Below are 55,812 nucleotides of genomic sequence, written 5' to 3'. Positions count from 1 at the left end.
GCTCGACCGGCGTCGGCCGCATCCTGCTCCGCCAGGCCGCCGACCGGGTCGTGAACACGTCGATGGAGCTCGGCGGGAACGCGCCGTTCGTGGTGACGTCCTCCGCGGACGTCGAGGCCGCGGTCGAGGGCGCGATGGTCGCCAAGTTCCGCAACGGGGGACAGGCCTGCACCGCCGCCAACCGGCTCTACGTCCACGCCGACGTCGCTTCGGAGTTCACCGAGCGTCTCGGTGCCGCCGTCGAGGCGCTGAAGGTCGGCCCCGCCGACCAGGGCAGCGACATCGGCCCGCTCATCTCCGCGAAGGCGTACGCCACCGTCACCGGCCTCGTCGACGCCGCCGTGGCCGCAGGGGCCGTGATCGCCCACCGCGCCGAGGTGCCCGCCTCGGAGGGCTACTTCTACGCGCCGACGGTCCTCACCGGCGTACCGGCCGACTCGCCGCTGCTGCGCGAGGAGATCTTCGGCCCGGTCGCCCCGATCGTGGTCTGGAACGACACCGAGGAGCTGCTGGCCGCGGTCAACGACACCGAGTTCGGCCTGGCGGCGTACGTCTTCGGCGAGCTGGGCGAGGCGCTGCACGTGGCCGAGCGGATCGACGCCGGGATGGTGGGGGTCAACCGCGGCCTCGTCTCCGACCCGTCGGCGCCGTTCGGTGGCGTGAAGCAGAGCGGCATCGGGCGCGAGGGCGCGCGGGCCGGGCTGGAGGAGTACCTCGAGACGCAGTACCTCAGCGTCGCCTGGTGAGGGCGCCCGTGGTGATTGGCATCACGTAGGCCCCATCCATGATGATGTGACCCAGGCCACCCGCACACCCTGCGGGTGGTTCCTCGGGACAGCCTCACCCCGGCGGTCCCGGCAAACACTCCAGACGGACCACCAGTGCCGCCCGGCAGATTGAGGAGTCACCCCTATGACCGCAGTGTTCGAGCCCGGGACATCCTTCGAGGCTTACGACCTGGCCGACCGCTACCGCGTCGGAGCCGGCCCCGTGCTCCTGACCGGGATCCAGGCGATCGCGCGGATGCTCGTCGAGCAGCGTGCCCTGGACCAGCGCCGCGGCCTGCGGACCGGCACCTTCATCTCCGGCTACCCCGGCAGCCCGCTCGGTGGTCTCGACCAGCTCCTGCTGGGCCTGCCGAAGGAGATGGCCGACGCCGACATCACCGTCGTGCCCGGCCTCAACGAGGAGCTCGCCGCCACCGCCGTGTGGGGCTCGCAGTCCGCGGTCACCCTCGACACCGAGCGCTACGACGGCGTCACAGGCGTCTGGTACGGCAAGGGCCCTGGCGTCGACCGGGCGCTGGACGCGATGCGTCACGCCAACATGTACGGCGCCCACCCCAGCGGCGGCATGCTGATGCTCGTCGGCGACGACCCGGCCGCGAAGTCCTCCACGGTTCCCGCGGTCTCCGAGCGCACCCTGGCCTCCCTCGGCATCCCGGTGCTGTTCCCGCGCAACGCCTCCGAGATCGTCGAGTACGGCATGGAGGGCATCGCCCTCTCCCGTGCCTCCGGCTGCGTGGTCGCGCTCAAGATCGTCGCCGACGTCGCCGACGGCGCCTGGGTGGTCAACCCGGAGATCGGCGTCCTCGACCCGGTGATGCCGAAGACCGAGTGGGAGGGCGTGCCCTACACCTACGAGCCGACCAAGATCGAGCTCTTCCCCGACCGGATCGTCGGCGCCGAGGCGAAGCTCTACGGCCCGCGGATGAACGTCGTGAAGGCGTACGCCGCCGAGAACCACCTCAACCGGATCGAGGTCAAGGCGCCGAACGCCAAGGTCGGCATCGTCGCCTCCGGCTCCTGCTACGACTCGATGCGCCAGGGCCTGAAGGACCTCGGCCTCGGCCACGACGAGCTGATGGCGGCCGGCATCCGGGTGCTGCGGCTGGGCATGATGTGGCCGGTCGAGCCGACCGTCGTGTCGAGCTTCGCCGAGGGCCTCGACGAGATCGTCGTCATCGAGGACAAGACCTCCTTCATCGAGCAGGGCATCCGCGAGATCCTCTACGGCGAGCCCTCCGCCCCGGTCATCGTCGGCAAGAAGGACCGCGCCGGCGTCCCGCTGGTGCCGCTCGACGGCGAGCTGACCGCCGGCCGGCTGCTCGCCCCGCTGCGCCGCGCGCTGAAGGGCTACGCCGACCTGAAGCCCGCCGGCCCGGCCCGGATCGACCTGCCGCTGCTGTCGACCTCGCGCACGCCCTACTTCTGCTCCGGCTGCCCCCACAACCGCTCGACCGCGCTCCCGGAGGGGAGCCTGGGCGGCGGCGGCATCGGCTGCCACACCCTGGTCACCGCCTCCCAGCGCGAGGACAGCGCCGTCGTCGGCATCACCCAGATGGGCGGCGAGGGCTCGCAGTGGATCGGGCAGGCGCCCTACAGCCACGCCGGCCACACCTTCCAGAACGTCGGTGACGGCACCTTCTTCCACTCCGCCCAGCTGGCCATCCAGGCGTGCGTCGCAGCGGGGGTCAACATCACCTACAAGCTGCTCCACAACGACGTCGTCGCGATGACCGGTGCCCAGAAGCGGCAGGGCGAGGTCGAGATGGCGCAGCTGACCCACAAGCTGATGAACGAGGGCGTCAAGGCGATCATCGTGGTCGCCGACGAGCCCAAGCGCTACCGTCGCGCCAGCTTCCCGGCCGGCGTACGTCTCTGGCACCGAGACCGCCTCGACGAGGCCCAGCGGGAGCTGCGCGAGATCTCCGGGGTGACCGTGCTGATCTACGACCAGCACTGCGCCGCCGACGCGCGCCGCCAGCGCAAGCGCGGCAAGCTCGAGCCCCGCAACACCCGGATCGTGATCAACGAGGCCGTCTGCGAGGGCTGCGGCGACTGCGGCGTGAAGTCCAACTGCCTCTCCGTCCAGCCGGTCGAGACCGAGCTGGGCCGCAAGACCCGCATCGACCAGACCTCCTGCAACACCGACTACACCTGCGTCGAGGGGGAGTGCCCCTCGTTCATGGCCGTCGAGACCGACCCGAAGGCGAAGAAGGAGAAGCGGTCCACGCCGACGCCGCCCGAGGTCGCGGACCCGGGCTACGCCGAGCTCGACCGCACCTACGGTGTCTTCATGGCCGGCATCGGCGGCACCGGCATCGTGACCGTCAACCAGGTGCTCGCGACCGCGGCGCTCCGCGCCGGCTACGGTGTCGAGTCGCTCGACCAGGTCGGGATGAGCCAGAAGGCCGGTCCGGTGACCGGTCACCTGCGCTTCGGCCCGGGCGCGATCGAGCCCTCCAACCGGGTCACCCCCGGCTCGGCCGACGCGCTGCTCGGCTTCGACCTGCTCACCCTCGCCGAGGGCAAGAACCTCGCCTACGGCGACCCGGCGCGCACACGCGCGGTCGTGTCGACGTCGAAGACGCCGACGGGCCCGATGGTCTACGACAAGGACATCGCCTACCCGGCCGACGACGAGCTGCTCACCCGGGTCAACGGGGCGACGTCCTCGCTGCGTGCCTTCGACGCGCTCTCGGCCGCGGACACCCTCTTCGGCAACACCGCCGCGGCCAACTTCCTGCTGGTCGGCGCCGCCTACCAGGCCGGTGCGCTCCCGATCCCGGCCGCGGCCATCGAGGAGGCCATCGGCATCAACGGCGTCGCGGTCAGCGCCAACGTCGCCGCGTTCCGCTGGGGCCGGGCCTCGGTCGCGGCGCCGGAGGAGTTCGCCAAGGTCACCGGCACGGCCACCGCGCCGGTCGAGGAGATCGTCGTCCCGGCGCTGGACGAGGCGACGTTCGACGGTGAGGTCCGCCGCCTCGCGGAGTTCCGCGCCCCGAAGCTCGTCGCCTTCCAGAACCAGCAGACCGCCCGCGACTACGTCGAGGTCGTCGACCGGATCTGGAACGCCGAGCGCGCGGTGACCGAGGACACCCGCTTCTCCGAGGCGGTCGCCCGCTACCTGTTCAAGCTCACCGCCTACAAGGACGAGTACGAGGTCGCCCGGCTGCTCACCGCTCCGGCTGCTCTCGACGGCGTCCGCGCCGAGGTCCAGGGCACGATCAGCTTCAAGCTCTCCCCGCCGGTGTTCGGGGCGTTCCTGAAGGGTCGCAAGATGACCTTCGGCCCGCGCTCCCACTTCATGCTCCGTCTGCTGGCGACCATGAAGTTCCTCCGCGGCACGGTCCTCGACCCGTTCGGTCGTGCCCACGTACGCCGCACCGAGCGCGCCCTCCTCGCGCACTACACCGAGCTCGTCACCGGCCTCGCCGCGGACCTCACCGAGGAGTCGTACGCCCGGGCCGTCCGTCTCGCGGAGCTCCCGGACATGGTGCGTGGCTACGAGAACGTGAAGATGCGCAACGTCGAGGCCTACCGCGAGGCCCTCGCCGCCGAGGGGATCGACCTGGCGGTCTAGAGCACGTCGAAACGTCACTGCCAGCCTCGACCGCGCTCCGGCGCTGTCGAGGCTGGCGTCTATCCGGCGGGTGTTGCGTCGGGACCCGTGGGACCGCTCGGACCGCTGACCGGACCGCGACCGTTGGCCTGCCCTCGGGAGATCACTATTCTCCAGGACGTTTGTGATGCAGGTCACAAGCGTCTCTATCCTGCGCGAAGGAGTCCCCATGAGCACCTCGATCACGCGTCGTTCCATCCTCGTCTCAGGTGCTGCAGCCGGCGCCTCGGCACTCCTGGGCACGTCTGCTGCCGTCGCCGCTGGAGGCGGCCCGAGTGCCAGGGGCGACGCACTGGTGACACCGGTCGCCGAGGTGCTCGACGGCGGCGAGCAGGTGACGTCGCTGCGGATCTCGTCGGCAGCCCTGGCCCGGGCCGAGCGGTCGTCGCTCACGGCGAACACGTTCGCGGTGCACGTCGCGGCCACCAACCCGCTGACCGGAGTGGTCGCCTACGAGCAGAACCGGGTGGTCAGCGCTGCGGGCTGGTCCCGCCGCGACGAGGTCACCCTGGAGCTCGAGCACGGCTGGGGCGTCGCCGGCGGAGGCACGCTGAGCTATATGGGGGCGTACGGGCGGAACGTTCTCCTGGACCTCGACTACACGGTCACCCAGGTCGAGCCTCTGCGGGGCGCCGGGGGGAGTGGTCGGATCGTGATCGACTCCTTCCGGCAGGGCCGGCTGTCCGATCGAGAGGTCGACGCGTTCGGCCATCACACGACCGCGTCCGGCCTGAACTACCGGTTGTTCTCGCCTGCCGGGGCCGGCGGCCCCGCGGGGGCGGCGCTCGTCGTCTGGCTGCACGGCGGCGGCGAGGGCGGCCTGCTCACCGACGGCTACGACTACTACGACAACGAGACACAGCTTCGTGCCAACCGGGGTGCGCTCGGGTTCGCCACACCGGAGGCGCAGGCGCGCTTCGGCGGAGCGTACGTGCTCGCGCCGCAGTCGACGTCCGCCTGGATGCTGGACGGTGACCGATTCGCACCGCTCGTCATGGAAGCGATCGAGGAGGTCGTCGCGACCCGCCGGATCGACCGGCGACGGATCCACGTGGTCGGCTGCTCCAACGGTGGCTACATGTCGCTGAAGATGGTCGCCGAGCATCCGGACACGTTCGCGACCTCGACGCCGATCTGCTGTGGCATCGGCGCGCGCGACGGGTCGAGCACCTACTTCATCTCCGACGCCGAGCTCGAGGCGATGACGACGCCGACCTGGTTGGTTGCCTCTGCCGACGACACCACGCTGGACCCGCAGGCGAACACCGTCTACGCCCACGAGCGGATCGACGGCTCGATCATGAGCCTCTACGACGGGGTCACCTGGGACGGCAACACCTTCCCCGGCCACTGGTCGTGGATCTACGTCGCGCGCAACGACCCGAGCCACGAGGGCCGGAGCATCTGGGAGTGGATGGCGACGACGAAGCGGTGACCGGCGGCGTCCGGGGCGAGCTCGTCTAGAGCACGCCGAACGCCTCCGCCAGCCTCGACTGCGCTCCAGCGCTGTCGAGGCTGGCCTCCACCCGGCGGATGTTGCCGGCCGAGGGGTACGCGAAGAGGGCCATCAGTGCCAGCGAGATGACCCCGCCGATGACGTACGTCATCACCTGGCCCTCGGTGAGGATGAACGCGAGGGCGAGGGAGACGAGAGCGACCAGCTCGCTGAGCACGAGCCGGAGGATCATCGACATCTGGTGCTTCTGCAGCGCCTCACCCTTCGCCTTCTCCGGGGCCGTGCCCGGGGTGACCGGAGCGACCCGGAACCCGATCGTCGACAGGATCAGGGCGACGACCACTCCCGCCACGACCTGACCGCCGATGACGTACGTCGAGGGCAGTGCCAGGTCGGCGTCGGGGAGGCTGAGGTAGACGACCAGGCCCAGCACCACGATCATGCTCATAAAGGCGAGCGCCAGCATCTGAACCGAACGCAGGGCGGGTGTGGGCATCTGAGACTCCTCATCGACAGGTGACGACACGCAACCTAGCGGACGCGGGATCGTCACGTCGTGACGTCGTGAGGCTCGGCCGGCCGGGTCGCTCGTGAGCGCGTGATGAGGAAGCCGAAGGCGGTCGCGAGGACGTACATCACGATGCTGTAGACCGCGGCCGGGATGGCCACGGTCGTGTTGTCGAGCACGCTGAGCGCGATGGTGAGGGCGATGGTGGTGTTGTGGATCCCGACCTCCATCGAGGTGGCGATCGCCTGCTCCTGGCTGAGCCGGAGCACCCGCGCACCGAGGTAGCCCAGGGTGAGGCTCGCGCAGCAGAACAGCGTCACGACCACGCCGATCTCGCGGAGGTAGTCGGCGATGTTCTCCCGCTCACCGAGGATCGCGCCGACCGAGACCATCACGAGCACCACGATCGAGAAGATCCGGACCGGGCGGTCCGCCCGGGCGGCGAACGTGGCGGACCGGTTCCGCACCACCATCCCGATCCCGACGGGGACCAGCACGATGGCGATGACCTGGATGACCTTGCCGAACTGCAGACCCAGGGTGTCCCCGGCGTCGAAGTAGCCGATCGCCGCGTTCGTGATCAGCGGGATCGAGACGGCCGCGAGCACCGAGTTGACGGCCGTGAGGGTGACGTTGAGCGCGACGTCGCCACGGAACAGATGGCTGAACAGGTTCGCCGTGGTCCCACCGGGAGACGCCGCCAGCAGCATGACGCCGACAGCGATCAGCGGATCCACGTCCGCGACCAGCACGAGCCCGAACGCGATCAGCGGCAGCACCAGGATCTGCAGCGTGAGCGCGACGATGACGGCTCGCGGCGTGCGTACGACGCGGCGGAAGTCTCCCGGCGTCAGGCTCAGGCCCAGACCGAACATGATGATCGCCAGGGCGATGGGGAGGCCGACCGAGAGCAGGGCCGAGTCGTTCACTGTGTTCCTCCGATGTGCGGGACGGCCGCCACGATCGGCCAAAGAGACGTGCGTCACAGTGCACCATGAGGAGAGGCCGGGCCACAGCCGAATCCGGCCAAAATGCCCGTGTCCCCCGCCGCAAGGAGCCTTGTCGGCTCGCGGCAGGGGACGTGGCGGTGAGCATCGCCGGGCTCAGGCGAGCTTGTCGGCGACCTTGTTGAGGGTGGCGCGCAGCTTGTCCCGGTAGACGTCGTGCTGCTCGGGCAGTCGGGCGTCGCAGAAAGCGGCGAGGTCGGGTCCGGTGACCTCGACGACGTTGCGGCCGGCGGCGGCTTCGGTCTCGAAGAGGTCGAGGATGTCGCGCAGGATGTCGACGATGTCCATGCCGTCGCTGGTGGTGAAGCGCCACATGTAGCTCTTCATCTCGGCATACACGGTGCGGTAGTCGGCGGGGAGTGCGGCGGCGCGGGCTTCCATGCGCTTCCAGTCCTTCTTGTCGCCGATGAGTCGGGTGAGGATGTTGTTCATGTTCTGCTTCTTTCTTCGGTGGTTTCGGCTCCCTGTTTTGGGGCCGTGGAAGAAGCGTGCAGGGCTGACGTAGCGTCAGGGTCAAGCACTGATTCGAAGAAAGTTCTCGAAGCCTCGAGCCTGCCTGGTCGTCAGGCTGCGAGGGTGTGATCGAGGAGTACGTCGCGCAGCGTGAACTCTGCCCGAGACAAAGGTGGTGGGTCTTGTGCCCAGGTGTCGGGTGGTGGGCTGGTGTAGGTGTGGCCGGTGGGTGTGATGGTGGTGATGCTGCCGTCGGGTCCGGGTCTGGCTCGCCAGCCGATGGCTTCCTTGGCCTGGTTGCAGCGTTCGCACAGCCCTTGGAGGTTCTCGGCGCTGGTGGTGCCGCCGTCGGTGTGGCGTTGGATGTGGTCGATGTTGCGGATGGGGGCGTCGCAGCCGTTGGTGCGGCAGGTCCCGCTGTCGCGGGTGGTGATGAACTCGGCCAGGCCCTCAGGCGCCTTCCGTGAGCGGGACTCCATCGCCACCAACTGGCCGGCGGGGTCTGCAAACAGGCGCCGGACGAAGACCTCGGCGTCGGCGAGCGCGTCCCGTGCCCAGGCGGCAGGGACGGGGCCGTAGCCCTCCACCAGGGCGGGCTGATCGGCGTCGTTGGTGAGCGAGTCGGCGGTCATCACGATCTTGACCTCGATCCGCGGCTTCGCGCCCGCTGTACGTCCGGTGATCCGGTCGACAAGGGTGTCGGCCATGACCTGACCCCGAGTCCGTTCGTCTCCGGCGGCACGGGCAGCGTTCGCGGCCTGGTCCAAGGCCGCGAACACAGCGATCCCGTCCTTGACCGGCAGCAGTGCACCGAGCCAGGTCATAGTGTCGGGTGCCGGCCGCAGGCTGACGCGGCGGTCCGTGGTCGCGTTGGCGGCGCGGGCGACTATGGATGCTTGGTCGAGGGTGATGGCGAGTTTCTTGGCGGCGTTCTCGAGTTGCCGTAGACCCATCGCCACCGCCTTCGCGGGCTGCCCGTTCGGCCCGGGTGCGCAGAGCTCGTGGTCGATGACCCGCCTGTCCTCCAGGGAGAGGCAGGCGGTCTCGCGGGCGAGGATGGTGGCCTGCCACTGCGAGAACGACCCTGCCTTCATCAACGCGAAGGTGTGCGGCATCTCGGTGATCAGGATCTTCGCCAGCCCGAGCAGCTTTGCACCCTTGGCCGGGGAAACCCGTCGCGCCAGCGCGATCTGGGAGGCCACTCCTTCGCCCAGTTTCCGGGCAGGAACTCCGGCCTCAGCTTGGCGAACGCGGGCCGCCTCCTCCAGGCGTACCGCTGCTTCTGCTTGGACGGCCTCGGCGGTGCACTTCACCTGTTCGAGCCGGACGATCCAGTCGACCAGCTCCCGCTCGGACGCACCGGGAGGTGGCCCGCCGAGGAGGCGGTCGACGGTCTCGTACATGTGCTTTATTATATGCGAGCGAACGCCATGGCGCTACTCATTTATGCTGGTCATCGGCCAGTTACGCAGTCAGCGAACAAGTCACGTGGCTGCTGCGCCACACTCTCGCCGCCGCCCCGATACAGGCGAAATCTTTTCTCGATCGGGTGCCGGGTCAAGGATGGCCGCAGGCCACCGGCGAAGCCGGCGGGCGAAGCCCGTCCTTGACGCGGCGCACGATCGAGAAACACTAGAGATCGGGTCGGCGGCGAACCCTGAAACGAAGAATCAGTCGCCAAGCGAGGTTTCCTCAAGGGTGGTCTCGACAAGCTCGACCACCGGCGCCTCCCGCGGCCCGCCCAGCCCCCGAGACACCCCCGAGACCGTTGATTCGATCTTTTATAGTAAATCGAGTTACATGACTATTTCACGGTCTTCGATCCCACGCAGGAGGTTCGCATGGAGCGCCTGATCATTTTCGCGCTCGTCGGTCTCGCGGCCCAGGCTGTCGACGGGTCACTGGGGATGGCGTACGGCGTCACCTCGAGCACGCTGCTGGTCGCCACCGGGGTCGCCCCGGCGGTGGCGTCGGCATCGGTGCACCTGGCCGAGGTCGGCACCACGTTCGTCTCGGGCGTCTCCCACTGGCGGCTCGGCAACGTCGACTGGAAGGTCGTGGCGAAGATCGCGGTCCCCGGCGGCATCGGTGCCTTCACCGGTGCGACGGTCCTCTCCAACATCTCCACCGAGAGCGCGACGCCCTGGGTGGCCGGCCTCCTGCTCCTCCTGGGCGTCTACATCATCGCCCGCTTCGTCTTCGGCAAGCCGCCGGTCTTCATCCCGGGCCGCCGCCCGGGTCTCGGTCTGCTCGCCCCGCTGGGTCTCTTCGGCGGCTTCATCGACGCCACCGGTGGCGGCGGCTGGGGTCCGGTGACCACGCCCACCCTGATCTCCAGCGGCACCCTGCACCCGCGCAAGGTGATTGGCTCGGTCTCCACCGCCGAGTTCGTCACCACCCTCTCCGCCAGCGTCGGCTTCCTGGTCGGGCTGGCCGGAGAGGCGCTCGACTGGAGGATCATCGGCGGCCTCCTCGTCGGTGGCGTGATCGCGGCCCCGTTCGCCGCCTACCTCGTCAAGCACCTCTCGCTGCCCATCCTCGGCGGCCTGGTCGGCAGCATCATCCTGATCACCAACGGACGTACGCTGCTGCGCAACTTCGACGCCGAGTCCGTGGCCGCCTACGGCGTGCTCTTCGCCCTCGCCGCCGTCATCGTGACCATCGCGGTGCGCAAGACCGGTGGTCGGCTCACCGAGGCTCAGGAGGCGGAGCCGGCGACGGCGCCCGCCGCCGAGCCCGCGTCCGAGTCCGCCAACCTCTGACCGGGGCCGCCGCCGGCGCCGCTACCGCGCGTCGGCGCCGTGCAGCCGCCAGGTCAGTGCACCGGCAGGCGCCTTCAGCCGCCACGGAGGCGGCTGGGTCGGGTAGACCCGCGCCGTCGCCACCCGGCCGGCGCTCGTGAACGCCTCGATGACCGAGCCGTCCAGGAACAGCCGGAGCGCGGGCGCCCCGGCAGAGGTGTCGTACGCATCGTCGACCACGATCCGCCAGGGCTCGGCACGATCGTCGCGACTGGCGTGGCGCCCGTCGAGGACGAGCGTCCCGGCACCGGTGTCGACCGTGATCTCGACCGACTCGGCCTCACCGAACTCGAGAAGCACCGTGCCGTCCACGTGCGGGACCGAGATCTCGGCCTGAGCGCCGATCTCCACGCCGCCACCGTCGACGGCGGCCGAGCCGGAGCCGGAGCGGAGGCCGTCGATGCTCGGCACCGGCGCGAACCGGAGCCCGCCGTCGGGCCCGAGCGCGACGGTGCGCGGCAGCGAGATCGTCCCCGCCCAGCCGTCCTCGTGCCACCAGTCCGGCGAGCGGCCCTCGGTGATCCAGCCGAACATCAGCGGACCGTAGGGGCTGGTCCGCATCGCCGAGGCGGCGTAGAAGCTCGGGCCGTCGTCGACCCGGACGGCGCGCTCGGGCTGGTCGGCGAAGAAGGCGAGCACGTTCGCGGGGCCGTCGGCGTGCGACCACGACGACACGACCGCGAGGGCGCGCCCCTCGAGGTGGTAGATCTGCGGGCACTCCCAGCCCTCGCCGGAGTCGTTGCCGTCGACGTCCTGCCGGGCCAGGGACGCCAGGTCACCGATGTAGCTCCAGCCGGCCTCGGTCCGGCGGTAGTGCCGGATCGACGCCGTCTGGTCCGGTCCGGCCGCCCCGACCACGAGGTGCAGGCCGTCGTCGGCCTGCCAGGCGAAGGGATCGCGGAACATCGTGATGCCCTCCTCCGGGTCGGGGTCGAGGCCGATCAGCTCCGGGGCGTCGAAGGTCGCGCCACCGTCGCGGGAGAGGGAGGTGATCACGGGCTGGAACTCCAGGTCGTTGCGCCGGCCGGAGTAGAAGACACGTACGTTCTCGTCCTCGAGGATCGTGTTGCCGGACCAGCAGCCGTCGGTGTCGGGGCCACCCGGCTCGGGTGCCATCGCCGGCCGGTGCATCCGCCAGGTGACGAGGTCGGGGCTGCTGGCGTGGCCCCATTCGACCGGCACCTCGGTGTCGGTGCTGGGGCGGTACTGGAAGTAGAGGTGGGTGGTGTCGCCGACCTGGATCGGTCCGTTCGGGTCGTTGAGGTAGCCGCGCGGCGGGCGGATGTGGAATCGCGGCAGCAGGTGGTCCGTGGGCAAGGCGCACTCATTTCTGGGGTCGGTGAAGCGAGACGAGAAGGGAGAGGGAGGAGGTCAGCGGAACGAGCCCGCGGTGACGCCCTCGATGAAGTAACGCTGGGCGAAGACGAAGAGCAGGACGCTGGGCACCATCGCCAGCACGACGCCGGCGAGGACCACGGAGATCGACCCCGTACCGAGGTTGCCTTGCAGGCCGACCAGGCCGAGCGGCAGCGTGAAGGTGTCCTGCGACTGCAGGAAGATCAGCGGTCGGTAGAACTCCGCCCAGAAGGCCGAGAAGTTCAGGATGGCCAGGGTCGCCACGGCCGGAGCGGCCATCCGGGCGTAGACCATCGCGAAGATCTGGAACTGGGAGGCGCCGTCGATCCGGGCCGCCTCGCCCAGCTCGAGCGGCATCTGCATGAAGTACTGCCGCATCAGGAAGGTGCCGAACGCACTGCCCAGCGCCGGGATCACCAGCGCGCCGAGACTGTCGGTGAGGCCCAGCGTCTTCACGATCACGAAGACCGGGATGATGATCGTCTGCAGCGGCACCATCATCGTGGCCAGGAAGATCCCGAAGATGGCGTTGCGGCCCGGGAACCGGATCATAGCGAACGCGTAGCCCGACAGCGTGCAGGTGATCGTCTGGCCGACCACGATGAGCACGGTGACGATCGTGCTGTTGACCAGGAAGGTGCCGATCGGCACCTGCTGGAAGACGGCCGAGTAGTTCCCGAAGTCGGGATTCACCGGCAACCACTTGGGCGGGTTGGTGAACGCCTCGGCAGGAGTACGCAGCGACGTGGTGAGCGTCCACAGCAGGGGGCCGAGGGCGACGACCGCCGCGAGGAGGAGCACGACGAGGCCCACGCCCCGCCAGAACCGGCCGGCGATGCCGCCGTTGAGGATCATCGAATTGCTCATCGGTAGAACGCCCACTTTCGCGCGGCGAGGAACTGGAGCCCGGTGATGGCCAGGATGATCACGAGCAGCACGCTCGCGATCGCCGAGGCGTAGCCGAACTGGAGGTTCTGGAATCCGGTCTGGTACATCACGATCGTCGCGGTCGTGGTCGCCGTGCCAGGCCCGCCCTTGGTCATGATGAACGGCTGGTCGAAGAGCTGGAGCGCGTTGATCATCGCGACCACGGTGGTGAACAGGATCGTGGGGCTGATCAGCGGGATCTTGACCCCGAACAGCGTGCGCACGGGCCCGGCGCCGTCGATCGCGGCCGCCTCCAGGACGTCGGTCGGCAGCGACGTCAGCGCCGCCACGAACATCACGAACGTGAACCCCACCTGCTGCCAGGCGGCGATCAGGATGATCGTCACGATCGCGCCCCACGTACTGGTCAGCCAGGGGACCGACGGCAGGCCGACCGCGTTCAGGTAGTAGTTGATCACCCCGAACTTCATGTCGAACATGTAGCCCATGAAGATCGAGACGGCCGCCGTCGAGGCGAGCAGGGGCAGGTAGAAGGTCGTCCGGAAGAACGTCTTCGCGGCGGGCCGGCGGCGCTGGTTCACCAGGACGGCCAGACCGAGCCCCACGACGAGCTGCACGACGACGATGCCGAACGCGAGCAGCAGTGTGGTCCCGAACGAGATCACGACCGCGTCGTCGCGGACGATGCGCTCGAAGTTGTCGAGCCCGACGAACCTCGGCGGCGTGATGACGTCCCAGGAGAAGAACGACAGCGCGACCGAGGCGATCATCGGGACCAGCGTGAACACCGCGACGAAGAGCACCGCCGGCGAGATCATCAGGAACCCGAACCCGGCTTCCCGCCGGGCGAGCCGACGGGTGCCGCGGCGTGGACGGCGCTCGGGATCGGTACGAGGCGGGCGCGAGTGCCCGCTCCGGGGAGGAGCCAACGTCGACATCAGACGCCCTTCACCGCCTTCTCGAAGTCGGCCTGCATCCCGTCCAGCGCCGCCTTCGCGTTGCCGGACGAGATGGCCTTGGTGGTGCGCTGGTTGAGCGAGGTCGCCAGCGCGTTGTAGTAGGGCGGCGCCGAGATCGGGACAGATCCGTCGAGCTGGTCGTAGAAGACCGACCAGTTGGCCGGGCCGGTGCTCGCGTAGCGCTCGGCGGTCATCAGCGACTTGCGACCCGGGGTGGTGACGTTGCCCGGGAACATGATGTCGAAGCTCTCCGGCTGCACCATCATCTTCACGATCTCCCAGGCGAGGTCCTTCTTCTCCGAGGAGTTGAAGATCCCGTAGCCGCCGGCGCCGAAGAGCGATTTGTTGCTCTTCCAGGTCGGGAAGCGCTGTACGTCGAAGCTGCCGTCCTTCATGCCGGCGTTGTGAAGTCCCCCTGCCCAGAACCCGCCTCCGATCGTCATCCCGATCCGGCCCGAGGAGAACAGCCCCTGCAGGGTGGCTCCGCCGCCGACGTCGGGGGAGGGGGAGAGGTTCGAGCGCTGCAGGTCGATGAGGTAGTCCAACGCCTCGACCGCGGCCGCCGAGTTCGCCGTCGGCTGGCCCCACTTCCAGCCGCCGCCCCGGCCCGCGGCAGCGGCCGGGTTGTTCTTGTAGGCGCTCTTCCACAGCCAGTCGCCGCCGGCGTACTTGCCCTCCTCGAGGAGGTTGCCGCCGTTGGCGTAGAGGAACGAGGTCCAGCTGCCCCACAGCCGGACCACCCAGTCGAACGCGTAGACCTTCGGACCGGTCGCGGCGATCTTCGTGGCGTACGTGTGGAAGTCGTCCATCGTCCACGACTCCGCCGGGGCCTCCAGGCCGGCCTTCTTCAGCAGGTCGGTGCTGTAGAACATGCTGCCGGCGTTGAAGCTGTCGGGGAGCTCGTAGAGGTGGCCCTCGTACATCATCGACTCGACCAGCGCCGGGTGGATGTCGTCGAAGTAGCTCTGCAGCGAGGAGAGGTCCTTGGTCACGTAGCTGTCCAGCGGGACCAGGAGCTCCTTGGAGGCCATCAGCTGCAGGCCCTCGGTCGCGACGCTGACCAGGTCGGGCGCGGAGCCCGAGGCGATCTGGGTGAGCACCTTGGCGAGGAAGTCGTTCCAGTCGGTGCCGTTGATACCGGTGACCTCGAGCTTCATGGCCTTGTCGAGCTTGGTCACCTGAGGCTGCAGCTTCTTCTGCAGGGCCGTGGCGGCGCTCTGCTGGCCGAAGTAGAGCATCTTGATCGTGTCGGATCCCGAGCCGCTGCCCGAGCAGGCTGAGAGCGGTCCCAGCCCGAGCGCGGCGATGCCGGCTCCACCGAGCTTGAGCAGTGCGCGACGGTCCATCCCGGCGCCGATGATGTGGGTCATCTTCGCCCCTTCCTCATGGGTGGGCGACGGCACCTTGACCGCCACCCAATACGTATTGGTGTGACGACGGTAACAGTGCTTGAATGCGATGGCAATACGTATTGGTAAGATGCCATCATGAGCTCGTGGAGGATCCTTTGACGTCAGACGCAGGCCCGCGCCCCGGACAACGCAGGGTGACCATGAAGGACGTGGCGAAGCGAGCCGGGGTCTCGCAGCCGACGGTCTCGTTCGTGCTCAACGACCGCCGGGACGTCTCGGTCGCGGAGGAGACCCGCGCCCGCGTGCTGGAGGCCGCGGCCGAGCTCAACTTCCGCCCCAACCGGGCCGCCCAGTCGCTGCGCTCCAACCGGCCCTACACGATCGGTGTCATCACCGACCAGATCGTGTCGCAGCCCTACGCCGGTCAGATCCTGCTCGGCATCCAGCAAGCCGTCCAGCCTTCCGGCTACGTCTGCTACGTCGTCGAGCGGGCCGGCACCGCGGACACGCGCGACGACGCGGTGAGCAACCTGCTGGCACAGGGCGTCGCCGGTGTCATCTACGCGTCGCACGGTGCCAACCCGATCCGCGCCAGCCGGGGTGCGCGCGACACCCGCTCGGTCTACGTCAACTGCTGGCCGCACGTCGACGGCGAGCAGGCCTGCGTCGTGCTCGCCGACGAGTACGCAGGTGGTGCGCTGGCGGCGACCGCCGCGTTCGAGGCGGGGCACCGTGACGTGGTCTTCCTCGGTGGGTTCCGCGACGACTACGCCTGTCACGAACGCGAGCGCGGCTTCGTCGACGCGGCGACCCGGGCGGGTCTCGACCCGACCAAGCTGCGGCGTGTGTACGGGGGCTACCAGATCGGCTCCGGCTACGAGCTCGCGCTCTCCATCCTCCGCGAGAGCGCCCCGACCGCTCTGGTCTGCGGCAACGACCGGATGGCCGTGGGTGCGCTGCTCGCCGTCCACTCGCTGGGCCTGGAGTGTCCGCGCGACGTGAGCATCATCGGCTACGACGACCAGCCCGACATCGCCGACCAGGTGCACCCTGCCCTGACCACGGTCAGGCTGCCCCACCTGGAGATGGGGGCGCTGGCCGGACGGCTGATGCTCGCCGACGGCGACCCCGACCCCGGCCGCCATCTGGTCGACTGCGAGCTGGTCGTACGCAGCTCCCTGGCCGCACCGCGAGCGGGCGCTTGATGGGGGAGAAGGCCACGGTCCACTTCCGTCCGGAGGGGGCCTACGTCGGTGACGTGATCCCGTTCGCGCACGAGGGCGTCGTGTGGCTCTACTACCTCCTGGACGGGCGCGACCCGGCCGGCGACGACGAGGGTCTCCGGCGCACCGGGATGCCCTGGGCCGCGGTGACCACCACCGACTTCGTCCACTTCGAGGACCGCGGCGTGGTGCTGCCGTCGGGCGGCGCCGACGCGGAGGACTTCGACTGCTACACCGGCAGCGTCGTCACCGGCGACGACGGCACCCTCCACCTCTTCTACACCGGCCACAACCCCCGCGTACGCTCCGCCGACGGCGACCTGCAGATCGTCTGCCACGCCACCAGCGACGGTGATCCGGCACGGTGGACCAGGCACCCGGAGTGGTCCATCGGTGCGCTGCCCGGCCACCTTCCGGAGGACTGGCGCGACCCGTTCGTCCACCGGCCCGATCCGGACGGGCCCTGGCAGATGCTCCTCGCGGCCCGTCGCGACGGCGGCCCGGACCGTCGCCGTGGCGTGGTCGCCACGCTGACCTCCGACGACCTGGTCACCTGGCGTCCGGATGCTCCGGTCTGGGACCCGCGCCGGTTCATCACCCAGGAGTGCCCGGACGTGTTCCGGATGGGGGAGCACTGGTATCTGGTCTACTCGGAGTTCTCCGACGCCTTCCAGACCCGCTACCGGATCGCGTCCTCGCCCGAGGGTCCCTGGCTGGCGCCCGGCGACGACACCGTCGAGGGGCGGGCGTTCTATGCCGCCAAGACCGTCGAGCACGACGGACGGCGCTACTTCATCGGCTGGATCGCCTCGCGTGAGCACGAGAGCGACTCCGGAGCCTGGCAGTGGGCCGGCGACATGGCCGTCCTCGAGGCCGGCCAGCGGCCCGACGGGAGCCTCACCTTCGACCTGCCGCGCCAGACCGCGGCGCTCTTTCCGGACGCGGCCGACGTCACCGGGTCACTGGTGCCCGTCGACGGTGCCGACGCCGTGCCCGGGGCCGGCGCCCGGACCAGGCACAGCACCTGGCTCGGTCCGGAGACGCCCACCCGCGCGCTGGTCACCGCGGAGCTCGAGATCGCGCCCGGCACCCAGGCGTGCGGGCTGCTGCTCCGGGCGAGCGAGGAGTCGGGATACGAGATTCGGCTCGAGCCGCAGCGCGGCCGGATGGTCTTCGACCGCTGGCCACGCACCCGCACCGGCGGCGAGCAGTGGCAGATCCAGGGCGACGTACCGCATGCGGTCGAGCTCGAGCGGTTCGCCGACCTCGCGCCCGGCCGGCACACGGTGCGTGTCCTCCTCGACGGCTCGCTGTGCACCGTCGTGCTCGACGGGAGCGTCGCGATGAGTGCGCGGATGTACGACCTCCCCACCGGGCGGGCCGGCGTCTTCGTGACCGACGGCGAGATCACCCTGGAACGGCTGGAGATCCGGCGCCCTCGCCCAGACGCAGGGATGCGTACGTCTCCTTGACGAACCGGAGGTGGCTCCAGGTCTCGGCCTCGCGGACGCCGTCGAGCTCGCGGATGTGGTCGAGCACGCCGACGAGGTCGCCGGAGGTGGCGGTGTTGACGGTGAGCAGGGCGTCGTAGCGCCCCAGCGTCCGGGCCACGAAGGTGACCGACGGGAGGGTGGCGAGCTGCTCGGCGATCGGGCGGTGGGCGGCGCCGTCGAGACGGAGCCCGATCCCGGTCGCCGTACGCCGCTCCCGGCCCGAGTGGCGCACGACCGCGCCGACCCGGACGACGTTGCCGTCGAGCAGGCGGACCACGCGCCGGCGGGTGCCGGCGGGGGAGAGGCCCACGCTCGCGGCGAGCTCGACGAAGGAGGCGCGGCCGTTCGCCTGCAGCGCGCGCAGCAGCGCGTAGTCGGTCTCGTCGAGCGACCCGGCGGCGGGTGCGGGACCGACCGGGGCGGCCACGTCGCGGATGACCTCGGTGTAGAGCAGCGTCTCGGTGGTGACGATGCCGTCGATCGCGCGCACCTCGGCGAGGGCGTCGTCGATCCGGCCGATGTCCTTCGCCCGGAGCTCCAGCACCAGGGCATGGTGGCCGCTGGTCATCGAGACCAGCGTGGTGTCCTCACGTGCGGCGGCCGCCTGCGCGACGTGGGCCGCGGAGCCGTTCACCGTGACCGAGACGTGGGCGAGCACGTCGTGGCCGAGGACGGCGGGATGAACGACTCCCCGGACGTCGATGTGGCCCTCGGTCAGGAGCCGCTGCACCCGGGTGGCGGCCGCTGATCGGGAGAGGCCGACCTGGGCGGCGATCTCACGGTGGGTGAGCCGACCGTCCTCCTCGAGCAGGACGAGGATCGCCTCATCGGTGCTGTCGAGGACGGCGGGCGCGAATTCGTTCGACATTTTTTGGGAGCGTCTCCAAGGTCAGATCGATCCTCCAGGACGGGGATCGAATGACATTATGACGGATCTGTCTGTCTTGACCGGCGTATCGAAACCCATTACAGCCAGGTTAAGAACGAAACGATTGCCGCGCCTCTCGGGATGCTCTTAGAGTGACGCAGATCTCGGCCGACCCACAGATCCAGGAGGCCCGGTGTCCACGATCACCGCCCCATCAGCCACGCTGACCGAGTCGCAGGTCCATGCGGCCGCCGACCGGCTCCTCGCGGCCTTCGCTGCGACCGACACCGCGGCCTACTTCTCGTGCTTCGCTCCCGCGGCCGACTTCGTCTTCCACACCGAGCCTCGACGTCTCGACGACCGCGCTGCCTACCAGCGTCTCTGGGCCGCCTGGGTCGCCGAGGGCTGGCGCGTGGAGTCCTGCCGGAGCACCGGCCGTCGCGTCCGGGTGCACGGCGACACCGCGGTCCTCACCCACGACGTCCTCACCACGACCTCGACGAACGGACGCACCACGACCACCCGGGAGCGGGAGACGATCGTCTTCCGCCTCGTCGACGGCGACGTCCTCGCCGTGCACGAGCACCTGTCCGCCCGGCCGAGCGAGGGCATGTGATGAGTACGCAGCCGCAGCCGCCGAAGGTCACCGAGGTCGAGCAGCACGGCGTCGAGCCGATCCCCGACCCCGAGCGCAGCGCCCGGCCGCTCGACCTCTTCCGGCTCACGTTCGGCGGCGCCAACACCATCGCCACCGTGGTGCTCGGGAGCTTCCCGATCCTGTTCGGGCTCTCCTTCGCCCACGGCCTGATGGCCACACTGCTCGGCCTGTTGCTCGGCGCCGTCGTCCTCGCTCCGATGGCCCTGTTCGGCCCGCGCAACGGCACCAGCAACTCGGTCAGCTCCTCGGCCCACCTCGGTGTGCACGGCCGGATCGTCGGCTCGTTCCTCTCGCTGCTCACCGCGCTGGCGTTCTTCTCGATCTCGGTGTGGAGCTCCGGCGACGTGCTCGTCGGCGGCGCGCACCGCGCGGTCGGACTCCCGGAGAACGACCTGACGCTGGGGCTGGCCTACGGCCTCTTCGCGGTGCTCGTGCTGATCGTGTGCATCTACGGCTTCCGGTTCATGCTGCTGGTCAACAAGATCGCCGTCGTCGCCGCGACGCTGCTCTTCCTGCTCGGGATCCTCGCCTTCGCCGGCGACTTCGACCCCGGCTACGCCGGCGCGTTCGGCTCCGGCTCGGAGGCGTTCGGCCAGCCCGGCTTCTGGGCCGCCTTCGTCGGCTCAGCCCTGATCGTGATGTCCAACCCGGTCAGCTTCGGCGCGTTCCTGGGCGACTGGGCCCGCTACATCCCGCGCGAGACCTCCGGGCGGTCCTCGATGGCGGCCGCCTTCCTGGCGCAGGTCGCCACCCTCGTACCGTTCTGCTTCGGGCTGGTCACGATGACGATCATCGCCACCCGCGAGCCCGAGATCTTCGAGACCGGTGCGTACGCCTCGGGGCTGCTCGCGATCGCGCCGGGCTGGTACTTCGCCCCGGTCGCCCTGATCGCGCTCATCGGCGGCATGTCGACCGGCACCACCGCGCTCTACGGCACCGGGCTCGACTTCTCCAGCGTCTTCCCACGCTTCAACCGGGTGCAGTCCACGGTGCTGATCGGCGTGTTCGCGATCGGGGTCATCTTCATCGGCCGGTTCGTCTTCGACGTCGTCTCCAGCATCTCGGCCTTCGCCGTCCTGATCATCAGCTGCACCGTTCCCTGGATGATGGTGATGATGATCGGCTGGTACGTCCGGCGCGGCTGGTACGACTCCGACTCGCTGCAGGTCTTCAACCGTCGTCAGCGCGGTGGCCGCTACTGGTTCGCCCACGGCTGGAACTGGCGCGGCCTGGCCGCCTGGCTGATCGCGGCCGCCGTCGCGCTCACCTTCGTGAACCTGCCCGGCCAGTTCGTCGGCCCCCTTGCCCCGCTGATCCCCGGCGGCGTCGACATCTCCATCCCGCTCGGGATGGGCCTCGGCCCGCTGCTCTACCTCGGACTGCTCTTCGCCTTCCCCGAGCCGCGCGACGCCTACGGTCCCGCGGGATCCCGGCTGGTGCCGACGGCGCCGGCCGCGAACACCCCGGTGACCTCGGTCGACGACGGACCCGCTCCCGCGGCCACCGCCGTCGGCTGACTCGAACCACCCCCGTTACACCTGTCCCACCGCTAGGAGAACCACCCCATGCCCATCGGGCCCATCGACGCCTCCAAGAACCCCCGCTACGCCGGCTTCGCGACCTTCGCGCGCCTGCCCCGCCTCGACGAGGTGGAGCACGCCGACATCGCGGTCGTCGGGGTTCCGTTCGACACCGGCGTCTCCTACCGGCCCGGCGCCCGCTTCGGCCCGGCGCACGTGCGGGAGTCCTCGCGCCTGCTGCGCCCCTACAACCCGGCGCTGGACGTCTCCCCGTTCGCCTCGGCCCAGGTGGTCGACGCCGGTGACATCGCGGCCAACCCGTTCCACATCGACGAGGCGATCGACACCGTCCACGCCTCGGCGCTCGACCTGACCGCCGACGGCGCCCGGCTGGTGACGATCGGCGGCGACCACACCATCGCGCTGCCGCTGCTGCGGGCCGCCGCCGAGCAGCACGGTCCCGTCGCGCTGATCCACTTCGACGCCCACCTGGACACCTGGGACACCTACTTCGGCGCCGAGTACACCCACGGCACCCCGTTCCGGCGGGCGGTCGAGGAAGGCATCCTCGACACCGAGGCACTGAGCCACGTCGGCACCCGCGGCCCGCTCTACGGGAAGAAGGACCTCGAGGACGACCGCCGCTTCGGCTTCGGCATCGTCACCTCCTCCGACGTCTTCCGCCAGGGCGTCGACGAGGTCGTCGACAAGCTCCGGCAGCGGGTCGGCAATCGCCCGGTCTACGTCTCGGTCGACATCGACGTCCTCGACCCCGCCCACGCACCCGGCACCGGCACCCCCGAGGCCGGTGGGCTCACCTCGCGGGAGCTCCTGGAGATCCTGCGCGGCTTCGCCGGCCTGAACCTGATCGGCGCCGACGTGGTCGAGGTCGCCCCGGCGTACGACCACGCCCAGCTGACCGGCGTCGCCGCGTCGCACGTGGCCTACGACCTGGTCTCGCTGCTCGCGATGCGCCACGCGGAGCAGGCATGACCGGACGCAACGGCGGTGACGTCACCGTCGAGAGCCTGACGGCGCTCGGCGCGACGCATGTGTTCGGGATCCCGGGGCAGCACGCCCTCGGTCTCTTCGACGCCATCCGCCGCAGCGACCTGACCTTCGTCTCCTCCCGGGTGGAGAACAACTCGGTCTTCGCCGCCGACGGGTACGCCCGCACGACCGGCCAGGTCGGGGTCGTGTTCTGCTCCACGGGACCCGGAGCGCTCACCGCCCTGGGCGCGCTCCAGGAGGCGTACGCCGCCTGCGTCCCGATCCTGATGATCACCAGCCAGATCCCGCGCGACGGGCTCGGCGGTGCCCGCAAGGGCTACCTGCACCAGCTCGACGACCAGCAGGCCAGCGCCCGCAACGTCACCCGGTCCACCGCCGTCGTCCGGGACGCGGCCGCCATCCCGGGCATCCTGGCCGACGCGTGGGCCACCGCCCAGGAGGCGCCGGCCGGGCCGGTCTGGGTCGAGATCCCGCAGGACGTGCTCCTCGAGGAGGTCACCGTGCCTCCGGTGACGAGCCTCGAGGCCCAGGTGCGCGCGCCCCGGCGGCCCCGCCCGGAGGTCACCGCCGAGGCGGCCCGCCTCCTCGCCGCCACCGAGCGCCCGGTGATCCTCGCCGGGGGAGGCGTACGCCGCTCCGCCGGTGCCCCGGAGGCGCTGGTCGCCGTCGCGGAGCTCCTCGACGCACCGGTGGTCTCGACCGCCGGTGGCAACGGCTCGATCCCGCTCGGGCACCCGCTCAGCGCCGGCGCGTGGATCGAGGACCGGCACACCACCGACCTGCTCGATGACGCCGACGCCCTGCTCGCGATCGGCACCTCGTTCGGCGAGGTGACCAGCAACTACGGCACCTTCACGCCGCGGGGCCGGGTGATCCAGATCGATGCCGAGGCTCGCGTGCTCGGCTCGAACCACGATGTCCTCGGCGTGCACGCCGATGCCGCCGCGGCGCTGAGAGACCTCACCGCCGCGCTCGGCGGATCCGGCCCGCGGTCGGGAAGCAGGCGGTCCGGCGCCGAGGTCGCCCGCGACCTGCGAGCCCTGGTCGAGAAGCGGCTCGACGCCCAGGGCCTCTCCCGGGAGCAGCAACTCCTCGCGGACCTGCGCGCGGCGGTGCCCGACGACGCCGACACCTTCTGGGACATGACCATCGCGGCGTACTGGGCGTGGTCGGCCTGGGACCCGCGCTCCGGCGGCTTCCACACCGCACAGGCCTCCGGCGGTCTCGGTCTCGGGTTCCCTGCGGCGATCGGCGCTGCGGTGGGGACCGGGCGGCGTACGTTCGCGGTCTCCGGTGACGGCGGCGCGATGTACTCCATCGCCGAGCTCGCCACCGCCCGGCAGCACGACGTCGACGTCACCTGGCTGGTGATCGACGACGGCGGCTACGGGATCCTGCGCGAGTACATGACCGGCGCGTTCGGCGCCGCCACCGCCACCGAGCTCGCCCGGCCGGACTTCGTCCGCCTCGCCGAGGCGTTCGGCATCGCTGTGCATGCCGCGACCCCCGAGACCGTCGGCGAGATCGTCGCCGGCACCTTCGCCACCAGCGGCCCCGCAGTCGTGGTCCTCCCGACAACCCTCCGCATGTTCGCCCCCACATAAGCAGGAGCCCCTCATGGATCTCACGATCATCGTCATCTACCTCGCCGCCATGGTCGCCTTCGGCTGGTGGGGCAAGTCCCGCACCAGCGACAGCGCCGACTTCCTCGTCGCCGGCCGCCGGCTCGGCCCGGTGCTCTACACCGGCACCATGTCCGCACTCGTCCTCGGCGGTGCCTCGACCGTCGGTGGCGTCGCGCTCGGCTACGAGTACGGCATCTCCGGGGCGTGGCTCGTGGCCGCGATCGCCCTCGGCGTGCTCGCACTGAGCCTCTTCTTCGCCGGCCGGATCCAGCGGCTCCGGATCTACACCGTGGCCCAGATGCTGGAGCTGCGCTACGGCGTCGGAGCCACCGCCGCCTCGGGCCTGGTCATGGTGGCGTACACACTGATGCTCGCGGTCACCTCGACGATGGCGTACGCGACGGTGTTCAACGTGCTCTTCGGCACCGACCGCTGGCTCTCGGTGCTGATCGGCGGCGCCATCGTGGTGATCTACTCCGCGATCGGCGGGATGTGGTCGATCACGCTGACCGACATGGTGCAGTTCGCGCTGAAGACCATCGGCGTCTTCTTCCTGCTGCTGCCGTTCACCTGGAGCCACGCCGGTGGCCTGGAGGGGATCAAGGAGCGGGCCGGGGACTCCGTCTTCGACCTCGACGCCATCGGCACCGGGACCATCATCACCTACATCGTCGTCTACACCTTCGGCATGCTGATCGGGCAGGACATCTGGCAGCGGGTCTTCACCGCCCGCTCGCCCCAGGTGGCCCGCTGGGGCGGCACCGCGTCAGGCGTCTACTGCCTGCTCTACGGCGTGGCCGGCGCCCTGATCGGTGCCGCCGCCTCCACCTTCATGACCGTCGACGACCGCAACGACGTCTACGCCACCATCGCCCAGTCGATCCTCCCCGTCGGCGTCAGCGGCCTGGTGCTCGCGGCGGCCGTCGCGGCGATGATGTCGACGGCCTCAGGAGCCCTGATCGCGACCGCGACCGTGGCCCGCACCGATGTGCAGCCCCTGCTCGCCCGGCTGGTCGGACGCAGCCCCGAGCCGGTGCAGGACGAGGCCGAGAACCCCGAGCACGACGTGCGCTCGAACCGGATCTACGTCGTCGCAGTCGGCATCGCGGTCGTCGTCATCTCCTCGCTGCTCACCGATGTCGTCTCCGCACTCACCATCGCCTACGACATCCTCGTCGGTGGTCTGCTGGTGCCGATCCTCGGCGGCTTCGTCTGGCGCCGCGGAACCGGTGCCGGAGCGGTGGCGGCGATGGCCACCGGGACCGTCGCCACGCTGGGCACCATGGCGATCGTCGGCGACGTGCTCGCCAACGAGCCCGTCTACGCCGGCCTGGTCGTCAGCGTGGTCGCGTACGTCCTGGTCAGCCTGCTCACCCGGCCCACCGAGCCCGCGGTGATGCGGGAGTGGACCGGCCGGCTCGCGGGCGAGGAGGCCCCTGCGGCTCCGGCCGCCGTCGAAGCAATCTGAAAATGAGCATTGTCAAATAGGCCAGCGCGTCCTAGGGTCGGCCGTAGTCGGTCTCGCCTGGGGAAGAGTGGTCTGCCATGGTTCTGCGCTCCGCTGTCATCTGTGCCGCTGTGCTGCTGTCGACGGTCACGACGCTGCTGGCCGCAGCGCCGGCGCAGGCGGCAGGAGGCGTCAACGACGCCTCCTGCCGACCATCGGCCGACCATCCGAACCCGGTCGTCTTCCTGCACGGCCTGGGGGCCAACAAGGACGAGGACCTCAACGTCCTCCAGGCCGACGTCGCCGGGCAGGGCTACTGCACCTACAGCCTGACCTACGGCGCCGGGGCCTACGGGCCGTTCGTCGGCGGGGTGGGGGACATCGCGAGGTCGGCGAGGCAGATCAAGGACTTCGTCCTGGGCGTGCTCGCGCAGACCGGCGCCGCGAAGGTCGACCTGGTCGGCCACTCCGAGGGAGGGTTCCAGACGCTCTACGTCACCAAGACGCAGGGCATCGCGGACCGGATCGACAAGGTCGTCGCGATCGCACCGCCGACGCACGGCACCACCTTCGCGGGGCTCTACCAGCTGGGCATGACGCTGGGCGCGGACGAGCTCGCCGGAAAGGTTCTGACCGCCTTCGGGTGCATCGCCTGCACCCAGCTGGTCACCGACGGGAGTGCCGTGCGCACCCTGACGAACGGGCCGATCGCGCAGCCCGGCGTGACGTACACGATCATCCAGTCGAGGTACGACGAGCTGGTCACGCCCACCGAGACCTCGTTCGTGCGCGAGCCCGGTGTCACCAACACCTACGTGCAGGACGTGTGCCCCTACGACCCGGTCGGCCACATCGGCGAGGCCTACGACACCAACGTGTGGCACCTGGTGAAGAACGCGCTCGACCCCGCCGGTGCCGGCCCCTTCGTCTGCTCGGTCGGGTCGCCCGGCTGATGGCATCGGAGGGGCGCTCCTACGGTGGACTGACCCGGGAGGAGCGCGACGCCCAGCGGCGCCAGCGGCTGCTGGAGGCCGCCAAGGAGATCATCGGCACGAAGGGCTACGCGGCGACCACGATCCCGGGCGTCTGTGCCGCCTCGAAGGTGTCGACGCGGCACTTCTACGAGATCTATCCCGGCAAGGAGGATCTCTTCGTCGACCTCTACGACCGGATCACCGCCGAGTCCTACGAGCGGGTGGCGGAGTCGCTGAAGGCGACCGCCGGCGAGTCGATCTCGCGCCGGGTGCAGGCGGCGGTGCTGGCCTATCTCGACCCGATGCTCAAGGACACCCGCGTCGCCCGGATCGCCTTCGTCGAGATCATGGGCGCCAGCCCGCGGATCGAGAAGCTCCGGCTCGACTACCGCGAGACCCTCGTCGGGGTCGTACGCACCGAGTGCTCCGCCTCGGTGGCCCGCGGCGAGATCGTCGACCGCGACTGGCGCTTCGCCGCGCTGGCCCTGGTGGGCGCGGTGACCGCCATCGTCTACGACTGGGCGCTGCACCAGCCGCGCTCCAGCCGTGAGGCGCTCGAGGGCCAGCTGGCCGAGCTCGCGCTCGTGCTGCTGGCCGCCGACCCCGTCGACCGAGGCGAGGCGCCCTAGCGGGAGGCGACGGGAAGAGCGACGGGTCGCACCTCCCGCGGTCCGCCGAGCCGGTGGCCGTCCTCGCAGGTCAGCGTCAGGTGCACCTCGCCTCCGCAGTCGCGGTGCTCGAGCGTGAGGGCAGATCCGCGGGCGTCGGCGACGTAGCGGTCTCCCCACTCCATCATGGCCACCAGTGTCGGGTAGAGGTCGAGGCCCTTCTGGGTCAGCCGGTACTCGTGCCGCTGGCGCTGCCCCTCGGCGTGGTAGGGCACACGGGCCAGGACGCCCTGGTCGACCAGGGTGTTCAGCCGGTCGGTGAGCACCGCGCGCGAGACGTCGAGGTTCTGCTGGAGGTCGGCGAAGCGGCGTACGCCCAGGAAGGCCTCGCGGAGCACGAGCAGGCTCCACTTCTCGCCGACGACCGCAAGGGTGCCGGCGACCGAGCATCGGGTGCGGTCGATCTCATCGGTGATCACGGGACCAGCGTACGACGCTGAATTCGTTTGACGAACTCAGCGTGCCGGGAGGAGAGTTCGAAATATGAACTCAGAACTCCTTGTCGCGATGCCGGCGGTCGCCACGCGACCGGTGCGGTCCGAGGACCTGGCCGCCTTCGAACGGATGTGGGGGCGCCTGTCCGAGGAGACCATCTACCGCCGCTTCCACGCCCCGATCCGGCGGCTCTCGCTCAAGCTCCGGCGCTACCTCGTCGACGTCGACCACCGCGACCACGACGCCCTGGTCGCCGTCGCCGGCGGTGAGGTGATCGCCGTGGCCCGCTATCACCGTTGCGCCGACGACCCTGCCGCCGCGGAGGTGGCGGTGCTCGTGGAGGACGCCTGGCAGGGCCGCGGCCTGGGCGCGCGGCTGCTGCGCGAGCTGGCCCGCCTGGCGGGCCGGCGGGGCATCGATGTCCTCACCGGCGACGTGCAGGCCGACAACCTGAGGATGCTGGACGTCGTCCGGTCGCTCCTGGGCCCGGCGGCGCTGGAGCCGGAGGGCGACCTGGTCCACGTCCGCGGCAGCTATCAGGAGGCGGGCGAGGCGCGAGCCGCTGCCCCCTGTGCATGAGCCCTGTCTAACTTCGCGGCGCCTGGGTACCGGCCAGGTGTAAGCGATGAGGAGGAGCACATGTTCAAGAAACCAGCGTTGATGACTGCCTTTGGCATCGGCTACGTCCTGGGCGCTCGCGCCGGACGTGAGCGCTACGACGCCATCGCAGCCAAGGCACAGGAGCTGTGGCACGACCCGCGGGTGCAGGACAAGGCACACCGCGCCGGGTTCGTCGCCAAGGAGAAGGCGGCTTCCGCCAAGCACACCGTCCAGGAGAAGATGCCCGGCGACACCACGCCGTCCTCGGCATCCACCCCGACCACCCAGACGACGGCGAGTGTCCCGCACCCGACCACCACCGACCCGGTGACGGACATGCCGAAGGGGTGGGAGTCGTGACGCTTCACCAGACCGACGCATCCATGGGTGAGCTGGTCTCGCGGCTCTCGGAGGAGATGTCCAGTCTCGTACGTGGCGAGTTGGAGCTCGCCCGCCTCGAGCTGACCGAGAAGGCCAAGCACACCGGCAAGGGGGCCGGCGCGTTCGGCGCAGCCGGTCTGGTGGCGCTGTACGGCGTCGGGGCGCTGATCGCCACCGCGATCCTCGCCCTGGCGCTGGTCATGGACGCCTGGCTGGCAGCGTTGCTGGTCGGAGTCGTCCTGCTGGCCATCGCCGGCGGCATCGCCGTGTTCGGGAAGAAGCAGGTCTCCGAGGGGGTCCCGATGAAGCCCGAACGCGCCACCGAGAACCTCAGGCGAGACGTGGAGGCCGTCCGGCACCACCGTCGAGCCGAGGACCGCATCGCGAGGAGGACGCCATGACGCACAACACCTCCCGACCCGCCGTGACGGGTGGCCACGCGAGCATCGCCGCAGTCGAGGCCGACCTCGACACCACGCGCCACGAGATGGCCGACACCCTGGACGAGCTCGCCGCGCGGCTGGACGTGAAGACGCGCAGCAAGGAGAAGGCCCACGAGGTCAAGGAGCGTACGCAGGCGGCGGCCCGGTCCCGGGACGTGCAGATCCGAGGCGGCATCGTCGCCGCGATCGTTGCCGGCGTGATCCTGATGCTGGCCCGGAGGAAGCGCCGGCTCAGGTCCGCCTAGGCCGGGTCAACCGGTCCAGGAAGGCGACGAGCAGCGCCTCACGCAGCGCAGGGGTGGCCAGGTCGAGCATCGCGTTGACCTCGGCCATCCGCTGCGGGAGGGCGAGGTCGCCCTGCTCGCCACCGGCGCCGATGAGCCCGGCGGCGAGCAGCAGGCCGTCGAAGTCGTCCTCGGAGAGGGCGAGCGGGTCGAGCTCTGCGATGAAAGCCCCGACGCCGGGGTCGACGGTGACCGGGCCTGAGGCGACCGCCACCGCCACCGCCTCGGCCAGAGCCGCGAGCAGCTCCTCGACGTGGGGAAGCGTCGCGGCGCTCACCGACAGGTGGATCGTGGCGGGGGAGCCGGCATAGGACATCTGCGGCTGGACGTACCAGCCTCGCGCCGCCATCTCGTCGCAGACCGTGAACGGGTCGCAGCTCCCGTCGGTGGTGAGAGCGAGGAGCGTGGAGTCGGGCGCGCTGACCACGGCGAGCTCCTTGGTGTCCGCGATGCCGTCGCGGATCCGGTCCACCGCCTCGAAGACGTCGCGGGCGAGCCGCTCGTAGCCCTTGTCGCCCAACGACCGCATCACCGCCCAGGCGCCGGCCAGCGGCCCGCCCGACTTCGTCGACTGCATCGTCGAGTTCAGCATGGTGTAGCCCGGCCAGGCGGCCGAGGCGAAGAACTGGGGCCGGCGCAGCTCAGGGCTGCGGTGCAGCAGCACCGAGGTGCCCTTCGGAGCGTAGGCGTACTTGTGCAGGTCGACGGAGATCGAGGTGACGCCCTCGACCGCGAACGTCCAGGCCGGTACGTCACGCCCCAGCCGCGCGGCATAGGGCAGCACCCAGCCGCCGATGCACGCGTCGACATGGCAGCGGATGCCCCGCTCGGCCGCGGCCGCCGCGATCGCGGTGACCGGGTCGACGACCCCGTGCGCGTAGGACGGCGCCGAGGCGACCACCAGCACTGTGCGCTCGTCCATCGCCGCGGCCATCGCCGCCGGATCTGCCCGGAGGTCGGGACCGACCGGCACCAGCACCGGCTCGACGCCGAAGTAGTGCGCCGCCTTGTGGAAGGCGGCGTGCGCGGTCGCCGGCAGCACCATCCGGGGCCGTGCGATCCCGGGCTGCGCGTCGCGTGCGGTCTGCACCGCGAGCAGCACCGACTCGGTGCCCCCGGAGGTGACCGTCCCGACGACGGTGTCCGGGGCGTCGAGCAGATCAGCGGCCATGCCGACCACCTCGTTCTCCATCCGGAGCAGGCTCGGGAAGGCGGTCGGGTCCAGGCCGTTGGAGCCCGCATAGGCCGCCACCGCCTCGCGGCCGATCCGGTCGATGTCGGGCAGCCCGGAGTCGTAGACGTAGGCGAGGGTGCGGCCTCCGTGCACCGGCAGGTCGGCGGACTGCATCTCGCGGAGTCGGGTCAGGGCGTCGGTCATACGGTCACGGTTCCTTCGACGTCGTCGGCGGTGAGCGAGTAGCGCCGCAGCCACAGCAGGCTGAGGAGGACCAGGAACGCCGGCAGCACCGAGAAGCCGAGCGTGATCGCGGTCAGGGCCGAGTCGGGCTGGATGATGTCGGCGACGATGGAGGACCGGTAGCCACCGAGCGCGAGCACCACCGCGAAGACACCGGGACCGAGCGCCAGCCCGAGGGTCTCGCCGGCGGTCCAGACGCCGGTGTAGACGCCGATCCGGCTCGAGCCGCTGCGCCGGGCATCGACGGCGGCCGCGTCGGGGAGCATCGCCATCGGGAAGACCTGGCACCCGGCGTACCCGATCCCGACCAGCACCACCGCGGCGTAGACCAGGGCCACCGGCGCGATCTGGGCGGTCGCGGCGAGGAGCGCGCCGACGGCGAGGACGAGGGAGGCGGCGACGTACCCGTTCTTCTTGCCGATCCTCGCGCCGAGCGCTGCCCACGCGGGCGTGAGCAGCAGCGCGGGACCGACGAAGCAGACGAACAGCACCGTCGCCGCGCCCGCACGCCCGAGCACGTCGCCAGCCAGGTAGTCGACGCCCGCCAGCATCGCGCCGAAGGCGACGGCCTGGATCACGAACGTGATGAGCAGCCGCCGGAAGTCCGGTGCCGCCGCCACGATCCGGAGCTGGTCGCGCAGCCTGCCCGCGCCCGGCTGGACGGTGTGGACCGGCGCCCGGCGGGTGCCGGCGTACGCACTGAGCACCCCGGCCAGGATGAGCACGGCCATCACCACGCCCATGAGGCGGTAGCCGTCGCGGCCGCCGACGGCGTCGCGGATCATCGGCGCGGTGGCGCCGGCGAGCAGGATGGTCAGCGCCAGGATCGCGACCCGCCAGGTCATCAGCCGGGTGCGCTCGTCGTAGGACTCGGTCAGCTCGGCAGGCATGGCGACGTAGGGCACCTGGAAGAACGCGTACGCCGTCGCGCAGGCCAGGAACATCGTCAGCACCCAGAGCGCCTCGAGCCCGGTCGCCATCGACGGCGCCGCGAACAGCAGCGCGAACGTCGCCGCCAGCGCGATCCCGGCGCGGCGCAGCCAGGGCCGCCGCGGGCCCCGCGGATCCACCGTCCGGTCGCTGATCCGGCCGGCGATCGGGTTGAGCACGACGTCCCACGCCTTCGGCGCGAACACGATGAACCCGGCCGCCAGCGCGGCGATCCCGAGGCTGTCGGTCAGGTAGGGGAGCAGCATCAGGCCCGGGATCGTGCCGAACGTCCCGGTGGCCACGGACCCGGAGCCGTAGCCGATGCGCACCCCGAGCGGGAGGGTCGGGCTGGCTGGCATGCCCGCCATAGTGCCCTCCCCGGCGCGTCGGTGCGCGGGAACGGCGGAAATCAGGCGGTCATGGGCTCCGCGGGCGCGACGGTGGCCTCGACGCCGCTGGCGAGCAGCTCGTCGCGCACGAACCCGGAGGCCTTGAGCTCCTCGACGTACGCCGCGACCGCGGCCACGGCACCGGCGTCGAGCCCACGGGGCAGGCCGACTGACTGGCGGATCTCCATGAACGCAGGCTCCAGGATGCGGCGGCCGGTCGCGGCGACGTACTCCTCCATCGGCTGGCGAACGCCCGCAGCGGCGTCGAGCCCCTGCTCCTCGAAGACGTCGGTGGCCTCGTCGGCGCGGACCACCTCTGCGTGCCGGAGGCTGCGGGTCAGGAAGAGGTCGTAGGCCGAGCCCTCGCGGACGCCGACGCGTACGCCGTCGCGGTCGACGTCCTGCGCCCCGGTGAGCGGCGAGTCGGCGTCGGTGACGTAGACGCCCTCGATCAGCACGTAGGGAGCGGTGAAGACGACGCCCTCCTCCCGCGCCGGCTCGTTGGCGAGGAAGCAGAGGTCGACGCGGCCCTCGGTGATCGCGGCGTACGAGTCCCGGGCAGCGTCGACGCAGAGGAGCTCGAGCGGGACGCCGAGCCGGTCCGCGATCGACCTCGCGATGGCGACCGTGACGCCGCGGGGCTCCTCGGCGGTGCCCTGCGCCAGCACCGGGTTGCCGAGGTTGATGACCACGCGGAGTATGCCGGTCGGGGCGATCAGGGTGGCGAGCGGGCTCGTCGAGGGCATCTGGGGCTCCTGGGTGCGGCGGACTTCGTCGGCACCCAGTATCCGGCCAGGGGGTGTGGACCTGCGGAGTAGGTTGACGCCATGCCGCTCGAGACCGGTGCCGTCGCGCCCGACTTCACGCTCCCCGCCCAGGACGGTACGTCCGTCTCCCTCGCCCCGCTCCTCGAGAAGGGTCCGGTGGTGCTCTTCTTCTACCCGGCCGCCGAGACGCCGGTGTGCACGAAGGAGGCCTGCCACTTCCGCGACCTCGCCGGGGAGTTCGAGGCGCTCGGCGCCCACCGGCTCGGGATCAGCAAGGACAGCGTGGAGAAGCAGGCCGGCTTCGCCGCCAACCACGACCTCGACTACCCCGTCCTCTCCGACCCCGCCGGATCCGTCGCCGACCTCTACGGCGTGAAGCCCAGCCTCCTCGGCAAGCTCGGGCCGCTGCAGCGTACGACCTTCGCCATCGGGACCGACGGCCGGATCAAGGCCGTCGTCGAGGGCATGCTCAAGGCCGAGATCCACGCCGACGAGGCCCTCGCCGCACTGCGGGATCAGGCGGAATGACGACCCGCCCCACCATCGCGGTCACCGGCGCCACCGGCTTCGTCGGCGGTCACGTCGCCCGCGCGCTCGGGGGCTCCGGCGCGGCGCTCCGTCTCCTGGTCCGCGACACCGCCAGGGCTCCTGAGGTCCCCGGAGCCGACGCGTTCGCGGTCACCTACGGCGACAAAGAGGCTGCGGTGGCGGCTCTCGACGGTGTGCAGACCGTGCTCATGGTCTCGGCCTCCGAGTCGGCGGACCGCCTGGAGCAGCACCTCACCTTCGTCGACGCCGCCGCGGCGGCCGGGGTCGAGCACATCGTCTACACGTCCTTCTTCGGCGCCGCGCCGGATGCGATCTTCACGCTCGCGCGCGACCACTTCGCGACCGAGGAGCGGATCAAGACGAGCGGGATGGGCTACACCCTGCTGCGCGACAACTTCTACCTCGACTTCCTCCCCTCCCTGGTCGGTGAGGACGGCGTCATCCGCGGTCCGGCCGGCAACGGGCGGTTCGTGCCGGTCGCACGGGCCGACGTGGCGCGCTCCGCCGTGGCGACGCTCACCGCGCCCCAGCGCCACCGCGGGCTCACCTACGACCTCACCGGGCCCGAGGCGCTCACCATGAGCGAGGTCGCCGACATCCTCTCCGAGCATCGTGGGCGTGAGGTGCGCTATCACGACGAGACGATCGAGGAGGCCTATGCCTCGCGTCGCCGATGGGAGGCGCCCGACTGGCAGTACGACGCCTGGGTCTCCACCTACACCGCCATCGCCGCAGGTGAGCTCGACGGAGTGAGCAGCGCCGTGGCGACCCTCACCGGGCGCGAGCCTCTCGCGCTTCGCGATTTCCTCGCGGCGAGCGAGTAGGTCCCGGCGCCGGGCGAGTCCGGCGGTGTCATTCCTGGTGGCGGATCAGCCTGACCGATGCCATCGCCGCGACGTCGAGGCGATAGACGCGGCTGAATCCCTCCCCGTCGAGGCGGGCCAGGGTCGTGTCCATGTCAGCCCGCTGCTCCCGGATGGCCGCCTCGGGGACGACGCGGCCCACCCGTGAGGCGTTGCGCGCCAGGCAGTCCTCGAGCGGGACGTCGAGGGCGAGGGCGACGATCTCGACCCCGGTCTTCTCGGCGAGCTCGAGGTTGCGACGGCGGGCGTGCGCGTGGACGTTGGTGGCGTCGATGACCGCGATCCGGCCGGCCTCCAGACGCGCCTGAGCGATGTAGCGGACGAGGTCGAAGGCCTGCGGCGTGACCGACTGGTCCTCCTCGGAGTCGGCGATGAGGGCGCGGCAGTGGTCGCTTGAGACGACCTCGTACGGACCGAAGATCCGCTTGGCGAAGGTCGACTTGCCCGAGCCCGACGGGCCGACGAGGAGGACCAGGCTGGGAGCGCCGATCGTGAGGGTGCCACCGGCAGGTACGTCGATCACGCGCCAACCGTACTGGGAGCATCGCGAAACCCCTTACGCGTCACCCGCGGCTCCTCTACGGTTGCGTGGGTTCGATCCACGAGGAGGAGAGCGTTGGACTACACGCCGGTTCAGATCGGCACGTCGAGGATCCTGATCGAGTCGTCGGACGACGGCCCGGGCACAGCGGTCGGCGGGGTCACCGACGAGTTCGGCACCACCGAGACCAGCAGCCGGATCGAGGACGCCTACGGCTCGCTCAAACGGGTACTCCAGGACGTCGCGGCGGACCTCGGCAGCGCGCTCGCGGCCTCGCCCGACGGGCCCAGCACGGTGTCGCTGGAGCTGGCGTTCTCGTTCACCAGCGGCGCCGACGTCTGGGTGATGAAGGCGCAGGGTCAGGGGTCGGTGAAGGCCACGCTGACCTGGGACTTCGACCGGTCGTGATGGAGGTCGGGGAGCTCCTCGCACAGGCGACCTGTGCCGTGCTGGCGGGTCCGGACGGACGTACGATCGGCACGGCCTGGCTGGGCACGGAGGAGGGTCATCTGCTGACCGCCGGCCACGTGGTGGCGCCGCTCGCCGCGCAGGGCGAGGTGTGGGTGAGGTTTCCCGACGCCGATGCCGACGAACGGGCGACGTTCGTGATCCCAGCGGTCCACGACAAGCCCGCCGCGCAGGACTTCGCGGTGCTGAGGCTCGACCGCCCGAACGGCCGGCGGCCGCTACCCTTCACCCTCGTCACGCAGGCCGACGGTCGGGTCCGCGCACGCGGCTACGGCGACAACCTCCGCAGTGCCCAGAGCGGCGGTACGGGCGTACTGACACCGGCCGGCAACTACCTGCGCACCAGCAGCTCGTGGGCCTACTACTTCCAGTACGAGACGACGACCCTGGCGGTCACCGGGTTCAGCGGCGCCGCGGTCTACAGCGATCTCGCCGGCGCGGTGATCGGCATCCAGGTCGAGGCCGAGGGCGGCCGCCAGGCGTTCGCGATGCCACTGGCCCGGATCGTCGACTACTGGGAGGAGATGGTCAGCGCCGCCGTGAGACCGACGCGCGGTCGCTGCGTACTGCTGCAGCCCAGCACGACCACCGAGGCTCAGCGCGACGTCGTCCGGGAGCGGATCCTGCGGCCGGTGCTCGAGCAGCTGAACCTCGCCCTGTACGTCTCGGAGCCCTCCGGGATGCGCGGTGAGGATCTCAAGGAGCTCGAGCTCGCCGACGTCGTGGTCGCCGACATCACCGACGCCGATCCCGCCGTCGTCTACGAGCTCACCGTCGCCCAGGGCCTCGGCACCCCGGACGTCGTCATCCGGGACCGGAGCGCCGAGTCACCGGCCGGCCGCATCTTCGACGTGCTCGACCTGGACCTCGACGATGTCGAGGGGTCCCGGCGTACGGTCGAGCAGCGGTTGCTCGCGGTGAGATCGATCTTCGAGGCGCTGGGGGAGAACGCCACCGCGAACCCGGTGACCACCTTCTTCAAGGCACCCCTGACCCAGATCTCGGTGGCCAACGCCCTCGCTGCCGGATACGCCAGGAACTTCGTGCTCCCCGTCGCCAACGCGCTCCTGGAGATCAGCACCGGGCGAGGGCCGGGCGGGGTGACCGTGGACGGTGTCGAGCTGTCCGCCGAGCGGCTCCGGGACGCCACCGTGACCGTCGTGCTGCCGAAGCGGCTGGAGTGGTGCAGCGACGACTTCATCGACCTCGAGCTCGCCCAGCCGGGCCTGGTCGTCCCGGCGACCGTGTCCTACCCGGACTTCTCCCGGCCGCGGCCGATGAAGTGCCTACCGCTCGTCGATGGCGAGCCGGTGCGACTCCTCGACGTCTTCCCGACCACCCTGGCCGTCGTCGCCGAGTCGATCGACGAGCGCTTCGACGTCGACCCCCACCGGCGTACGAGCGACCACTGGGCTGCGCTGGAGCAGAAGGAGATCGACCGCTTCCAGAGCAAGCTCATCAAGCGCCTCCGCTCGGCCGGCGACCGCCGCGTCGGCCCCCGGTTCCTCCGCGACGTCGTCCGCGTCTCGACAGCCGCCGCGGTCTTCCCGGACCTGACCTGATCCATCGGATGCTGCCGCGGCGGCCCGCCCGATCATCCCTGGGCGGCCCGGTGTCGTGGCGATGCCTGGGTCATCCGTGCCAGCTCGCGCTTGAGGATCTTCCCGGTGGCGGTCATCGGCAGGCTGTCGACGAGCTCGACGATGCGCGGGTACTTGTACGAGGCCATCTGCGCCTTGGACCAGGCGACGAGGTCGGCCGCGGTGAGGGTGGAACCCGGCTGGAGGATCACGAACGCCTTGATCTCCTCCCCGTGACTCTCGTGCGGTACGCCGATGACGGCGGCCAGGCTCACGTCCGGGTGGGTCACGAGGATCTCCTCGACCTCACGGGGATAGACGTTGAAGCCGCCTCTGATGATGAGGTCCTTGGACCGGTCGACGATGTAGTAGAAGCCGTCCTCGTCGCGCCGGGCGAGGTCGCCGGTGCGGAACCAGCCGTCCTCGTCGATCACCTCGGCGGTCGCCTTCTCGCGTCGGTAGTAGCCCTTCATCACGTTGTGGCCCTTGATGGCGATCTCGCCGATCGCGTCGGGCGACCACTCGATCTCCGCCGAGGAGGCGGGGTCGATCAGCTTCATCGCGACGCCGGGGATCGGCTTGCCGATGGAGCCGGGGCGCGGCGGCTCGCCGTACGGTGCGAACGATGCCACGGGGGACGTCTCGGACAGGCCGTATCCCTCGGCCACGGTGACGCCGAGCCGCTTCTCGACCTCGCGGTGGATCTCGACCGGAAGCGCTGCGCCGCCGGAGATCGCCATGCGGAGGTGCTTCGCCAGGGTTTCCACGTCGGGGCCGCCGTCCAGCGCACCGAGCAGCCCCCAGTACATCGTCGGCACCCCTGCGAAGACGGTCACCGACTCCCTCAGCATCGTCTCGATGACAGGACCCGGCTCGAACCGGGGCAGCATCACGACGGTTCCGCCGAAGGCGAAGCCACCGTTCTGGATGACCGTCTGGCCGAAGGAGTGGAACAGCGGCAGCACGCACAGGTAGGTGTCCGGCCGGGTCGCGTCGCACCCGAACAGGTCCTTGCTCGCCAGCGCGTTGTCGCGCATGTTGCGGTGGCGCAGCTCCGCAGCCTTGGGTTGCCCGGTCGTGCCGGAGGTGTAGAGGATCACCGCGGTGTCGTCCTCGTCGGTGGCGACGGTCTCGAACGAGGACGGCTGACCGGCGACGGCCTGGGCGAAAGTGTCCGCGATCGGCGAGGACGCGGCCGGGTCGGCGGTGATGACGAAGAGCTCCCGGCACGCGTCGACCTGGTCGAACCCGGCCTTGGCCTCGGCGCCGATGGGCAGCTCCGCGGTGCCCTCGAAGGCGAACAGCACCTTCGCGTCGGAGTCGTCGAGGTGGTAGGCGACCTCGCGCGCCTTGAGCAGCACGTTCAGCGGAACGACGACGGCACCCGCCTTGAGGATGCCGAAGTACACGATCGAGAAGTACGGCAGGTTCGGACACATCAGGGCGACCTTGTCGCCGGGCGCGACCCCGCGTTCCACGAGCAGGTTCGCGACGTGGTTCGCCGCGGCGTCCACCTGGCTGTACGTCAGGCGCGTGGAGCCCAGAACCAGGGCGTCGCGGTCGGGATACGTGCGGGCCGATTCCTCGAGCAGGATCGACAGGTTCAGCATGGTGACTTCCTCGGTGGCTTCGTGTGGGAGTGGTGTCAGTGGGAGGAGAGGCTGGCCAGCACCTTGTGCGCGGCCTGCTCGCCGGAGGCGGCGGCGTCGGCCAGCGATGGCATGTCGAGGGCGTAGTCGCCGGCGAGATGGACCGGCCCGAGGTTCTGCTTGAGGGTCTCGAGCGACGCGCGGCCGCCGGGTCCCCAGAACGGCACGACCCGCGGGTGCCGACGGAGGATGCCTGCGTCGACCTTGCCCTCGAGCTCCGGGTAGACCGCGAGCAGGTCCGCGGTGAACCGCGCGACGATCTCCTCGTCGGTGAGCTCGAAGAGCCTGTCGGCCTCGGCGCCGCCCGCGAAGCAGGCCAGCGCGCCGCCGGGCTTGCGGACGTCCCCGCGGCGTACGGCGGCGGCGTGGTTGAAGATCGCCTGGAACGAGCGACCCGGGGTCGAGACGGCGAGGAAGTCGTCCCAGCGCTGCGGCTCGCCGTCCTCGTGGGTGAAGAAGCCCACCACCACGTAGCGGCCGTAGTGGATCGACTCGAAGGCTTTCCGGTACGCCGCCGGCAGCCCGGGCATGATCTTGACCGCGACGTCCGCGGGCACCGCCACGACCGCCCGGCGCGCCCGCAGGCGGGCGGGCCCGTCCGCGTCCTGGTAGTCGACGACCACGCCGTCATCGGTCCACTCCACGGTGCTCACCGGCGAGCTGAGCCGGATCCTGTCGCCGAGGTCCTCGGCGAGGATGTCGGTCAGCGTCTGGTTGCCGCCCTCCGGCAGCGTCAGGTTCGGCACCTTCTCCGGGTCGGTGAGCAGGATGCCCATGGAGAAGACGAACTGCCGGGCGGCGGTCTCCTCGGGCTCGCAGCCCATCCACTGACCCGACCAGGACCGCACCATCTCGCGGGTGAGATCGGAGGAGACGCCCCGCAGGACGAAGTCCGCGCGCCGGCGGTCGAGCTTGGCGCGTACGCGGTTGGCCCACCGGTTGTGCTCGCTCATCTCGAGGAACGGCACGTTCGCCAGGATCCGTGCGCCGACCACGGCGAGGCCGTAGCGGTCGCGCCAGGTCATCTTCGACTTGAACATCAGGGCGAAGGGGTTGGACGTGTCGACCTGCTTGCCGCCGAGGTTCAGGGCGACCGATTTCCCCTCCAGGGTGCCGAGCGGGACCCGGTGTCGGTGGAGGGCGTCGATCAGCGGACCGGTGCCCTCGGTGAACTGGGTGCCGACGTTGATCCAGTAGTCGCCCTTGCGGACGGTGTCGACGCGGCCGCCCGCACGGTCGGACGCCTCGAGGACGACGACGTCGCGGTCGGCGAGCGTGGTCGCGGCCATCAAGCCGGCCATGCCGGCGCCGATCACGACGACCTCATGGGTCTCCTCGCGGAGCTCGGGTGATGCGGACATGTCGTCAGCTCGCTTTCGTAGCAATGTGTTCGGTGCGGTCGAGTGCCGCCGAGACCGAGGCGACGAGTCGCTCGGTAGCCTTCCGGCAGCTCGGGCTGACCGCGGTGTAGGAGATGTAGCCGTGCACCAGACCCGCCTCGCGGGTGACCTCGACCGGTACGCCGGCCTCGAGCAGCGCGGTCGCGTAGGCCGTCCCGTCGTCGTGGAGTGGGTCGAAGCCGGCCAGGTTGACGATCGCCGGCGGAAGCCCGGCCAGGCTGGAGGCCCGGTACGGCGAGACGCGCGGGTCCGCCGTGTCGGTCCCCTCCGGGAGATAGTTCTGGACGAACCAGGCGACCTGCTTGGCCGACAGGGCGGGCGATCCGGCGAACTCGTCCTGCGACGGGCGGTGCTCCACGAGGTCGGTCACCGGCTGGATGAGCACCTGGGCCATGGGCTGCACGGCCTCGCCCCGCACCTGCTGCGACAGGACGGCGGCGATGTTGCCCCCGGCGCTCTCGCCCGCGACGACGATGCGGTGCGGATCGACGCCCCAGTCCGCAGCGTGTGCGACGACGTACCGCCAGGCCGCGACCGCGTCGTCCTGGGCGGCCGGAAACGGGGCGTCCGGCGCCAGGCGGTACTCGACCGAGACGACGTCGGCACCGGTGCCGTGCGCGAACATACGCGCCGGCGCGGTGTAGCTCGCGCGGCTGCCGATCACGAAGCCTCCGCCGTGGAAGAAGAGGATCAGCCCTCGCGACGGGGTGCCGTTGCTGTAGCGGGTGAGCTGGACCTCGTCCGAGACCGCGATCTCCTCCTCGACGGCGCAGGGCTCGATACGGGACGCGAAGAGCATCAGGTCGCGCTCCGTCGTGGCCCGGGCCTGGGCTGGGGGAAGGTCGCTGTAGTCCGGTCCGGACTCCCCGAGCTTCATCAGCAGCGCGACATCGGGCGCCATGGTCTCGCCCGCCGCGTTCGTGGCCGGCCTCGCCAGCATCCGCTGAAGACTCGCGGGCAGGCGGCTCAGGAAGACGAGGAAGGCCCGTTGGAGGCGCTGGCTCGAGGTGACGTGTTCCGTGCTCATGAGGCCACCTCGACGCTGGTCAGGTGAGGGGTCGAGCGCTTCTCGGAGAACCGGATGTCCTCGTGGAGCAGCTTCCCCTTGAAGAGTCGGTTGTCCTTGACGAAGGTCGTGTGCATCTGCCAGGGGACACCGGTGCCCTGGCGCGGCAGCTCCGCCCGCGCCCGCTGCATGTAGCCGGCCGAGAGGTCGAAGAGGTCCTGCGTGGGCATGCCCTCCGGCGCGACGGGCAGGGCGACGTCGTACCCCTTCTCGTCCATCTCGCGGATCACCTCGATGGCGAGGCGGGCGACGTTGCGGATGCGCAGGGTCCAGGTCGCCTTCGTGAAGCCGAGCATCATCGCCCAGTTGGGCACCCCGGAGATCAGCGAGCCGCGGTACAGCACCGAGTCGGCGACGTCGACCGGGACACCGTCGACCGTCGGCCGGATGCCGCCCAGCATCTGCATGACCAGCCCGGTCGCGGTGACGATGATGTCGGCCTCGAGCGTCCTGCCGGACTTCAGCAGGATGCCCTTCTCCGTGAACCGATCGATCTGGTCGGTCACGACGTCGGCGCTCCCGTCGCGGATCGCCTTGAAGAAGTCGCCGTCGGGACAGGCACACAGCCGCTGCTCCCACGGGTTGTACGGCGGCGCGAAGTGGGTGTCGACGTCGAACCCCTTCGGCAGCTCCTTGGCGGTCATGCTGCGCAGGAGCTTTCGCCCGAACCGCGGGAACTTCACGAGCACCGAGACGAGGAGGTGGTCGCGCCAGATGTTCTTGAAGCGGGTGAGGGCGTAGCCGACCTTCTGGCCGAAGACCTTCAGGAGCCACTGGGCGAGCTTGTCCACCTTGGGCATCGACGCGACGTAGCTCGGGGTGCGCTGCAGCATGGTGACGTGGGCAGCTGCGCCGTCACCGGTCAGCATCGCGGGCAGCATCGTCACGGCGGTCGCGCCGCTGCCGATGATCACCACGCGCTTGCCGCTGTAGTCGTAGTCCTCAGGCCAGTGCTGCGGGTGGAGGATGTCGCCCCGGAAGTCCTCGCGGCCCTCGAACCGGGGTTCGAAGCCCTGGTCGTGGTTGTAGTAGCCGGTGCCGCTGAAGACGAACCTCGCCCGGACGACCTTCTCGGACTCGTTGCCCGCTTCGTCGGTCACCGTCACATGCAGGGTCCATTCCGCGTCCTCGCTGGACCAGTCGGCCGCGGTCACCTTGTGGCCCAGGCGAAGGATCTTGTCGAGGCCGAACTCGTCGACGGTCTCCTCCATGTACTCACGGATCAGGTCTCCACCGGCGATCGCCTCCTCGTGCAGCCACGGCTTGAAGTCGTAGCCGTAGGTGTGCACCGAGTCGTCCGAGCGGATGCCCGGATACCGGAACAGGTCCCAGGTGCCGCCGACCGCGGCGCGGGCCTCGAGCAGGAGGAACTCCTTGTCGGGGAACGCCTCCGTCAGGTGCTTCGCCACGCCGATGCCGGAGAGGCCGGCGCCGATGACGACGATGTCGGCGTACTCCGTCGCGATGGTCTGGTTCATTGCTGCACTTCCTTCTCAGTGGTGGGTCTGGTGACTGGCGGTACGACGGGCGCGGCCGAGGCGGTCGACGGCGAGGAACGCCACGAACACCGCGGCGGCGGCCGCGACCGCGACGTACGACATCGCGTCGAGCGGCGGGGCGGGCGGGTTGACGAGGCCGTTGAGGTACATCCAGGCCATCGCGGCGGCTCCGAGGACCGCGCCGATGACGGTGAGCGGTCCGAGCCGTCCCTCGCGTCCGAGCAGCCGAAGTGCGCCCGCGCAGATGAGCAGATAGGGGACGACCCAGAAGTAGACGATGAGCGTCGCGACCGAGTTGTAGACACCGACGATGTTGTCGGGGTTGAGCGCGACCATGACGAGGATCGCGCCGAGGCCGAGGACGCAGATCGTGACGACGGCGGCCGCGGGGCTGTGATGGCGCGGATGGATGCGGCCGGTGCGGGCGGGCAGCAGACCGTCGGCTGCAAGGGTGGCGACGAAGCGTGAGCCGTAGTTGACGAACCCGATGAGGGCGGCGAACGTCGCGACCGCGAGCACCAGGTCGGTCGCGGTCGCCACGCTGCTGCCCAGGCCACCCTCGACGGCGAGGGCGGCGGCGGGGGAGGTGCCGGCCGCGAGAGCGTCGCTCGCAGCGACGAGTGCGGGCACCTGAAGCAGGGTCGCCACGACGTACAGGGCGCCCAGGCCTACCGGCACGCACATCACGGCGAGCGGTACGGAACGTCGCGCGTCGCGGGTCTCGGCCGCGAGCGCCGTGCTGCTCTCGAACCCGACGAGGAACACCGCGCCGGCGGCGACCCCTTGGAAGATGCCGCTCGGCGTGGCGCCCTCGAGGGAGAGCTGGGCACCGAGGTCGAGACCTGCGCTCGCGGCGGCGGCCACGGTGATGACCAGCATCAGCGGCACGGAGACGACGGCCAGCGTGACCGCGGTGCGCACCGACGTGTCCAGTCCCCGGTAGGCGATGGTGCCGGCGATCAGGACGGCGGCGCTGTAGATCAGCATCTGCACGCCGACGTCGAAGCTCGCCTCGACGCCGAGGGAGAGCAGGAAGCTGCCGGAGAAGAGGCCGACCAGGAAGGCGATCGCGCCGATCTGGGCGACGTAGCCGAGGAAGAGCGTGGCGCCCACGAGGATGCGTGCCCAGGGGCCGAAGACCTGCGGGACGTAGGAGTAGAGCGACCCGGTGACCACGTGGCGGCGGGCGAAGGTGATGACCGAGAGGCCGACCAGGCTCGTCGCGACAGCCGCGATCAGCGCACCCAGCCAGCTGCCGTTGCCGGCGGTGACCAGCACCAGGGCCGGCACCGAGGCCAGCCCGACGGGCGGGACGTACGACGCCAGGGCCAGCCCGACGAGCTGGTTGCGGCTGAGGTGGCCCCGGTCGAGGCCGTCGATCGGGGGAGCGTTGACCGGCCCGCCGGAGGACGCGCTGCTGGTCGTCATGTCGTGTCCCTTCTGCCAGAGACGAAGTTAGTCATTTGATTGGGTCGGATGACTAAGTTTGTGACACGGGTCACGACTCGTCAAGAGGTGTCCGCAAGATGTCTCGGCGGTTTCGCGGATCTGGACGAAGTGGTTGACAAGGCGTGATCTGGGTCCCACCATCGTTGGTCAAAAGTCCGAGTCAAATGACTAAGTTCGATCAGAACCCATCCCGGAGGGCCGAGGAATGACCGAGAGCACGACGATCGAGGCGCCACCGGCGCGCCTCAGGGCGGCCGGCATCGCTGTCGAGGACGACCCGATCCCGATCGTCCGGCTCCTCGCGCGGACGTTGCGCGAGGCCTCGGCACGCACCCCGGAGGCGACGGCCGGGCTCGCCGGCACCGTGGTGGTTCGCTCGCACGACACCCCCCAGGTGGCCACGCTCGTCTTCGGGGCCGGCGCCGTCGAGGTCGCCGCCGGCGCCACCGCCGAGCCCGATGCCACGGTCGTGGTCGATCTCGATGCCCGCTTCGCCCCCGGCCACGAGCCGATCGGCGACGCCGAGCTGGCGGCCGGCGTCCTGCGGGCGCTACGGCCACCCCTGCCCCACTGGCGCGAAGCGGCCGCCCGGTTCTGGGAGGTCACCCGCGACATCCCTGGCATCCCTGACGTCCTCGTCGTCAAGGCGGACGCGACCGACGGTGTCGAGCACGGTCGCTTCGGCGACGGCCCGACGAGCTATCTGGTCGCCGGCCCCGCCGACCTCCTCGCCGGCGTCTTCAGCGGCGCCGACGACTTCCTCGCCTCCCTGGCCGCCGGTGTGCAGGTCCAGGGCACCTTGTCCCAGCTGTCCGTGATGACGGCAGCCTCCTGGAGGGTCCGCTTCGATGTCTGAGCTCGCACACGCCCGCAAGGCCGTACGCCTCGAGGCCACCAACCACGAGGGCAGCCTCCTCGGCAAGAACGTCTCGCCGCAGAAGTTCGAGGCCGGCAAGGAGTCCGGCTTCGCCTTCGCCGACATCCTGTTCGCCATCGACCTCAACAACGAGATCGTCCTCGGCGACGCCTTCCCCGACTGGCGGGGCAACATCTACGACATCCAGATGGTCCCGGACATGTCGACGCTCGTGGAGTGGAAACCCGGCCTGGACTCGGTGATCGGCGATTACTGGCTCAAGGACGGCACCCCGGTGCCGATCTGCCCGCGCAACCTCGTGCGGGGGCTGGTGGCCCGCCTGGCCGACCACGGGTACGCAGCCACCGTCGCCGTCGAGATCGAAGCGACCCTCTTCGAGGAATCGGTGCAGGAGGCGCGTGCGCGCGGCTACCGCGACCTCACGCCGCTCGGCGGCAGCACCGGGGCGACGTACCACCTCGCCCGGTCGGGTGACTGGGTCGCCTACATGGAGGCCGTGGTCGAGCGGCTCGACCAGGTCGGCATCGCCTGGGAGGCGTGGACCGACGAGGCGGCGCCCGGCCAGACCGAGCTCAACCTCGCGCCGACCGATCCGGTCCGGCTCGGCGACGGCTGGGCCCGTACCCGGCAGGTGATGCGCGAGGTCGCCCACGAGCTGGGCCACACCGTCTCGTTCATGGCCAAGCCGACCGCCGGCTTCGGCCAGGGAGCGCACATCAACATCTCGCTCCAGAGCGACGGCGTGAATCGCTTCTTCGCCGAGGACGGGCCGTCCGAGCTGATGCGCCATGCGGTCGGCGGGCTGCTGGCCACGATGCCGGGTGCGACGTCCGTCGTGATGCCGCAGATCACCTCGTACCGCCGGCTCGTCGACCTCACCGGACCGCCGACCACCGTCAGCTGGGGCGTCAACAACAAGACCGCCGCGGTCCGGGCGATAACCGGGCACCCGAAGTACTCCCGCCTGGAGTACCGGCTGCCCGGAGCCGACGTGAACCCCTACTTCGCGCTGGCCACCGTGCTGGCTGGGGTCCTGGCAGGCATCGAGCGCCGGATCGAGCCGCCCGCGCAGGTCACCGACATGGCCTGGTGCCTACCGGAGGGCTGCGGGGTGCCGCGGATCCCCGACACTATGTCGAAGGCCGGGGCCGCCCTCGACGCCGACCCGCTGCTCCGGGAGTACCTCGGCGACGAGTTCGTGGACTTCTGGGTCGCCTCGCGCCGATGGGAGTGGATGGAGTTCCACACCAAGGGCGGCGACCCGTTCGTCGAGCTCTCCGCGTGGGAGTCCCAGCGCTACTTCGAGTTCCCGTGAGCGCGCGCGACGAGGCCGAGGTGATGCGGCCGCTGATCGGCATCACCGGACGTCGTTTCCAGCTGTCGGTGCTGAACGGGGCCGACCCGCGCTACGGCGACCGCTGCATCGACACCTCCATGTCGGACTTCGCGACCCGGACCGCCGAGGCCGGCGGACTGCCGGTGCACCTGTCCTACGACACCGACGCGTCGGCGGTCTGCGCCTGGCTCTCCGGCGTCATCATCACCGGAGGCCAGGACGTGCACCCGTCCTGCTGGGGAGGCGACACCTCCGTGGTGCGCGACGTCGACCCGCGGACGAACCCGATGGTGCACGACGCCGAGCGGGACACGTACGAGATCGCGCTCGTCCGCGCGGCGCTCGAGCGAGGGATCCCGGTGCTCGGCGTGTGCCGTGGCCTCCAGGTCCTCAACGTCGCCCTCGGCGGCACCCTCGTGCCTCATCTTCCGGACGGTCCGGTGGCCCATCTCTCGGCCGAGACGGCGCCCACCGACGGCACGTTCGACCACGTCGTCACCTTCGCGCCGGGCTCGATCGCCGCCGATCTCTTCGGCAAGGACGCGATCACCAACTCGTGGCACCACCAGGCCGTCGACCGGTGCGGCGTCGGGGTGGTCGTGACCGGTCGGACCGACGACGGGGTGGTCGAGTCGATCGAGGTGCCGGGGCGCCCGGTCCTCGGCGTCCAGTGGCACCCGGAATGGATGAAGAGCAACGACCCGGCGCTGACGTGGATCGTCGAGCAGGCGGTGCAGCGGCTCGCGGGCCACGGACCCGCCGCGCAGGAGCAGAGGAGGCCCCAGTGAGAACACATGTCACGGCCGGACCCGTCGTTACGGCCGAACGGATGAGCGACGACCCCGACGTCCCGACGCTGAGCCAGCTGCTGGCGCAGCGTGCACGGGACTCGGCGGACCGGGAGTTCCTGCGGTTCGGGGAGTGGTCGTGGAGCTACGCCGAGATCGACGCCTGGACCTCCCGGCTGGCCCATCGGCTCATCGAGGTCGACGACATCCGCCCGGGCGACCGGGTCGCGATCATGCTCCCGAACGTCGTGAACTGGCCGGTGGCCTGGCTGGCCGTGCTGAAGGCCGGCGCGGTCGCGGTGCCGGTCAACTGTGCCTACCAGCGCGCCGATCTGGCCTTCGTCCTGAAGGACTCCAGGGCCCGTGTCGTCTTCACCGACGCCGAGCGCTCCGGCCTGGTCGCCGAGGTGCTGGCGGACGACCCGGACCTGACCGGAGTCCGTCTCGTCGACGTCTCCGACGACGGGTCGGAGCCGTTCCCGGCCACGGCGCCGGAGGTGGCGGTTGCGGGGGAGACCCTCGCGAACCTGCAGTACACCTCGGGCACGACCGGTTTCCCGAAGGCCTGCATGCTCAGCCACGACTACTGGGTCCGCCTGGGGTGGATCTGCGCTGCGACCACGGGCCTCGGGGCCGAGGATGTGCTCATCACCTCGCAGCCGTTCTCCTACATGGACCCGCAGTGGAACACCGCGCTCGCCCTGACGCTCGGCGCCCCGCTGGTCGTGCTGCCGCGCTTCTCCGCGTCGACCTTCATGAGTGACGTACGCCGCCACCGCGCGACCTTCTTCTACGTCCTCGGTTCGATGCCCACCCTGCTGTTCAAGCAGCCTCCGACCGCCGAGGACCGGGACAACGACCTGCGGATGGTGCTCTGCTCGGGCATCCCGGTCGCCCTCCACGCGCAGCTCGAGGAACGGTGGGGCGCACCGTGGCGCGAGGTCTACGGGATGACCGAGTCAGGGATCGACCTGTTCAGCCCGTTCGCCGACACCGCCGCCGTCGGCAGCGGGAGCCTGGGCCGTCCGGTGCCGTCCAAGCAGGTACGCGTCGAGGATCCCGCCGAGCCGGGGAAGGAGGTCCCGCCCGGGGAGCCGGGCGAGCTCGTCATCTCGGGAGTGCCGATGATGGAGGGGTACTGGAACCGCCCCGACGCCACGGCCGACGTGCTGCGTGACGGCTGGCTGCACACCGGCGACCTCGTCGTCCGCCGTCCCGACGGCGGCATCCAGCTGGTCGGCCGGATCAAGGACATGGTGCGGCGCGGTGGCGAGAACGTCGCCTGTGCCGAGGTCGAGGCCGCGCTCGAGCGCGACGACCGGGTCGTCGCGGCGGCCGTCGTCGCCGTACCCGACGAGGTCATGGGCGAGGAGGTCAAGGCCTTCGTCCAGCTCAGGGAAGGGGTCACGACGGACCGGGTCACCGCCGAGGAGCTCCTCGAGCGCGCCGGTGCCCAGCTCGCGCGGTTCAAGGTGCCCCGCTTCGTCGAGTTCGTCGCCGACTTCCCGCGTACGCCCTCCGAGCGGGTCTCGAAGCCCGCGCTCAAGGCCCGGGCCGCTGCCGAGCCCGGCACCACCTACGACTTCGCCCGACCGAGGAGCTGACCATGACCATCCCTGCTAGCGGTGAGGACCACATCGACGTCGACGTCGTCCGCGACGTCGCGGTGCTCGCGCTCGACCGCCCCGACAAGCTCAACGCCCTCACCGTGGCCATGCGGCTGCGCCTGGCCGCGCTGGTGCGGGAGCTCGGCACCGGCGAGACCGTCCGCGGCATCGTCCTCACCGGCCGCGGCCGCGCCTTCTCCGCCGGAGAGGACCTGAAGCACGCGCCGACCACCGAGGCCGAGGTCCACGAGGCGTTCGAGAGCTTCCACGACGTCACCCGCGCGATCCTGCAGACCCGGGTCCCCGTGGTCGCGGCGGTCAACGGGCTCGCCGTGGGCGGCGCCTCCGAGATCACGCTGTGCTGCGACGCCCGCATCGGCACTCCGGCGACCGAGTACTTCCAGCCGGAGAACGCCCGCGGTCTCACCATCTCCAACGCCACCAGCCTGCTGCTCCGGCGCCTGGTCGGCAACCACGCGACGCGCATGGTCCTCGGCTCGCCGCGGGTCCCGTCGGCGGAGGCGCTGCGGATCGGCCTGCTCGACGAGGTGGTCGAGGCCGACCGCCTCGTCGAGCACGCCGTCGACACCGTGCTCGCGTGGACCCCTGAGGGGAACACCACCGCGCTCCACCTCGCCCTGCTGCGGCCCCTGGCCGCCGAGGTCGAGGCCGCCTTCGAGCGCGAGGACCACGCCGCCCATCAGGCCTGGGCGAGCGGACTGCTCACTGCCGGCGTCGCCGGCTTCTGGAACACGAGGGAGACCACCGCATGATCACCACCCGAGCCGCCGTGCTGAACGAGATCGGCGCACCGCTGGAGCTCACCGACATCCGCGTCGACGACCCCGAGCCGCACGAGGTCCGGGTCGCGGTCAGCCACGCCGGGCTGTGCCACAGCGACCTCCACTACATGACGGGGACCGTGCCGACGGACGTCCCGGTCGTCGTCGGGCACGAGGTCGCCGGCGTCGTCGAGGCGGTCGGCTCGGCCGTGACCTCGCTCCGCCCCGGCGACCGGGTCACGGGCGCCCTGACCCCGTCCTGCGGCGGGTGCGTCAACTGCGACGCCGGTCGGTCCACCCAGTGCCTGCGCCTCGACGAGGTACGCCGCCGGCAACGCCCCGCGTTCGAGACCCTCGACGGCCGGCCGGTCGACCGGCTCGCCGCCATCGGCGCGTTCTCGCAGCACATCCTGCTGCGGGAGCGAGCGCTCGTACGGCTGCCCGACGACATCCCCCTGCACGTCGGGTGCCTGCTGTCGTGCTGCATCGTCACCGGGGTCGGCGCCGTCTTCCGCGGCGCTCAGGTACGGCCCGGCAGCACGGTCGCGGTCATCGGCTGCGGTGGGGTCGGCTCTGCGATCATCCAGGGCGTGCGCCTCGCCGGTGCGTCGGCGATCGTCGCCATCGACCTCGATGACGACCGGCTCAAGGCCGCGCGCACCTACGGCGCCACCGACGTGATCAACGGTGGAGAGGGCGACACGGTTGAAGAGCTGCACCGTCTGCTGGGTGACGGCGTCGACTACTCGTTCGAGGCGGTCGGCTCGGCCCGGACCGCACAGACCGCGCTGGCCCTGCTGCGACCGACGGGCACCGCCTGCCTCGTCGGCATCGCCCCGGCCGGCACCGAGATCAGCGTGCCGGCCCTGGACTTCTTCTTCGAGGAGAAGCGGCTCATCGGCTCGTACATGGGATCGGGCCAGGCGCGCGAGGACATCGCCCAGTTCGCCCGGCTCTACCAGCAGGGGCGCCTGCTCCTCGACGAGATGGTCACCCGGGTCGTCCCATTCGCCGAGATCAACGAGGGCTTCGAGGCGATGACGTCCGGTGGCGTCACGCGCATCGTCGTCGACCTCCAGTCCTGACCCCCGAATCCGCAGAGGAAGCCTGATGTCCAGCAACGAGATCACGATCGCCCAGCCGGTCGACTACATCGCCGACGAGTGGAGCGAGTGCACCACGGTCGACGACGTGTGGAACGTCGATCCCAACACCCTCGAGCCCGTCCACCGGACCGTCACCACCTCGCCCGGCGACGTCGAACGCGCTCTGCGGCATGCGGAGCAGTCCTACGACGTCGGCCGCTGGGACGACGAGGCCCGGCTCGAGCGTGCCGAGATGCTCGAACGCGTCGCCACGCTCATCGAGAGCAGGACGGAGGACATCGCGCGCGCCGACGCGCTCACCAGCGGGACGCCCATCAGCGCGACCCGCACCGTCGCGTCCTTCCTGCCCTACCGCATCCGGGCGACCGCCGCGGACCTGCGCGAGATCCCGCGGGTCACCGCCCTGGAGGCCGGTGGCCGTGACGTACGCCTCTACAAGGTGCCGTGGGGACCGGCGGCGATCCTCACCCCGTGGAACGGGCCGAGCTTCATCCCTGCCGCCAAGGTCGTCAGCGCCGTCGCGGCGGGATGTCCGGTGATCCTCAAGCCATCGGAGCACGCGCCGGGCAGCGCCCAGATCGTCGTCGAGTGCTTCGTGGAGGCGGGGCTCCCTCCTGGTGCGCTGCAGCTGGTCCACGGCGCCGGTGAGGTCGGCGCGCGACTGACCGCCGACCCGAGGATCAAGATCGTCTCGTTCACGGGCGGACCCGGGGCGGGTCGCGCCATCGCCCGCGCGGCGGCGGAGGACTTCAAGGTGCTGCAGCTCGAGCTCGGCGGCAACAACCCGGTGATCGTGCTCGACGACGCCGACCTCGACGTCACCGCCGACGGCATCCTCGACGGGATGACCAAGCTCAACGGTCAGTGGTGCGAGGGCCCGGGCAAGATCCTCGCCCACCGCAGCCTGGTCGAGCCCCTGCTCGACGCGCTGACGGAGCGGATCGCCAAGCTCACCGTCGGTCACTCCCTGGACGAGGACACCCAGGTCGGACCCATCTCCAACGGGCCGCACTTCCAGACGCTCCGGAGCCGCATCGAGGGACTTCGCGACCTCGGGGCGGCGATCCACCAGCCGGCGGCGCTGCCCGAGCTCGGCGGCTACTTCCTCTCGCCCACCGTCGCCTCCGGCGCCGACCCGGGCCGAGCGACGGCCGAGCTGTTCGGTCCGCTCGTCTCGCTGCACGCCGTGGACTCCGAGGAGGAGGCGATCCGGATCGCGAACGCCCATCCGTCGGGCCTCGACGCGTACGTGTTCGGCACCGACACCGACCGCGCCATCGACGTCGGCGCCCGCATCGTGGCGGGGGAGGTGCGGGTCAACGGGGCCAAGGTCGCGGACCTCGGTGAGGACTCGGCCCAGAGCTTCTGGGGCCCGGCCGGGCTCGGTGGCCACGGGCCGGCCGAGTCCGTACGCGTCTTCTGCGGCGACCGGGTCGTCGGTGTGGACTCGCCGGACCTGCCGCTGTGAGAGCCGGGGCGGCGGCGCTCAGGCTCCGGCCGGCGCCGCCGCGAGCCGGGTCGCGAGCCAGGTGTCGAGCACGGAGCAGTTGAGCTCCATCTGCCCCCGGGCGACGGTCGCGTCGCCGTACGTCAGCCAGTTGACGCCGAAGCCGTCGGCGAGGGTCGCCAGGACGTAGGCGACCTCGTCGATGACCTCCGGCGTGACAGGGTCGGCGGCGGATGCCTCGCGCAGTGCCTTGCGCACGGTGTCGAAGGCCTGGTCGTAGACCGCGATGCCGCGGTCACCGTGCTGACGCCGGGCCCAGCTGACGAGCTCGAAGGTCGCGGCCGTGAAGCTCGGGGACTCCAGGTAGCACTCCATGACGCCGCGCAGGATCTCCCGGGCGGCCTCGGGAAGCGTGGTGTGCGGGTCGCTGCCCTCGATGACCTCGCGGTACTTGCCGGAGACGAAGGTGTAGACGTCGGCGAAGAGGTCCTCCTTCGAGTCGTAGCAGTAGTGCAGCATCGCCACGTTGGCCTTGGCCTGCTCGGCGATCCGGCGGGTCGTCGCGCCATCGATCCCGTGGGCGGCGATGACCTCGACCGCGGCCTCGATGAAGTCGCGACGTCGTTGTGCGACCGGGATCCGTGCCATCAGGTCCTCCGAACGGGCCGGGCACCCACGTAGTTGGGCGCTTGATTAAGTCACCACGACTATATCAGGGCCCGGTGCCGATGTTTCGTCGGTGAAAACTTAGCCAAACATCTTAGTCATCGATCTTGATCATCTGACTAACTCTGGCCTAGCGTATGAGCCAGATCACACCGTCCCGGATCGGAGACAACGCATGGCACAGATCAACCAGGAAGCGGGAGCAGCCCGCCGGACGAGAGCAGAGCAACGACCCGGAAGGGGACAGCTCATCGGCATCGGCGCGCTGATGGTCGTGCTGACCAACGCCGTCATCTTCATCCTTCCGCCGCTCCTGCCGGTGATCCAGGCGCAGTACGGGCTCGCCACGGTCGCCGAGACGACGTGGCTCTACACCGCCCTGACCCTCGGCGGGGGAGCAGGGTTCATCCTCCTGCCGCGCCTCGCCGATCTGCACGGCGACCGGAACGCCTCCGTTGCCGCGTCCGCGTTCCTCGCGGTCGGTGCGGCGGTCCCGGCGATCGGCGACTCCTACCCGACGCTCCTGGTCGGGTGCACGCTGATGGGCTTCGGCTGCGCGGCCCAGCTGCTGCCGCTGGGCTTCCTCCGGCGCAACCTGGGCGAAGCGGGCATCACCATCGGCGTCGCCGTCCTGGTGATCGCCACGGGTGCGGGCATCGTCGCCGGCATGATCGGTGGCGGACTGATCGTCGAGAACCTGTCCCTACGCAGCTTCTTCGTCATCCTCACCGCCGCCTGTGCGGCGACCACCCTCGCGACGTACGTCCTGGTCCCGCATGCCCCGCCGGCCGAGCGCTCGGGTCGGATCGGCGTGGTCGGCACGGTGTGGATGCTCGGCTGGGTCGCGGCGATCCTGCTCACCCTGACCCAGGGTCTGGTCTGGGGCAACGCGGCCCTCGTCCCGCTGGTGGCCGGCATCGTCGGCGGCATCACCTGGGTGCGCTCCCAACGCCGCTCGTCGACGGCCGTCTTCGACGTGTCGTTGATGCGTACGCCGCTGGTCACCGCCTCGTGCCTGTGCATCGCGCTGTTCGCGGCGGTGAACTCGGCGTTCCTGCTCCTGCTCAGCACCTACGCACAGGTCATTCCCGAAGCGCTCCGCCCGGTCGACGCGTACGGTCTCGGGCTCTCCGCCCTCCAGACCGGCTGGCTGATGGTGCCCTTCGCGGTGACGTTCCTGGTCGGCGGAGCGGTGGTCGATCGCCCGGTCGCCAACGGTCGCGGTGTGCCGGTCTTCATCATCGGTGCCCTGATCAGCGCCGCCGGCCTGGCCTGGCTGGCGATGATGCACGACCAGCAGTGGCACTACCTGGTCGGTGCCGCCGTCATGGGCCTCGGCTGCAGCATCGGGTACGCCGCGGGCTTCACCCTGGTCCAGGCCGCCGTCCCCGAGGAGAAGGCCGGCATGGCCGCCGGCCTCGCCGGCACCTTCATGGCGGTCGGCTTCGCGTTCGGCACAGCGCTCGTCAGTGCTGACCTCAGCGCCTCCCTGGTCCCGGTGCCCGGCACGACCCTCGAGGTCGCCGCCGAGGGTCTCTACGGCACCGGCTACTGGATCTCCGGCGCTCTCGCCCTGCTCGTCGTCGTCACCGTGCTGATCTCCCGCGCCCGCTCGCGTCGGCGTACCAGCCGGGTCGCTGCCTGACCTGGTCCCCTCCAACTCACCCGAAGGAAATCTGACATGAAAGAGCTGCTCTTCCTGCTGGCCGATCTGTGGATGATCGTCGTCGGCTTCACCTACGGATGGAAGTTCATCCGGCGCCACCACAACTACCTGCTCGGCCTGGAATGGATGGTCGTCGCGACCTCCGGGTCGAACTTCCTTCTCTGGTCGCTCATCAGCGGCGACGAGGGCCACGTCCTGTACGACATCGCCTACTTCTTCGACGCCTTCTCGCGATCTGTGGGCATCACGCTGATCGCCGTCCTCGGCCTGATGCGTGTGACCCACCGCTACAAGCCCAGCGTGACGGTCGAGGTCGGCGTCTTCGGCCTCGCGATCGCTGCGGGACTCTATCTGCAGCAGTTCCGCGGCCACGACCTCCACGTCGGACCTGCGTCGTACTACCTGGCCGCCAACCTGCTCACGACCGCGTTCCTCGCCTACTTCTCGTGGCGTCTGTGGACCATCGGAGCCAGGGGCCACGCGGTCGCCGCTGGACTGGCGAGCGCCGCGGCGACGGCGATCGCCCTCATGTACGACTTCTTCCCGTTCCCGGACGACGCGCACCGCACCGCCTTCTACATCCTGGCGCTCAGCACCTGGGGCTTCCAGATGTTCGTCTACTACCGCGCCTACGGTGCCTTGAACGACCACAACGTCGCCACGGGTCTCGAGCCGGCCGGCGATGACCGCAAGGTGGTCCGCGCATGAAAACCGACCACGTCACCTACAGCGCCTTCACCGGGTGGGTCGACCCACCGGCCGACGTCCAGGGCGCACTCGACGCCGACCTCGACTGCCAGGTCGCTGTCATCGGCGGTGGCATCAACGGGATGTCGACCGCACTGCGGCTCGTCGAGCGCGGCCAGGACGTCGTGCTCCTGGAGGCAGAGTTCTGCGGCCACGGGGCCAGCTCGCGCAACGCGGGGCAGCTGGCCGGCGCACCGGGGGGAGACATCCAACTGCTCGACCTGCTGTCGCGCAAGAAGATGCCGGGCATGATGCGGCTGGCCGAACGCGCGGCCCACCATGTCGAGGACTTCATCGCGAAGCACGACATCGACTGTGAGTACGAGGCGACCGGCAACGCGTTTGCGGCGGTCTCGCGAGGTCAGATGGGCCGGGTGCGACGGGTCGCCAAGATCGTGACCCGTGCCGGCGGCCACGTCGAGGTCGGCACAGCTGAGGAGCTGGGGATCCCGCGCGGGTTCGTCGGTGGCATGCGCGAGGTCGTCGGCGGGAGGATGAACCCGGGCAGGTTCAGCCTCGGCATGCGACGGGTCCTGCTCGACTCGCCCGCGCGTGTCTTCGAGCAGACCAAGGTCACCGACGTGGCGCGGGAGAGCGGCCGGGTTGTGCTGACCACCCCGCAGGGCCGGGTCCGGGCGGACCGGGTCGTGCTGGCCACGAACGCCTTCGCGGGTGAGTGGGACATCACTCCGAAGCACCTCTCCGTGCCCATCTACGTCATCGAGGTGGAGACCGAGCCGATCGCTCCTGAGCGGCTGACCGCGCTGGGCTGGACCAGTGGCATGGGCCTCGTCACCCAGCACGCGATCATGGAGAACTACCGGCTGACGCCGCGCAACACCATCGTGTTCGGCGTACGCCGCCTCGAACGCGGCACGAGCTACCCGCTCCCGGAGAAGGTGCCGGACCCCGGACTCGTCGAGGAGCTGGCCGGTGCCTTCGCCACCCGGTTTCCGTCGTTGGCCGATGTGGCGATCGAGCGCGCCTGGGGCGGATGGATCGCGATCACCTCCTCCTGGCTCCCTCTCGCCGGCCGGATGGGGGAGGACATCTACTACTCGATCGCCTGCAACGGCCACGGCCTCGCCCAGGCGCCGTACGTCGGGACGCTCATCGCCGACGCGATCGTCGACGGTGAGCTGCACGAGGACCTGCGGACCCTGTGGCAGGACAAGCCGAAGTTCCCGCGACCGATGATGATGAGTCGCGCCGGTCTCAGGACGATCTGGGCCGTGGACCGCTTCAACGACCTGGTCAACGGCAGCAGGCGCAACGCCCGTCTCAGGGGTTGAAGACGACCTTCACCATCCCGTCGGACTTCTCCTGGAAGGACTTGTAGGCCTCGGGAGCCTCGATGAGGGGGAGGTGATGGGTGGCGAAGGAGTCGACGCCGAGCGGCTCGCCATGTC

The 55,812-nt window shown here is 70.4% G+C and carries 52 protein-coding genes (2 of these 52 cut by a window edge); 31 read left to right on the top strand and 21 right to left on the bottom strand.

Going from position 1 to position 55,812, the window contains the following annotated elements:
- From ACWZJV_RS04120 to ACWZJV_RS04110, 3 genes are all read left to right on the top strand, one after another.
- Nucleotides 1-746, top strand: partial view of an NAD-dependent succinate-semialdehyde dehydrogenase gene (locus ACWZJV_RS04120; protein WP_457180318.1) — the 3' portion only. 724 nt of this gene lie to the left of the window's left edge; 746 of the gene's 1,470 nt are visible here — the last part of the coding sequence; the start codon falls outside the window, past its left edge; its stop codon occupies nt 744-746.
- 166 nt (nt 747-912) lie between these two features.
- Nucleotides 913-4,365, top strand: coding sequence for an indolepyruvate ferredoxin oxidoreductase family protein (locus ACWZJV_RS04115; protein WP_457180317.1), 3,453 nt, complete (start codon nt 913-915; stop codon nt 4,363-4,365).
- Between the two features lie 208 nt (nt 4,366-4,573).
- Nucleotides 4,574-5,839 carry a prolyl oligopeptidase family serine peptidase gene (locus ACWZJV_RS04110; protein WP_457180316.1) on the top strand — a complete coding sequence of 422 codons (1,266 nt, stop codon included), beginning with the start codon at nt 4,574-4,576 and terminating at the stop codon, nt 5,837-5,839.
- Between the two features lie 25 nt (nt 5,840-5,864).
- On the opposite strand, the gene ACWZJV_RS04105 is transcribed toward ACWZJV_RS04110, so the two are convergent.
- The 4 genes from ACWZJV_RS04105 to ACWZJV_RS04090 form a co-directional block, all read right to left on the bottom strand.
- Nucleotides 5,865-6,356, bottom strand: a complete 492-nt coding sequence (locus tag ACWZJV_RS04105; RefSeq protein ID WP_008357661.1) for a hypothetical protein — start codon at nt 6,354-6,356, stop codon at nt 5,865-5,867.
- 53 nt (nt 6,357-6,409) lie between these two features.
- Nucleotides 6,410-7,297, bottom strand: coding sequence for a bile acid:sodium symporter family protein (locus ACWZJV_RS04100; protein ID WP_457180315.1), 888 nt, complete (start codon nt 7,295-7,297; stop codon nt 6,410-6,412).
- 174 nt (nt 7,298-7,471) lie between these two features.
- The gene (locus ACWZJV_RS04095) at nt 7,472-7,807 is read right to left on the bottom strand and encodes a DUF1048 domain-containing protein (protein ID WP_457180314.1); all 336 of its coding nucleotides are present in this window, start codon (nt 7,805-7,807) and stop codon (nt 7,472-7,474) included.
- Nucleotides 7,808-7,938: 131 nt separating this feature from the next.
- Entirely contained in the window at nt 7,939-9,231 is a 1,293-nt protein-coding gene (locus ACWZJV_RS04090) for a DUF222 domain-containing protein (protein ID WP_457180313.1), read from the bottom strand.
- A gap of 438 nt (nt 9,232-9,669) precedes the next feature.
- Between ACWZJV_RS04090 and ACWZJV_RS04085 the strand changes: the two genes are divergently transcribed.
- Nucleotides 9,670-10,590 (top strand): sulfite exporter TauE/SafE family protein, encoded by a 921-nt coding sequence (locus ACWZJV_RS04085; RefSeq protein ID WP_196873580.1) that lies wholly within the window; start codon nt 9,670-9,672, stop codon nt 10,588-10,590.
- Nucleotides 10,591-10,611: 21 nt separating this feature from the next.
- On the opposite strand, the gene ACWZJV_RS04080 is transcribed toward ACWZJV_RS04085, so the two are convergent.
- Genes ACWZJV_RS04080 through ACWZJV_RS04065 form a run of 4 tightly spaced genes read right to left on the bottom strand, consistent with a single transcriptional unit; the run spans nt 10,612 to nt 15,202 of the window.
- Complete coding sequence (locus ACWZJV_RS04080) at nt 10,612-11,946, bottom strand: glycoside hydrolase family 32 protein (RefSeq protein ID WP_457180312.1); 1,335 nt, start codon at nt 11,944-11,946, stop codon at nt 10,612-10,614.
- A gap of 54 nt (nt 11,947-12,000) precedes the next feature.
- Nucleotides 12,001-12,852 carry a carbohydrate ABC transporter permease gene (locus ACWZJV_RS04075; RefSeq protein WP_457180311.1) on the bottom strand — a complete coding sequence of 284 codons (852 nt, stop codon included), beginning with the start codon at nt 12,850-12,852 and terminating at the stop codon, nt 12,001-12,003.
- The gene (locus ACWZJV_RS04070) at nt 12,849-13,811 is read right to left on the bottom strand and encodes a carbohydrate ABC transporter permease (protein WP_457180310.1); all 963 of its coding nucleotides are present in this window, start codon (nt 13,809-13,811) and stop codon (nt 12,849-12,851) included. The genes ACWZJV_RS04075 and ACWZJV_RS04070 overlap by 4 nt, the downstream gene beginning before the upstream one ends.
- Complete coding sequence (locus ACWZJV_RS04065; protein ID WP_457180309.1) at nt 13,811-15,202, bottom strand: ABC transporter substrate-binding protein; 1,392 nt, start codon at nt 15,200-15,202, stop codon at nt 13,811-13,813. Before ACWZJV_RS04065 ends, ACWZJV_RS04070 begins: the two co-directional genes overlap by 1 nt.
- 182 nt (nt 15,203-15,384) lie before the next feature.
- Here ACWZJV_RS04065 and ACWZJV_RS04060 point away from each other — a divergent pair, with 182 nt between their 5' ends.
- Together ACWZJV_RS04060 and ACWZJV_RS04055 are read left to right on the top strand one after the other, a co-directional pair.
- Nucleotides 15,385-16,389: a LacI family DNA-binding transcriptional regulator gene (locus tag ACWZJV_RS04060; protein ID WP_231380234.1), complete on the top strand. Its 1,005-nt coding sequence runs from the start codon at nt 15,385-15,387 to the stop codon at nt 16,387-16,389.
- Nucleotides 16,389-17,879, top strand: coding sequence for a glycoside hydrolase (locus tag ACWZJV_RS04055; protein WP_457180308.1), 1,491 nt, complete (start codon nt 16,389-16,391; stop codon nt 17,877-17,879). Before ACWZJV_RS04060 ends, ACWZJV_RS04055 begins: the two co-directional genes overlap by 1 nt.
- Here the strand turns inward: ACWZJV_RS04055 and ACWZJV_RS04050 are convergent.
- Nucleotides 17,815-18,768 (bottom strand): Lrp/AsnC family transcriptional regulator, encoded by a 954-nt coding sequence (locus tag ACWZJV_RS04050; protein WP_196873585.1) that lies wholly within the window; start codon nt 18,766-18,768, stop codon nt 17,815-17,817. The two genes, ACWZJV_RS04055 and ACWZJV_RS04050, sit on opposite strands and share 65 nt — an antisense overlap.
- Nucleotides 18,769-18,961: 193 nt before the next feature.
- On the opposite strand from ACWZJV_RS04050, the gene ACWZJV_RS04045 reads away from it, so the two are divergent.
- The 7 genes from ACWZJV_RS04045 (at nt 18,962) to ACWZJV_RS04015 (ending at nt 26,632) form a co-directional block, all read left to right on the top strand.
- Nucleotides 18,962-19,384: a nuclear transport factor 2 family protein gene (locus ACWZJV_RS04045; protein WP_457180307.1), complete on the top strand. Its 423-nt coding sequence runs from the start codon at nt 18,962-18,964 to the stop codon at nt 19,382-19,384.
- The gene (locus ACWZJV_RS04040) at nt 19,384-20,943 is read left to right on the top strand and encodes a purine-cytosine permease family protein (RefSeq protein WP_457180306.1); all 1,560 of its coding nucleotides are present in this window, start codon (nt 19,384-19,386) and stop codon (nt 20,941-20,943) included. The genes ACWZJV_RS04045 and ACWZJV_RS04040 overlap by 1 nt, the downstream gene beginning before the upstream one ends.
- 48 nt (nt 20,944-20,991) lie before the next feature.
- Nucleotides 20,992-21,939, top strand: a complete 948-nt coding sequence (gene speB / locus ACWZJV_RS04035; protein WP_457180305.1) for an agmatinase — start codon at nt 20,992-20,994, stop codon at nt 21,937-21,939.
- Nucleotides 21,936-23,561 (top strand): thiamine pyrophosphate-binding protein, encoded by a 1,626-nt coding sequence (locus tag ACWZJV_RS04030; protein WP_457180304.1) that lies wholly within the window; start codon nt 21,936-21,938, stop codon nt 23,559-23,561. The genes speB and ACWZJV_RS04030 overlap by 4 nt, the downstream gene beginning before the upstream one ends.
- 13 nt (nt 23,562-23,574) lie before the next feature.
- Complete coding sequence (locus ACWZJV_RS04025) at nt 23,575-25,050, top strand: sodium:solute symporter (RefSeq protein WP_457180303.1); 1,476 nt, start codon at nt 23,575-23,577, stop codon at nt 25,048-25,050.
- A gap of 77 nt (nt 25,051-25,127) precedes the next feature.
- On the top strand, nt 25,128-25,982 hold the full coding sequence (locus ACWZJV_RS04020) for an esterase/lipase family protein (protein ID WP_457180302.1): 855 nt from the start codon (nt 25,128-25,130) through the stop codon (nt 25,980-25,982).
- Nucleotides 25,982-26,632 carry a TetR/AcrR family transcriptional regulator gene (locus tag ACWZJV_RS04015; RefSeq protein ID WP_457180301.1) on the top strand — a complete coding sequence of 217 codons (651 nt, stop codon included), beginning with the start codon at nt 25,982-25,984 and terminating at the stop codon, nt 26,630-26,632. Before ACWZJV_RS04020 ends, ACWZJV_RS04015 begins: the two co-directional genes overlap by 1 nt.
- Here ACWZJV_RS04015 and ACWZJV_RS04010 read toward each other — a convergent pair.
- Nucleotides 26,629-27,090: a winged helix-turn-helix transcriptional regulator gene (locus tag ACWZJV_RS04010; RefSeq protein ID WP_008357627.1), complete on the bottom strand. Its 462-nt coding sequence runs from the start codon at nt 27,088-27,090 to the stop codon at nt 26,629-26,631. The two genes, ACWZJV_RS04015 and ACWZJV_RS04010, sit on opposite strands and share 4 nt — an antisense overlap.
- A 64-nt stretch (nt 27,091-27,154) precedes the next feature.
- Here ACWZJV_RS04010 and ACWZJV_RS04005 point away from each other — a divergent pair, with 64 nt between their 5' ends.
- The 4 genes from ACWZJV_RS04005 to ACWZJV_RS03990 are packed head-to-tail and all read left to right on the top strand — an operon-like array spanning nt 27,155 to nt 28,775.
- The gene (locus tag ACWZJV_RS04005; protein ID WP_457180300.1) at nt 27,155-27,685 is read left to right on the top strand and encodes an N-acetyltransferase family protein; all 531 of its coding nucleotides are present in this window, start codon (nt 27,155-27,157) and stop codon (nt 27,683-27,685) included.
- Between the two features lie 60 nt (nt 27,686-27,745).
- A complete protein-coding gene (locus tag ACWZJV_RS04000; RefSeq protein WP_008357624.1) occupies nt 27,746-28,066 on the top strand; it encodes a hypothetical protein in 321 nt (106 codons plus the stop codon).
- A complete protein-coding gene (locus ACWZJV_RS03995) occupies nt 28,063-28,488 on the top strand; it encodes a phage holin family protein (protein WP_040755014.1) in 426 nt (141 codons plus the stop codon). The genes ACWZJV_RS04000 and ACWZJV_RS03995 overlap by 4 nt, the downstream gene beginning before the upstream one ends.
- The gene (locus ACWZJV_RS03990) at nt 28,485-28,775 is read left to right on the top strand and encodes a DUF3618 domain-containing protein (protein ID WP_457180299.1); all 291 of its coding nucleotides are present in this window, start codon (nt 28,485-28,487) and stop codon (nt 28,773-28,775) included. The genes ACWZJV_RS03995 and ACWZJV_RS03990 overlap by 4 nt, the downstream gene beginning before the upstream one ends.
- Here ACWZJV_RS03990 and ACWZJV_RS03985 read toward each other — a convergent pair.
- The 3 genes from ACWZJV_RS03985 to ACWZJV_RS03975 are packed head-to-tail and all read right to left on the bottom strand — an operon-like array spanning nt 28,762 to nt 32,296.
- On the bottom strand, nt 28,762-30,192 hold the full coding sequence (locus tag ACWZJV_RS03985; protein ID WP_457180298.1) for a pyridoxal phosphate-dependent decarboxylase family protein: 1,431 nt from the start codon (nt 30,190-30,192) through the stop codon (nt 28,762-28,764). The two genes, ACWZJV_RS03990 and ACWZJV_RS03985, sit on opposite strands and share 14 nt — an antisense overlap.
- A complete protein-coding gene (locus ACWZJV_RS03980; RefSeq protein WP_457180297.1) occupies nt 30,189-31,520 on the bottom strand; it encodes an MFS transporter in 1,332 nt (443 codons plus the stop codon). Before ACWZJV_RS03980 ends, ACWZJV_RS03985 begins: the two co-directional genes overlap by 4 nt.
- 50 nt (nt 31,521-31,570) lie before the next feature.
- Complete coding sequence (locus tag ACWZJV_RS03975; RefSeq protein WP_457180296.1) at nt 31,571-32,296, bottom strand: transporter substrate-binding domain-containing protein; 726 nt, start codon at nt 32,294-32,296, stop codon at nt 31,571-31,573.
- Between the two features lie 81 nt (nt 32,297-32,377).
- Between ACWZJV_RS03975 and ACWZJV_RS03970 the strand changes: the two genes are divergently transcribed.
- Together ACWZJV_RS03970 and ACWZJV_RS03965 are read left to right on the top strand one after the other, a co-directional pair.
- On the top strand, nt 32,378-32,845 hold the full coding sequence (locus ACWZJV_RS03970; RefSeq protein ID WP_008357612.1) for a peroxiredoxin: 468 nt from the start codon (nt 32,378-32,380) through the stop codon (nt 32,843-32,845).
- Nucleotides 32,842-33,690 (top strand): SDR family oxidoreductase, encoded by an 849-nt coding sequence (locus ACWZJV_RS03965; protein ID WP_457180295.1) that lies wholly within the window; start codon nt 32,842-32,844, stop codon nt 33,688-33,690. Before ACWZJV_RS03970 ends, ACWZJV_RS03965 begins: the two co-directional genes overlap by 4 nt.
- Nucleotides 33,691-33,718: 28 nt before the next feature.
- Here the strand turns inward: ACWZJV_RS03965 and ACWZJV_RS03960 are convergent, their stop codons facing one another.
- Nucleotides 33,719-34,252 (bottom strand): AAA family ATPase, encoded by a 534-nt coding sequence (locus ACWZJV_RS03960; protein ID WP_196873599.1) that lies wholly within the window; start codon nt 34,250-34,252, stop codon nt 33,719-33,721.
- A 93-nt stretch (nt 34,253-34,345) separates the two neighbouring features.
- Between ACWZJV_RS03960 and ACWZJV_RS03955 the strand changes: the two genes are divergently transcribed.
- Complete coding sequence (locus ACWZJV_RS03955; RefSeq protein WP_196873600.1) at nt 34,346-34,678, top strand: CU044_2847 family protein; 333 nt, start codon at nt 34,346-34,348, stop codon at nt 34,676-34,678.
- Entirely contained in the window at nt 34,678-36,300 is a 1,623-nt protein-coding gene (locus ACWZJV_RS03950; protein ID WP_196873601.1) for an STING domain-containing protein, read from the top strand. The genes ACWZJV_RS03955 and ACWZJV_RS03950 overlap by 1 nt, the downstream gene beginning before the upstream one ends.
- Before the next feature lie 32 nt (nt 36,301-36,332).
- On the opposite strand, the gene ACWZJV_RS03945 is transcribed toward ACWZJV_RS03950, so the two are convergent.
- Genes ACWZJV_RS03945 through ACWZJV_RS03925 form a run of 5 tightly spaced genes read right to left on the bottom strand, consistent with a single transcriptional unit; the run spans nt 36,333 to nt 43,360 of the window.
- Nucleotides 36,333-37,928 carry a long-chain-fatty-acid--CoA ligase gene (locus tag ACWZJV_RS03945; protein ID WP_457180294.1) on the bottom strand — a complete coding sequence of 532 codons (1,596 nt, stop codon included), beginning with the start codon at nt 37,926-37,928 and terminating at the stop codon, nt 36,333-36,335.
- 35 nt (nt 37,929-37,963) lie between these two features.
- Complete coding sequence (locus ACWZJV_RS03940; RefSeq protein ID WP_457180293.1) at nt 37,964-39,328, bottom strand: flavin monoamine oxidase family protein; 1,365 nt, start codon at nt 39,326-39,328, stop codon at nt 37,964-37,966.
- A gap of 4 nt (nt 39,329-39,332) precedes the next feature.
- Nucleotides 39,333-40,394, bottom strand: a complete 1,062-nt coding sequence (locus ACWZJV_RS03935; RefSeq protein WP_457180292.1) for an alpha/beta hydrolase — start codon at nt 40,392-40,394, stop codon at nt 39,333-39,335.
- The gene (locus ACWZJV_RS03930; protein WP_457180291.1) at nt 40,391-41,911 is read right to left on the bottom strand and encodes a flavin-containing monooxygenase; all 1,521 of its coding nucleotides are present in this window, start codon (nt 41,909-41,911) and stop codon (nt 40,391-40,393) included. Before ACWZJV_RS03930 ends, ACWZJV_RS03935 begins: the two co-directional genes overlap by 4 nt.
- A gap of 15 nt (nt 41,912-41,926) precedes the next feature.
- Nucleotides 41,927-43,360 (bottom strand): APC family permease, encoded by a 1,434-nt coding sequence (locus ACWZJV_RS03925; protein ID WP_457180290.1) that lies wholly within the window; start codon nt 43,358-43,360, stop codon nt 41,927-41,929.
- A 226-nt stretch (nt 43,361-43,586) separates the two neighbouring features.
- Between ACWZJV_RS03925 and ACWZJV_RS03920 the strand changes: the two genes are divergently transcribed.
- Genes ACWZJV_RS03920 through ACWZJV_RS03890 form a run of 7 tightly spaced genes read left to right on the top strand, consistent with a single transcriptional unit; the run spans nt 43,587 to nt 51,345 of the window.
- Nucleotides 43,587-44,237: a hypothetical protein gene (locus ACWZJV_RS03920; protein ID WP_457180289.1), complete on the top strand. Its 651-nt coding sequence runs from the start codon at nt 43,587-43,589 to the stop codon at nt 44,235-44,237.
- Nucleotides 44,230-45,573, top strand: coding sequence for a glutamine synthetase family protein (locus ACWZJV_RS03915; RefSeq protein WP_457180288.1), 1,344 nt, complete (start codon nt 44,230-44,232; stop codon nt 45,571-45,573). The genes ACWZJV_RS03920 and ACWZJV_RS03915 overlap by 8 nt, the downstream gene beginning before the upstream one ends.
- Complete coding sequence (locus ACWZJV_RS03910) at nt 45,570-46,382, top strand: gamma-glutamyl-gamma-aminobutyrate hydrolase family protein (protein ID WP_457180287.1); 813 nt, start codon at nt 45,570-45,572, stop codon at nt 46,380-46,382. Before ACWZJV_RS03915 ends, ACWZJV_RS03910 begins: the two co-directional genes overlap by 4 nt.
- Before the next feature lie 41 nt (nt 46,383-46,423).
- Nucleotides 46,424-47,986 (top strand): class I adenylate-forming enzyme family protein, encoded by a 1,563-nt coding sequence (locus ACWZJV_RS03905; RefSeq protein WP_457180286.1) that lies wholly within the window; start codon nt 46,424-46,426, stop codon nt 47,984-47,986.
- A gap of 2 nt (nt 47,987-47,988) precedes the next feature.
- Nucleotides 47,989-48,762 (top strand): enoyl-CoA hydratase/isomerase family protein, encoded by a 774-nt coding sequence (locus tag ACWZJV_RS03900; protein WP_457180285.1) that lies wholly within the window; start codon nt 47,989-47,991, stop codon nt 48,760-48,762.
- Nucleotides 48,759-49,856, top strand: a complete 1,098-nt coding sequence (locus ACWZJV_RS03895; protein ID WP_457180284.1) for a Zn-dependent alcohol dehydrogenase — start codon at nt 48,759-48,761, stop codon at nt 49,854-49,856. Before ACWZJV_RS03900 ends, ACWZJV_RS03895 begins: the two co-directional genes overlap by 4 nt.
- 25 nt (nt 49,857-49,881) lie before the next feature.
- Nucleotides 49,882-51,345, top strand: coding sequence for an aldehyde dehydrogenase family protein (locus ACWZJV_RS03890; RefSeq protein WP_457180283.1), 1,464 nt, complete (start codon nt 49,882-49,884; stop codon nt 51,343-51,345).
- Between the two features lie 18 nt (nt 51,346-51,363).
- On the opposite strand, the gene ACWZJV_RS03885 is transcribed toward ACWZJV_RS03890, so the two are convergent.
- A complete protein-coding gene (locus ACWZJV_RS03885; RefSeq protein ID WP_457180282.1) occupies nt 51,364-51,972 on the bottom strand; it encodes a TetR/AcrR family transcriptional regulator in 609 nt (202 codons plus the stop codon).
- Between the two features lie 193 nt (nt 51,973-52,165).
- Here ACWZJV_RS03885 and ACWZJV_RS03880 point away from each other — a divergent pair, with 193 nt between their 5' ends.
- The 3 genes from ACWZJV_RS03880 to ACWZJV_RS03870 are packed head-to-tail and all read left to right on the top strand — an operon-like array spanning nt 52,166 to nt 55,695.
- A complete protein-coding gene (locus ACWZJV_RS03880) occupies nt 52,166-53,635 on the top strand; it encodes an MFS transporter (protein ID WP_457180281.1) in 1,470 nt (489 codons plus the stop codon).
- A gap of 36 nt (nt 53,636-53,671) precedes the next feature.
- Nucleotides 53,672-54,364: a hypothetical protein gene (locus ACWZJV_RS03875; RefSeq protein ID WP_457180280.1), complete on the top strand. Its 693-nt coding sequence runs from the start codon at nt 53,672-53,674 to the stop codon at nt 54,362-54,364.
- A complete protein-coding gene (locus tag ACWZJV_RS03870; RefSeq protein ID WP_457180279.1) occupies nt 54,361-55,695 on the top strand; it encodes an NAD(P)/FAD-dependent oxidoreductase in 1,335 nt (444 codons plus the stop codon). The genes ACWZJV_RS03875 and ACWZJV_RS03870 overlap by 4 nt, the downstream gene beginning before the upstream one ends.
- A gap of 9 nt (nt 55,696-55,704) precedes the next feature.
- Here ACWZJV_RS03870 and ACWZJV_RS03865 read toward each other — a convergent pair whose 3' ends face one another.
- Nucleotides 55,705-55,812: the final stretch of an alcohol dehydrogenase catalytic domain-containing protein gene (locus tag ACWZJV_RS03865; protein WP_457180278.1), read on the bottom strand. 573 nt of this gene lie beyond the right edge of the window; only the last 108 of its 681 coding nucleotides appear in the window; its start codon lies beyond the right edge, outside the window; its stop codon occupies nt 55,705-55,707.

This window comes from Nocardioides sp. WG-D5, assembly GCF_054031175.1.
This window is presented reverse-complemented; position numbering and strand designations above follow the sequence as displayed.

Excerpts from the sequence above, each read along its gene's own strand:
- ACWZJV_RS04115 (WP_457180317.1), top strand. The coding sequence starts at position 913 with ATGACCGCAGTGTTCGAGCCCGGGACATCCTTCGAGGCTTACGACCTG.
- ACWZJV_RS04110 (WP_457180316.1), top strand. The coding sequence starts at position 4,574 with ATGAGCACCTCGATCACGCGTCGTTCCATCCTCGTCTCAGGTGCTGCA.
- ACWZJV_RS04105 (WP_008357661.1), bottom strand. The coding sequence starts at position 6,356 with ATGCCCACACCCGCCCTGCGTTCGGTTCAGATGCTGGCGCTCGCCTTT.
- ACWZJV_RS04095 (WP_457180314.1), bottom strand. The coding sequence starts at position 7,807 with ATGAACAACATCCTCACCCGACTCATCGGCGACAAGAAGGACTGGAAG.
- ACWZJV_RS04090 (WP_457180313.1), bottom strand. The coding sequence starts at position 9,231 with ATGTACGAGACCGTCGACCGCCTCCTCGGCGGGCCACCTCCCGGTGCG.
- ACWZJV_RS04085 (WP_196873580.1), top strand. The coding sequence starts at position 9,670 with ATGGAGCGCCTGATCATTTTCGCGCTCGTCGGTCTCGCGGCCCAGGCT.
- ACWZJV_RS04075 (WP_457180311.1), bottom strand. The coding sequence starts at position 12,852 with ATGAGCAATTCGATGATCCTCAACGGCGGCATCGCCGGCCGGTTCTGG.
- ACWZJV_RS04070 (WP_457180310.1), bottom strand. The coding sequence starts at position 13,811 with ATGTCGACGTTGGCTCCTCCCCGGAGCGGGCACTCGCGCCCGCCTCGT.
- ACWZJV_RS04065 (WP_457180309.1), bottom strand. The coding sequence starts at position 15,202 with ATGACCCACATCATCGGCGCCGGGATGGACCGTCGCGCACTGCTCAAG.
- ACWZJV_RS04060 (WP_231380234.1), top strand. The coding sequence starts at position 15,385 with ATGAAGGACGTGGCGAAGCGAGCCGGGGTCTCGCAGCCGACGGTCTCG.
- ACWZJV_RS04055 (WP_457180308.1), top strand. The coding sequence starts at position 16,389 with ATGGGGGAGAAGGCCACGGTCCACTTCCGTCCGGAGGGGGCCTACGTC.
- ACWZJV_RS04050 (WP_196873585.1), bottom strand. The coding sequence starts at position 18,768 with ATGTCGAACGAATTCGCGCCCGCCGTCCTCGACAGCACCGATGAGGCG.
- ACWZJV_RS04040 (WP_457180306.1), top strand. The coding sequence starts at position 19,384 with ATGAGTACGCAGCCGCAGCCGCCGAAGGTCACCGAGGTCGAGCAGCAC.
- speB (WP_457180305.1), top strand. The coding sequence starts at position 20,992 with ATGCCCATCGGGCCCATCGACGCCTCCAAGAACCCCCGCTACGCCGGC.
- ACWZJV_RS04030 (WP_457180304.1), top strand. The coding sequence starts at position 21,936 with ATGACCGGACGCAACGGCGGTGACGTCACCGTCGAGAGCCTGACGGCG.
- ACWZJV_RS04025 (WP_457180303.1), top strand. The coding sequence starts at position 23,575 with ATGGATCTCACGATCATCGTCATCTACCTCGCCGCCATGGTCGCCTTC.
- ACWZJV_RS04020 (WP_457180302.1), top strand. The coding sequence starts at position 25,128 with ATGGTTCTGCGCTCCGCTGTCATCTGTGCCGCTGTGCTGCTGTCGACG.
- ACWZJV_RS04015 (WP_457180301.1), top strand. The coding sequence starts at position 25,982 with ATGGCATCGGAGGGGCGCTCCTACGGTGGACTGACCCGGGAGGAGCGC.
- ACWZJV_RS04005 (WP_457180300.1), top strand. The coding sequence starts at position 27,155 with ATGAACTCAGAACTCCTTGTCGCGATGCCGGCGGTCGCCACGCGACCG.
- ACWZJV_RS04000 (WP_008357624.1), top strand. The coding sequence starts at position 27,746 with ATGTTCAAGAAACCAGCGTTGATGACTGCCTTTGGCATCGGCTACGTC.
- ACWZJV_RS03990 (WP_457180299.1), top strand. The coding sequence starts at position 28,485 with ATGACGCACAACACCTCCCGACCCGCCGTGACGGGTGGCCACGCGAGC.
- ACWZJV_RS03985 (WP_457180298.1), bottom strand. The coding sequence starts at position 30,192 with ATGACCGACGCCCTGACCCGACTCCGCGAGATGCAGTCCGCCGACCTG.
- ACWZJV_RS03980 (WP_457180297.1), bottom strand. The coding sequence starts at position 31,520 with ATGCCAGCCAGCCCGACCCTCCCGCTCGGGGTGCGCATCGGCTACGGC.
- ACWZJV_RS03975 (WP_457180296.1), bottom strand. The coding sequence starts at position 32,296 with ATGCCCTCGACGAGCCCGCTCGCCACCCTGATCGCCCCGACCGGCATA.
- ACWZJV_RS03970 (WP_008357612.1), top strand. The coding sequence starts at position 32,378 with ATGCCGCTCGAGACCGGTGCCGTCGCGCCCGACTTCACGCTCCCCGCC.
- ACWZJV_RS03965 (WP_457180295.1), top strand. The coding sequence starts at position 32,842 with ATGACGACCCGCCCCACCATCGCGGTCACCGGCGCCACCGGCTTCGTC.
- ACWZJV_RS03950 (WP_196873601.1), top strand. The coding sequence starts at position 34,678 with ATGGAGGTCGGGGAGCTCCTCGCACAGGCGACCTGTGCCGTGCTGGCG.
- ACWZJV_RS03945 (WP_457180294.1), bottom strand. The coding sequence starts at position 37,928 with ATGCTGAACCTGTCGATCCTGCTCGAGGAATCGGCCCGCACGTATCCC.
- ACWZJV_RS03940 (WP_457180293.1), bottom strand. The coding sequence starts at position 39,328 with ATGTCCGCATCACCCGAGCTCCGCGAGGAGACCCATGAGGTCGTCGTG.
- ACWZJV_RS03935 (WP_457180292.1), bottom strand. The coding sequence starts at position 40,394 with ATGAGCACGGAACACGTCACCTCGAGCCAGCGCCTCCAACGGGCCTTC.
- ACWZJV_RS03930 (WP_457180291.1), bottom strand. The coding sequence starts at position 41,911 with ATGAACCAGACCATCGCGACGGAGTACGCCGACATCGTCGTCATCGGC.
- ACWZJV_RS03925 (WP_457180290.1), bottom strand. The coding sequence starts at position 43,360 with ATGACGACCAGCAGCGCGTCCTCCGGCGGGCCGGTCAACGCTCCCCCG.
- ACWZJV_RS03920 (WP_457180289.1), top strand. The coding sequence starts at position 43,587 with ATGACCGAGAGCACGACGATCGAGGCGCCACCGGCGCGCCTCAGGGCG.
- ACWZJV_RS03915 (WP_457180288.1), top strand. The coding sequence starts at position 44,230 with ATGTCTGAGCTCGCACACGCCCGCAAGGCCGTACGCCTCGAGGCCACC.
- ACWZJV_RS03905 (WP_457180286.1), top strand. The coding sequence starts at position 46,424 with ATGAGCGACGACCCCGACGTCCCGACGCTGAGCCAGCTGCTGGCGCAG.
- ACWZJV_RS03900 (WP_457180285.1), top strand. The coding sequence starts at position 47,989 with ATGACCATCCCTGCTAGCGGTGAGGACCACATCGACGTCGACGTCGTC.
- ACWZJV_RS03895 (WP_457180284.1), top strand. The coding sequence starts at position 48,759 with ATGATCACCACCCGAGCCGCCGTGCTGAACGAGATCGGCGCACCGCTG.
- ACWZJV_RS03890 (WP_457180283.1), top strand. The coding sequence starts at position 49,882 with ATGTCCAGCAACGAGATCACGATCGCCCAGCCGGTCGACTACATCGCC.
- ACWZJV_RS03885 (WP_457180282.1), bottom strand. The coding sequence starts at position 51,972 with ATGGCACGGATCCCGGTCGCACAACGACGTCGCGACTTCATCGAGGCC.
- ACWZJV_RS03880 (WP_457180281.1), top strand. The coding sequence starts at position 52,166 with ATGGCACAGATCAACCAGGAAGCGGGAGCAGCCCGCCGGACGAGAGCA.
- ACWZJV_RS03875 (WP_457180280.1), top strand. The coding sequence starts at position 53,672 with ATGAAAGAGCTGCTCTTCCTGCTGGCCGATCTGTGGATGATCGTCGTC.
- ACWZJV_RS03870 (WP_457180279.1), top strand. The coding sequence starts at position 54,361 with ATGAAAACCGACCACGTCACCTACAGCGCCTTCACCGGGTGGGTCGAC.